Source organism: Rhizobium sp. TAL182 (assembly GCF_002117725.1).
Lineage (GTDB): Bacteria > Pseudomonadota > Alphaproteobacteria > Rhizobiales > Rhizobiaceae > Rhizobium > Rhizobium esperanzae.
The window spans coordinates 113893-170412 of the sequence record NZ_CP021026.1 but is presented as its reverse complement, the minus strand read 5'-3'; the positions used below and the strand labels follow the sequence as shown (position 1 = coordinate 170412).

Annotated in this window: 52 protein-coding genes and 2 pseudogenes (2 of these 54 cut by a window edge); 20 read left to right on the top strand and 34 right to left on the bottom strand. The window is 60.6% G+C overall.

Annotated elements, in window-relative coordinates; all coding sequences use genetic code 11:
* On the bottom strand, positions 1–276 hold the 5' portion of the coding sequence (locus Tal182_RS23800; RefSeq protein ID WP_085861255.1) for a VWA domain-containing protein. The gene continues 1824 nt to the left of window position 1, outside the view; 276 of the gene's 2100 nt are visible here — the first part of the coding sequence; the start codon lies at positions 274–276; its stop codon lies beyond the left edge, outside the window.
* Complete coding sequence (locus tag Tal182_RS23795) at positions 273–797, bottom strand: RNA polymerase sigma factor (RefSeq protein ID WP_085861254.1); 525 nt, start codon at positions 795–797, stop codon at positions 273–275. The genes Tal182_RS23800 and Tal182_RS23795 overlap by 4 nt, the downstream gene beginning before the upstream one ends.
* Before the next feature lie 265 nt (positions 798–1062).
* Between Tal182_RS23795 and Tal182_RS23790 the strand changes: the two genes are divergently transcribed.
* Entirely contained in the window at positions 1063–1974 is a 912-nt protein-coding gene (locus tag Tal182_RS23790; protein ID WP_085861253.1) for an alpha/beta hydrolase, read from the top strand.
* A gap of 3 nt (positions 1975–1977) precedes the next feature.
* Here Tal182_RS23790 and Tal182_RS23785 read toward each other — a convergent pair whose 3' ends face one another.
* Both Tal182_RS23785 and Tal182_RS23780 read right to left on the bottom strand, forming a co-directional pair.
* Complete coding sequence (locus tag Tal182_RS23785; RefSeq protein WP_085861252.1) at positions 1978–3981, bottom strand: CocE/NonD family hydrolase; 2004 nt, start codon at positions 3979–3981, stop codon at positions 1978–1980.
* A gap of 21 nt (positions 3982–4002) precedes the next feature.
* Positions 4003–5583 (bottom strand): ABC transporter substrate-binding protein, encoded by a 1581-nt coding sequence (locus Tal182_RS23780; RefSeq protein WP_004674682.1) that lies wholly within the window; start codon positions 5581–5583, stop codon positions 4003–4005.
* Between the two features lie 121 nt (positions 5584–5704).
* Between Tal182_RS23780 and Tal182_RS23775 the strand changes: the two genes are divergently transcribed.
* Positions 5705–6490 (top strand): helix-turn-helix transcriptional regulator, encoded by a 786-nt coding sequence (locus Tal182_RS23775; protein ID WP_085861251.1) that lies wholly within the window; start codon positions 5705–5707, stop codon positions 6488–6490.
* A 59-nt stretch (positions 6491–6549) separates the two neighbouring features.
* On the opposite strand, the gene Tal182_RS23770 is transcribed toward Tal182_RS23775, so the two are convergent.
* The 9 genes from Tal182_RS23770 to Tal182_RS23730 form a co-directional block, all read right to left on the bottom strand.
* Entirely contained in the window at positions 6550–8181 is a 1632-nt protein-coding gene (locus tag Tal182_RS23770) for an ABC transporter ATP-binding protein (RefSeq protein WP_064806990.1), read from the bottom strand.
* The gene (locus Tal182_RS23765) at positions 8174–9001 is read right to left on the bottom strand and encodes an ABC transporter permease (RefSeq protein ID WP_085861250.1); all 828 of its coding nucleotides are present in this window, start codon (positions 8999–9001) and stop codon (positions 8174–8176) included. Before Tal182_RS23765 ends, Tal182_RS23770 begins: the two co-directional genes overlap by 8 nt.
* Positions 8998–10005: an ABC transporter permease gene (locus Tal182_RS23760; RefSeq protein WP_085861249.1), complete on the bottom strand. Its 1008-nt coding sequence runs from the start codon at positions 10003–10005 to the stop codon at positions 8998–9000. The genes Tal182_RS23765 and Tal182_RS23760 overlap by 4 nt, the downstream gene beginning before the upstream one ends.
* 97 nt (positions 10006–10102) lie before the next feature.
* Positions 10103–11692: an ABC transporter substrate-binding protein gene (locus Tal182_RS23755; RefSeq protein ID WP_064819661.1), complete on the bottom strand. Its 1590-nt coding sequence runs from the start codon at positions 11690–11692 to the stop codon at positions 10103–10105.
* A gap of 115 nt (positions 11693–11807) precedes the next feature.
* Positions 11808–12590, bottom strand: a complete 783-nt coding sequence (locus Tal182_RS23750; protein WP_085861248.1) for a carnitinyl-CoA dehydratase — start codon at positions 12588–12590, stop codon at positions 11808–11810.
* A 7-nt stretch (positions 12591–12597) separates the two neighbouring features.
* Complete coding sequence (locus Tal182_RS23745) at positions 12598–14652, bottom strand: acetate--CoA ligase family protein (RefSeq protein WP_085861247.1); 2055 nt, start codon at positions 14650–14652, stop codon at positions 12598–12600.
* A gap of 4 nt (positions 14653–14656) precedes the next feature.
* Positions 14657–15817, bottom strand: a complete 1161-nt coding sequence (locus Tal182_RS23740; protein WP_085861246.1) for an acyl-CoA dehydrogenase family protein — start codon at positions 15815–15817, stop codon at positions 14657–14659.
* An 11-nt stretch (positions 15818–15828) separates the two neighbouring features.
* The gene (locus Tal182_RS23735) at positions 15829–17316 is read right to left on the bottom strand and encodes a carnitine 3-dehydrogenase (protein ID WP_085861245.1); all 1488 of its coding nucleotides are present in this window, start codon (positions 17314–17316) and stop codon (positions 15829–15831) included.
* Between the two features lie 7 nt (positions 17317–17323).
* Complete coding sequence (locus Tal182_RS23730; protein ID WP_085861244.1) at positions 17324–18226, bottom strand: 3-keto-5-aminohexanoate cleavage protein; 903 nt, start codon at positions 18224–18226, stop codon at positions 17324–17326.
* Positions 18227–18331: 105 nt separating this feature from the next.
* On the opposite strand from Tal182_RS23730, the gene Tal182_RS23725 reads away from it, so the two are divergent.
* Positions 18332–19321, top strand: a complete 990-nt coding sequence (locus Tal182_RS23725) for a GlxA family transcriptional regulator (protein ID WP_064806970.1) — start codon at positions 18332–18334, stop codon at positions 19319–19321.
* Here the strand turns inward: Tal182_RS23725 and Tal182_RS23720 are convergent.
* Positions 19299–20171, bottom strand: a complete 873-nt coding sequence (locus Tal182_RS23720) for a LysR substrate-binding domain-containing protein (RefSeq protein ID WP_085861243.1) — start codon at positions 20169–20171, stop codon at positions 19299–19301. The two genes, Tal182_RS23725 and Tal182_RS23720, sit on opposite strands and share 23 nt — an antisense overlap.
* A 111-nt stretch (positions 20172–20282) precedes the next feature.
* On the opposite strand from Tal182_RS23720, the gene Tal182_RS23715 reads away from it, so the two are divergent.
* Complete coding sequence (locus tag Tal182_RS23715; RefSeq protein ID WP_085861242.1) at positions 20283–21179, top strand: EamA family transporter; 897 nt, start codon at positions 20283–20285, stop codon at positions 21177–21179.
* 151 nt (positions 21180–21330) lie between these two features.
* Here Tal182_RS23715 and Tal182_RS23710 read toward each other — a convergent pair whose 3' ends face one another.
* Entirely contained in the window at positions 21331–21765 is a 435-nt protein-coding gene (locus tag Tal182_RS23710; RefSeq protein WP_085861241.1) for a hypothetical protein, read from the bottom strand.
* Between the two features lie 724 nt (positions 21766–22489).
* Between Tal182_RS23710 and fdhA the strand changes: the two genes are divergently transcribed.
* Complete coding sequence (fdhA, locus tag Tal182_RS23700; protein ID WP_064807192.1) at positions 22490–23680, top strand: formaldehyde dehydrogenase, glutathione-independent; 1191 nt, start codon at positions 22490–22492, stop codon at positions 23678–23680.
* Positions 23681–23781: 101 nt separating this feature from the next.
* On the opposite strand, the gene Tal182_RS23695 is transcribed toward fdhA, so the two are convergent.
* Complete coding sequence (locus Tal182_RS23695) at positions 23782–24588, bottom strand: transporter substrate-binding domain-containing protein (protein WP_064806964.1); 807 nt, start codon at positions 24586–24588, stop codon at positions 23782–23784.
* 117 nt (positions 24589–24705) lie between these two features.
* On the opposite strand from Tal182_RS23695, the gene Tal182_RS23690 reads away from it, so the two are divergent.
* The 3 genes from Tal182_RS23690 to Tal182_RS23680 all read left to right on the top strand — a co-directional run bounded on the left by Tal182_RS23690 (position 24706) and on the right by Tal182_RS23680 (position 28184).
* A complete protein-coding gene (locus Tal182_RS23690) occupies positions 24706–27072 on the top strand; it encodes an EAL domain-containing protein (protein WP_085861240.1) in 2367 nt (788 codons plus the stop codon).
* 123 nt (positions 27073–27195) lie between these two features.
* Complete coding sequence (locus Tal182_RS23685) at positions 27196–27780, top strand: isochorismatase family cysteine hydrolase (RefSeq protein WP_085861239.1); 585 nt, start codon at positions 27196–27198, stop codon at positions 27778–27780.
* 143 nt (positions 27781–27923) lie between these two features.
* Positions 27924–28184, top strand: a complete 261-nt coding sequence (locus Tal182_RS23680; RefSeq protein ID WP_085861238.1) for a hypothetical protein — start codon at positions 27924–27926, stop codon at positions 28182–28184.
* 102 nt (positions 28185–28286) lie between these two features.
* Here Tal182_RS23680 and Tal182_RS23675 read toward each other — a convergent pair whose 3' ends face one another.
* Positions 28287–29543, bottom strand: coding sequence for a DUF4010 domain-containing protein (locus tag Tal182_RS23675; protein WP_085861237.1), 1257 nt, complete (start codon positions 29541–29543; stop codon positions 28287–28289).
* A gap of 242 nt (positions 29544–29785) precedes the next feature.
* Here Tal182_RS23675 and Tal182_RS23670 point away from each other — a divergent pair, with 242 nt between their 5' ends.
* Positions 29786–30157 (top strand): hypothetical protein, encoded by a 372-nt coding sequence (locus Tal182_RS23670; protein WP_085861236.1) that lies wholly within the window; start codon positions 29786–29788, stop codon positions 30155–30157.
* A gap of 12 nt (positions 30158–30169) precedes the next feature.
* Here Tal182_RS23670 and Tal182_RS23665 read toward each other — a convergent pair whose 3' ends face one another.
* Entirely contained in the window at positions 30170–30469 is a 300-nt protein-coding gene (locus Tal182_RS23665) for a hypothetical protein (protein WP_085861339.1), read from the bottom strand.
* Positions 30470–30655: 186 nt separating this feature from the next.
* On the opposite strand from Tal182_RS23665, the pseudogene Tal182_RS23660 reads away from it, so the two are divergent.
* Positions 30656–31488: pseudogene (locus tag Tal182_RS23660) on the top strand (universal stress protein).
* An 85-nt stretch (positions 31489–31573) separates the two neighbouring features.
* Here Tal182_RS23660 and Tal182_RS23655 read toward each other — a convergent pair.
* Together Tal182_RS23655 and Tal182_RS23650 are read right to left on the bottom strand one after the other, a co-directional pair.
* Positions 31574–32029 (bottom strand): pyridoxamine 5'-phosphate oxidase family protein, encoded by a 456-nt coding sequence (locus Tal182_RS23655; RefSeq protein WP_085861235.1) that lies wholly within the window; start codon positions 32027–32029, stop codon positions 31574–31576.
* 254 nt (positions 32030–32283) lie between these two features.
* Positions 32284–32622 carry a TraR/DksA C4-type zinc finger protein gene (locus Tal182_RS23650; RefSeq protein WP_085861234.1) on the bottom strand — a complete coding sequence of 113 codons (339 nt, stop codon included), beginning with the start codon at positions 32620–32622 and terminating at the stop codon, positions 32284–32286.
* Between the two features lie 284 nt (positions 32623–32906).
* Here Tal182_RS23650 and Tal182_RS23645 point away from each other — a divergent pair.
* A pseudogene (locus Tal182_RS23645) lies at positions 32907–33098 on the top strand (universal stress protein); the annotation flags it as partial.
* A 102-nt stretch (positions 33099–33200) separates the two neighbouring features.
* Here the strand turns inward: Tal182_RS23645 and ugpC are convergent.
* On the bottom strand, positions 33201–34268 hold the full coding sequence (gene ugpC / locus Tal182_RS23640; RefSeq protein WP_085861233.1) for a sn-glycerol-3-phosphate ABC transporter ATP-binding protein UgpC: 1068 nt from the start codon (positions 34266–34268) through the stop codon (positions 33201–33203).
* A gap of 339 nt (positions 34269–34607) precedes the next feature.
* On the opposite strand from ugpC, the gene Tal182_RS23635 reads away from it, so the two are divergent.
* The 6 genes from Tal182_RS23635 to Tal182_RS23610 all read left to right on the top strand — a co-directional run bounded on the left by Tal182_RS23635 (position 34608) and on the right by Tal182_RS23610 (position 40929).
* Positions 34608–36248 carry an extracellular solute-binding protein gene (locus Tal182_RS23635; RefSeq protein ID WP_085861232.1) on the top strand — a complete coding sequence of 547 codons (1641 nt, stop codon included), beginning with the start codon at positions 34608–34610 and terminating at the stop codon, positions 36246–36248.
* A gap of 72 nt (positions 36249–36320) precedes the next feature.
* Entirely contained in the window at positions 36321–37439 is a 1119-nt protein-coding gene (locus tag Tal182_RS23630; protein WP_085861231.1) for a sugar ABC transporter permease, read from the top strand.
* Positions 37439–38350, top strand: a complete 912-nt coding sequence (locus tag Tal182_RS23625; protein WP_085861230.1) for a carbohydrate ABC transporter permease — start codon at positions 37439–37441, stop codon at positions 38348–38350. Before Tal182_RS23630 ends, Tal182_RS23625 begins: the two co-directional genes overlap by 1 nt.
* 17 nt (positions 38351–38367) lie before the next feature.
* Positions 38368–39417 carry a LacI family DNA-binding transcriptional regulator gene (locus tag Tal182_RS23620; RefSeq protein WP_085861229.1) on the top strand — a complete coding sequence of 350 codons (1050 nt, stop codon included), beginning with the start codon at positions 38368–38370 and terminating at the stop codon, positions 39415–39417.
* 124 nt (positions 39418–39541) lie between these two features.
* Entirely contained in the window at positions 39542–40003 is a 462-nt protein-coding gene (locus tag Tal182_RS23615; protein WP_085861228.1) for an RbsD/FucU domain-containing protein, read from the top strand.
* Positions 40000–40929: a ribokinase gene (locus Tal182_RS23610; RefSeq protein WP_085861227.1), complete on the top strand. Its 930-nt coding sequence runs from the start codon at positions 40000–40002 to the stop codon at positions 40927–40929. The genes Tal182_RS23615 and Tal182_RS23610 overlap by 4 nt, the downstream gene beginning before the upstream one ends.
* A 203-nt stretch (positions 40930–41132) precedes the next feature.
* On the opposite strand, the gene Tal182_RS23605 is transcribed toward Tal182_RS23610, so the two are convergent.
* The 5 genes from Tal182_RS23605 to Tal182_RS23585 are packed head-to-tail and all read right to left on the bottom strand — an operon-like array spanning position 41133 to position 46404.
* The gene (locus Tal182_RS23605) at positions 41133–41858 is read right to left on the bottom strand and encodes a ribonuclease activity regulator RraA (protein ID WP_085861338.1); all 726 of its coding nucleotides are present in this window, start codon (positions 41856–41858) and stop codon (positions 41133–41135) included.
* A gap of 13 nt (positions 41859–41871) precedes the next feature.
* Entirely contained in the window at positions 41872–43608 is a 1737-nt protein-coding gene (gene araD / locus Tal182_RS23600) for an L-arabinonate dehydratase (protein ID WP_085861226.1), read from the bottom strand.
* Positions 43609–43647: 39 nt separating this feature from the next.
* Positions 43648–44517, bottom strand: a complete 870-nt coding sequence (locus Tal182_RS23595) for an ABC transporter permease (RefSeq protein ID WP_085861225.1) — start codon at positions 44515–44517, stop codon at positions 43648–43650.
* Positions 44518–44521: 4 nt separating this feature from the next.
* The gene (locus Tal182_RS23590; protein ID WP_085861224.1) at positions 44522–45340 is read right to left on the bottom strand and encodes an ABC transporter ATP-binding protein; all 819 of its coding nucleotides are present in this window, start codon (positions 45338–45340) and stop codon (positions 44522–44524) included.
* 59 nt (positions 45341–45399) lie between these two features.
* The gene (locus Tal182_RS23585) at positions 45400–46404 is read right to left on the bottom strand and encodes an ABC transporter substrate-binding protein (protein ID WP_085861223.1); all 1005 of its coding nucleotides are present in this window, start codon (positions 46402–46404) and stop codon (positions 45400–45402) included.
* A 144-nt stretch (positions 46405–46548) separates the two neighbouring features.
* On the opposite strand from Tal182_RS23585, the gene Tal182_RS23580 reads away from it, so the two are divergent.
* Positions 46549–47241: a GntR family transcriptional regulator gene (locus tag Tal182_RS23580; RefSeq protein ID WP_085861222.1), complete on the top strand. Its 693-nt coding sequence runs from the start codon at positions 46549–46551 to the stop codon at positions 47239–47241.
* Positions 47242–47530: 289 nt separating this feature from the next.
* Positions 47531–47677 (top strand): hypothetical protein, encoded by a 147-nt coding sequence (locus tag Tal182_RS32395; RefSeq protein ID WP_164517819.1) that lies wholly within the window; start codon positions 47531–47533, stop codon positions 47675–47677.
* A 97-nt stretch (positions 47678–47774) separates the two neighbouring features.
* On the opposite strand, the gene Tal182_RS23575 is transcribed toward Tal182_RS32395, so the two are convergent.
* From Tal182_RS23575 to ugpB, 7 genes are read right to left on the bottom strand one after another with little or no spacing between them, the layout of a single operon-like run.
* Positions 47775–48575 (bottom strand): HAD-IIB family hydrolase, encoded by an 801-nt coding sequence (locus Tal182_RS23575; protein WP_085861221.1) that lies wholly within the window; start codon positions 48573–48575, stop codon positions 47775–47777.
* The gene (locus Tal182_RS23570) at positions 48572–49354 is read right to left on the bottom strand and encodes a DeoR/GlpR family DNA-binding transcription regulator (protein ID WP_085861220.1); all 783 of its coding nucleotides are present in this window, start codon (positions 49352–49354) and stop codon (positions 48572–48574) included. Before Tal182_RS23570 ends, Tal182_RS23575 begins: the two co-directional genes overlap by 4 nt.
* Before the next feature lie 9 nt (positions 49355–49363).
* Positions 49364–50113 carry a glycerophosphoryl diester phosphodiesterase gene (locus tag Tal182_RS23565; RefSeq protein ID WP_085861219.1) on the bottom strand — a complete coding sequence of 250 codons (750 nt, stop codon included), beginning with the start codon at positions 50111–50113 and terminating at the stop codon, positions 49364–49366.
* A gap of 59 nt (positions 50114–50172) precedes the next feature.
* Complete coding sequence (locus Tal182_RS23560) at positions 50173–51219, bottom strand: sn-glycerol-3-phosphate import ATP-binding protein UgpC (protein WP_085861218.1); 1047 nt, start codon at positions 51217–51219, stop codon at positions 50173–50175.
* A gap of 1 nt (position 51220) precedes the next feature.
* Entirely contained in the window at positions 51221–52069 is an 849-nt protein-coding gene (gene ugpE / locus Tal182_RS23555; RefSeq protein ID WP_085861217.1) for a sn-glycerol-3-phosphate ABC transporter permease UgpE, read from the bottom strand.
* Positions 52070–52081: 12 nt separating this feature from the next.
* On the bottom strand, positions 52082–52966 hold the full coding sequence (gene ugpA, locus Tal182_RS23550; protein WP_085861216.1) for a sn-glycerol-3-phosphate ABC transporter permease UgpA: 885 nt from the start codon (positions 52964–52966) through the stop codon (positions 52082–52084).
* 58 nt (positions 52967–53024) lie between these two features.
* Positions 53025–54347, bottom strand: coding sequence for a sn-glycerol-3-phosphate ABC transporter substrate-binding protein UgpB (gene ugpB, locus Tal182_RS23545; RefSeq protein ID WP_064806851.1), 1323 nt, complete (start codon positions 54345–54347; stop codon positions 53025–53027).
* A gap of 471 nt (positions 54348–54818) precedes the next feature.
* On the opposite strand from ugpB, the gene Tal182_RS23540 reads away from it, so the two are divergent.
* Positions 54819–56111 (top strand): mechanosensitive ion channel domain-containing protein, encoded by a 1293-nt coding sequence (locus Tal182_RS23540; RefSeq protein ID WP_064806848.1) that lies wholly within the window; start codon positions 54819–54821, stop codon positions 56109–56111.
* A 30-nt stretch (positions 56112–56141) separates the two neighbouring features.
* Here Tal182_RS23540 and Tal182_RS23535 read toward each other — a convergent pair whose 3' ends face one another.
* Positions 56142–56520, bottom strand: partial view of a hypothetical protein gene (locus tag Tal182_RS23535; RefSeq protein ID WP_064807177.1) — the 3' portion only. 344 nt of this gene lie beyond the right edge of the window; 379 of the gene's 723 nt are visible here — the last part of the coding sequence; its start codon lies beyond the right edge, outside the window — the gene reads right to left on this strand; the stop codon is at positions 56142–56144.

The window sequence follows — 56520 nt, the reverse complement described above, 5'->3', positions numbered from 1 at the left end:
GCGGGTCAGCTCGAGGGTGAGATAACCGGCGGCGGGAATGACGAGCAGCGTCGCAAGGGCTGAACCGGCGAGGAATTTCTTATTCACAGCAGGGCTCCATATCCAGTTGATGATGGAGCTTGGACGCCAGCCTTTGGCATTTCCTTGGGCTGCCGCTGCATTATTTTCTGCGCTGTCGAAGGCCTGCATCGCCGCCGCAAGGGCGCGCGCCCGCGCCTGCGGATCGATGGCGGGCGGGGTGAGGCGGGAGAGTTTTTCGAGTTCCTTGTCCATCATACCTCTTCCTTGCCAAACATGGCCTTCAGCCGCTTGCGCGCCTCGTGGACCTGCCAGGAGACGGTCGCCTCCGAGCAGCCCATGACATCGGCGGCGGCCGAATGGCTGAGGCCCTCGCCATAGACGAGCAGCACGGCGTCGCATTGCCGTTCCGGCAAAGCGCGCACGGCCGCCCATAATGCGCTCGATATCTCGTTGTCGTCTCCGCCCGGCGCATCCGCCTGCGGTTCGGCCGCATAGGCGCGGAACGTCTGCTGCTCTCGTGCGCGTTTGCGTCTGTGATCGCGAGCGGCGTTCAGCGTCAGCGTATAAAGCCATGTCCGGAAGCGGCTGGCGCCGCGAAAGTCGCGGATGGCGGCGCCGATTTTGACGCAGACCTCCTGGGCGATATCGTCCGCATCGGTGGAATTGCCCGACCATCGCCACGCCGTCGCGCGGACGAAATCATAATGGCGCGAGACCAGCTGCCCGAAGGCCTCCCGGTCGCCGCGCTGTGCTCGTTCTATGAGCTCCGCATCCAATGCGCACCTACCCCCAAGCTATCAAGCAAGATGCTATTTCAGGATTGAGACGTTTCTCCGAGGACTTTCCTTGGGTCGTCGCCGAAATTTTATCGGATCTTTTTGGAAAAAGCGGCAAAGCCCTGGAAATGCGAGATCAAAATAAGAAAGCATCGCGACATCCATGGGTCGCGGCCAGACAGATTGCCTCCGCCGCAAAGGGGCATGATGGACGCAGAGTCGGCCAAGGGCATGATCCGCATGTCCAAAATCGAAAGGACCCTCAATGTCCGCTCCATCGCCTGTCCCCACCGAAAAGGGCATTCTGCAGTTTCTCCAGATTTGCGATAGCTTCTATCCCGCAGACGCCGTCGAAGCGCCGGTCGAGCAGCAGCGGCTTTGGTACGATGCTCTTTGTGCGCGCTTCGACCGCCCGCTGCCCCCGGATATGATCTTTGCGGACGGCATGGTTCAGCGCATACCGATCCGGCGCTACCGTCCGCGGAAAATCATCACCCGGACTATTCTGCTTTATATCCATGGCGGCGGCTTCGTTGTCGGTTCGCTTGAGAGCCATCACGCCATCTGCGCCGAGATCGCTGATTTTGCCGGCGCCGAACTCGTTTCCGTCGATTACCGGCTGGCCCCTGAATATCGCTGGCCAGCGCAGACGGATGACGGCTTCGCCGTGCTCAAACATCTGCTTGCCGCCAGCAACAAAGTCGTGCTGATCGGCGACAGCGCCGGCGGCAATCTTGCGGCAGGCCTTGCCTTGCGGGCGCGCAATGAGGAGCTATCGGGCGTTGTCGGCCAGGTGCTGATCTACCCCAGCCTCGGCGGCGACCTCGACGCAGGTTCCTATGTGGAAATGGCCGCCGCACCCGGCCTGACGACGGCCGATGTCGCCTATTATCGCGAGATCCTGCGGGCACCTGAAGGAAACGAGATCGCCGAGCCGCTGCAGGCAGCTTCGCTCGTCGGACTGCCGCCGGCCTTCATCACCGTCGCGCATTTCGATCCGCTTCGCGATGACGGCCGGCACTATGCCGCCCGGCTGGCTGCGGAGGGCATCGAGGTTTCGTTTCGCGAGGAACCGCAGATGGTGCATGCCTGGCTGCGCGCCCGCCATATGAGCGATGGGGCGCGCGACGGCTTCCGTGCTGTCTGCGAGGCCGTCAGGCATTTCGCCATGCTTTGACGATCACATCAGGTCGCGCGCAATCTTCTTTTCGGCGAAGATCTTTTCGAAGATCTGCACGTCGTCCTCGAACGCCGTGACGACGGCGCTGACGATCCAATCGGTTGCGGTACAGGCAATCCGCGCCGTTGCCACCGTCCGCACGAACCAGCCGGGACGGTGCATGTCGCAGGTCCAGGTCGACACACCGGTCATCGACAGCGGATCATCCGGCGAAATCGACCAGACTTCCTCGCGCAATTGCCGGGTCGACAGGCCCGTGTTGGGATGTTCGTAAAGCCCGGTCTCCTCATGGATGCGATAGTCCGTCCGATTGGCCGAGAGATCCCGGACGATCTGCCGTTTCGTCGCGGCAGCCGCATGCTCGATATATTTCGGCAGGGGATCGGGGTTGGCCGGTTCGGCGATTTCAATCCTGCGATGATCGCCGAGCATCGGCAGCCCCAGACCGAGCGAGGCGATATCGATGTCGATCCCTTCGTTCTCAGGCGGCGGCAGGATCATCGGCCAATAGGCGGTGGACAGCGAAAGGCGGATGCGATGCCCCTTGCGGAAACGATAGCCGCAGGCATCGAGCACTAATCGGATCGACACCATCTCGCCCGGGATCAGCGGCTTCGGATCGGCATTGCCGTCGCGATGGGTGAGATTGACGACGCCGAAGGCGACCCGCGTCGCCGTGCCATCAGGATGAACATCGACGAGCCGGGCGCAGAGGTTCGCATGCGCCGCCCGGGGCCGCAGCCGCAGTGTCAGCACCGGCCGACCGAGATAGTCGCAATCATCGGCAAGCGGCATGGTATCGAAGACCAGCGAGCCGGCATCGTCGCAGCGTTGATCGATCGCCATTTCGGCGTCGGGCTTCAGCGTGAAATATTCACCCGATGCCGTGCCGGTATCGAGTGAAGAACGCACATAGACCGGATGCTCGGGCGCATGTGGGATCGGCATGCCTTCGGTCAGCCTGCCGAATTGCTCGACGTAGAAACATTGCATATGCGGCGGCGTCCAGACGTCCCGCGCGATCCAGAATCCGGGATCGCTGTCGCGCCGCGGCGCCGGGCGGACGGCATCGAGAATATAGGCGCGGGCCTGCGGCAGTCTGTCGATGCCATTGTCCTCGCCACGCAGCCATTTGTTCCACCAGGCGATCGCTTCGCCATGGAAATCGGCGCGCGGTTTCGGCCAGGCGAAGTGCGGATATTTGTGCACCCAGGGACCGATCAGTGCCTTCGCTTTCTCGCCCAGACCCTCGACCGCCATCAACGGCGTATTGCGGTAGCCATCGGCCCAGCCGGCAATCACGAGCGTCGGGATCTCGACGCTCGAAAAATCCTCCGAGATCGAGCCGTGACGCCAGAAATCATCGCGCCGCTGATGGGCCAGCCACTCCTCCATGAAAAAGGGTTCGCCCGCCAGGCGTTCCAGCCACATCTCCTTCCAGCGCTCGACGACAAGTGCCGGATCGGGCGGGCGTGACTGATAGCCAAGCATCGTCGCCGCCCATGAGAGCTGGGCGGAAAGATGGCAGCCGTTCTTGTAGTGGATATCGTCATTATAGCGGTCGACGGTCGAGGCGATCGAGATGACGGCTTTGAGCGCCGGCGGCCGCAATGCGGCGACCTGCAGGCTGTTGAAGCCGCCCCAGGAGATGCCCATCATGCCGACCGAGCCGTTCGACCAGGGCTGCGCCGCGATCCAGGCGATCAACTCGCAGGCATCGGCAAGTTCACGCTCGGTATATTCGCCGTCGATGACGCCGTCGGATTCGCCCGATCCGCGGATATCGACCCGCACGCCGGCAATGCCGGCGGCCGCAAAGACCGGATAGGTCGACTCATCCCTGGGGCTGGTGCCGTCGCGCTTGCGGTAGGGCAGGAATTCGAAGACGGCAGGAACGGGATTCTGCTCAGCGCCGTCGGGCATCCAGATGCGTGCCGCCAGCCGCGTCCGATCCTTCAAGGTGATCCACTGATTTTCGATGGTTGTGAAGCTGCGGTCTGACATTGTCATATATCCAGAAGAGCTTTAGGCATTAAGCCACACGCGGCTGCCGATGTAGCCGTTGGACATATCGTTGCCGATATCGTCGACATATCCCTTCAGCATTTTCGAAGAGGCCATGATGTAGTCGTTGAAGACGGGCAGGATCAGACCGCCATCGTCTCGCACCATCAGGGCCAATTGCCGATAAAGCACCTTGCGCTTGGCCTCATCAAGTTCTGACCTTGCTTGCAGAACCAATTTGTCGAAGTCAGGGCGCTTGAAACGCGTGTCGTTCCATTCTGCGGTCGACAGGTAAGAGGTGGAATAGCGCGAATCCTGGGTCGGACGACCGCCCCAGAACGAGGCGCAGAAGGGCTGCTTGTTCCAGACATTGGTCCAGTAGCCGTCTTCCGGTTCGCGCTTGACGTCGATCGTGATGCCGGCCTTGCGCGCGCTTTGCTGGAACAGGATCGCCGCATCCACAGCGCCCGGAAAGGCTGCGTCTGACGTGAGCAGCTGAATGGAGCGGTCGAGACCCGCTTTCTTGAAGTGGAAGGCGGCCTTGTCTGGATCATAAGGGCGCTGCTCGATATCGGTCGGGGCGAGAGCGTAGTTGGAATTGACCGGATAGTCGTTGCCGATGGCTCCGTAGCCGCCCAGAACCTTGTCGAGGATCGCCTGACGATCGATGGCATATTTCAGCGCAAGCCGAAGATCGGTGTTGTCGAAGGGAGCCGTGTCGCAATGCATTAGGAAACAATAGAAGCCCTTGCCTGCATTCCGGAGGATTTCGACGGTCGGTGCTCGCTGCAGCATCGGGACTGTCTTGGGGTCGACATTGTTGACGAAATGAACTTGGCCGGAGGCAAGTGCGGCAACGCGGGCGGTGTTGTCGTTGATGACGAGGATTTCGACACTGTCGACAAAGCCGCGGTCGGAGCGCCAATCCTTCGGGTTTTTCTCGAAGGTTGCGTGAACGCCCGGTTCGAAGCTTTTCAGAATGTAAGGACCTGTACCGATGGCCGCCGCAGGCTTGTCGAGGCCGCCCTTCGGTTGGATGATCAGGTGATAGTCGGTCAAAAGCAAAGGCAGGTCCGCATTGCCTTGCGAAAGTGTGAGGACAAGGTCGCCCGCTTTTTCTTCGATGCCGGTGATCGAGGCCATGAGCCCCAGAGCGCCCGACTGCGAATTCTTGTCCGCGTGTCGCTTCAGTGTCGCGACGATGTCCGCGACGGTCATCTTGCTGCCGTCGTGAAACTGCACGTCGTTCCTGATTTTGAAAGTCCAGACGGATGCGTCCGCCGATGGCGTCCAGGAAGTCGCCAGCGACGGCAAGGGCGTACCGGTCTTAGGGTCGGATTCGACAAGGGTGTCGCCCCAGAGACGGCCAATCACGAATAACACCGAGGCGCTATAGGTCGCGGGGTCGAGCGCATCACTGGTGGCGCCGCCCTTGAGACCGAGTTTCAGATGACCACCGCGCTTCGCTTCCTGCGCGCGGGCATCGCGCGGCATCAAGAGGCCGGAGGTGAGGACTGGCAAAGCACCCAGCGCGACGGCACCGCCAACGAAGTGACGGCGGCCGATACTCAGAGGCGAAGATTGATCCTTTTCACGTGTCATTTCAGTTCCCTTTTTCAACGTTATTAGAAGGGAACGTAGAGATCAGGCTGCTTCACGCAATTTCGCGACTTGACGCATCTTTGAGCGAGTTTACGCTGCTATCATTCAGACGGAACCGCCGATGCCTCACCTAGTCGACAACCTCAAGATCGCCTGTGCCACGCAGCGTTCCATTTCGCATCTTTGCCGCGCGATCGATATCAACCGGCAGCAATTCAATCGATATATCAACGGCCAGACGAGGCCGTCTGCCCATAATCTCGCGCGCATAGCCAAGTATTTCGATCTCGACGCAGCCGACTTTGGTCTCGCTCCCAGGCTCTTTCGCGAGCGGCTTCGCAAACCGACTCTCGACCTCAATCAAAGTTCCGAACTATTAAAGGCGTTCCCAGGCGATCTGACCGCGCTCCGGCGCCATATTGGCTATTTCCAGACCTATCATCGCTCCCCGTCCTGGCCGGGGATGGTTGTCTGTTCGTGCAGCCGCTTTGTGGAGAAGGGTGGGCTTGTGCATGTCAAATCAATGGAGCGTCTGCGGGACGCTGGAAACGGCATCCAGCAATTTTCGAAATATGTCGGCCTTGCGGCCTTCTATCGAAACCGGATCTTCATAACGGAGCGAGTCGTCGGCCCGAATCCGGTACTTTCACAGACGATCCTCCTGCCATTCGATGAGTACCAGCGCGTCTATCTGCGCGGGACGACAATGGGAGTTTCGTGGCGACGGGAAAATCTCCCGTATGCGTCGCGGATGATCTGGCGGCATGTCGGCGCCGAGCCCAACCTGCGCGAGCTTCTGTCGCGTTGCGGACCACTGCCGCTGTCTTCACGCCAGCTGCCACCGACGGTGCGCTCGTTCCTCGCAGATCCATCCGCGGAAGTGTATGCAGTGCCGGCAGAGTATTGAAGACACCGATTTCCAACGAAGCCATCATATCCGGATGAGTGCCGAAAGATTTCGAGCCTTCAATTCCCGGCGCTTGCCATCTTCCGCGTCGTCAGCACCCGTTCCAGCCAGCCAATTTCCATTTCGGGCACCGATTTCAACAGCAGATCGGTGTAATCGTCGAAGGGTGGCGACAGCGCCGTCGATTTCGGCCCGAAGCGCACCAGCTTGCCGCGATGCATCACCGCCACGCTGTCGGCAATCGCCCGGACGATCGCGATGTCATGGGTGATGAAGATGTAGGACAGCTGTTCCTCCTGCTGTAGTCGCAGCAGCAGCTTGAGGATACCCTCGGCCACCAGCGGGTCGAGCGCCGAGGTCGGCTCGTCGCAAAGAATGAGCTCGGGCTTGGCGGCAAGGGCTCTTGCGATCGCCACCCGCTGCTTCTGGCCGCCGGAGAGTTCGGCCGGGTAGCGGTCGATGAAGCCGTTGCCCATCTCGATCTGATCGAGCAGTTCCTTCACTCTGGCCGTCTTCTCGGCACCTCTGAGACCATAATAGAAGGTCAACGGACGCCCTATGATGTCGCGGACCGTCTGCCTCGGGTTCATCGCCGTGTCGGCCATCTGATAGATCAGCTGGATACGCCTGAGGTCGTCGTTTTGCCGGTTCTTCAGATCGGGCACCAGTGGCTTGCCGCCGAAGACGATGCGTCCGCTCTTCGGCGGCAAGAGGCCGGTAATGGCGCGTGCCAGGCTTGATTTTCCGGAGCCGGATTCGCCGACGACGGCAAGCGTCTGCCCCTTTGGCACATGCAGCGAGACATCGTGCAGTACCTTGAAGCCGTTGGAATATTCGGCGCTGACATTCTCCACTTTGAGAAGGGCCGTGGACTGATCGGCGGCTTCCTCGCGATAGGCCTGCCTGACATTGACGAGGGCGCGGGTATAGTCCTCGCGCGGCGCCTCGATGATCTGCTGAACACTGCCATATTCCACCTGCTTGCCATGGCGCAGGACCATGATGTCGTCGGAAATCTGCGCGACGACGGCAAGATCGTGGGTGATGTAGAGGGCGGCCGTATGGGTCTCCTCGATCGCATGCTTGATCGCCGCCAGCACGTCGATCTGCGTGGTGACGTCGAGTGCCGTGGTCGGCTCGTCGAAGACGATGAGCTCGGGGTTGGAGCAGAGCGCCATCGCCGTCATCGCGCGCTGTAGCTGGCCACCGGAGACCTGATGGGCAAAGCGCTCGCCGAAGGTTTCGGGATTGGGCAGGCCGAGGACCCGGAACAGATAAAGCGCCCGTTTGCGCGCCTCCTCCCTCGTCATCAGCCCATGTTTGACCGAGGCTTCGATCACCTGATCGCCGAGCCTGTGCGCCGGATTGAAGGCGGCCGCCGCCGATTGCGCGACATAGCAGACGCGGGCGCCGCGGATTTTGCGGATGCCGTTCTTGCCCAGCGCCAGAATATCGGTGCCGTCGAGCCGCACCTCGCCGCCGGTGATTTCGGCCCCGCCGCGGCCATAGGCAAGCGCCGAGAGCCCGATCGTCGACTTGCCGGCGCCCGATTCTCCGATCAGGCCGAGAACCTTGCCCTTCTTGAGGTCGAAGGACACGCCGTCGACGATCGTTACCCGCTTGGGCGGTTCGCCAGGCGGATAGCTGGTCGCTTCGATCTTGAGATTGCGAACGGAAAGAAGCTCAGGCATCGCCACGCCCTCCCTTGAGGCTGGATGTGCGTTTCAGGAGCCAGTCGACGACGAGGTTGACGCAGATGGCGAGCACCGCAATCGCCGTGCCCGGCACCAATGCGGCTGAAATGCCGAAGATGATCCCATCCTTGTTATCCTTGACCATGCCGCCCCAGTCGGCCGCCGGCGGCTGAATCCCGAGGCCGAGGAAGGACAGCGTCGAGAGGAACAGGATCGAGAAGGCGAAGCGCAGTCCGAACTCGGCCAGCAGCGGCGACAGCGTGTTCGGCAGGATTTCCCGGAAGATGATCCAGAGCCTGCCTTCGCCGCGCAGCTTGGCCGCCTCGACGAATTCCATCACCGCGACATCGAGCGCCACGGCGCGGCCGAGACGATAGACGCGAGTGGAATCGAGGATCGCCATGACAAGGATCAGGACAATGATATTCTGCGGCAGGACCGCAAGCACCACCAGCGCGAAGATCAACGTCGGGATCGACATCATCAGATCGTTGAAGCGGGAAAATATCGTGTCGACGATTCCGCGCGAGACGGCCGCCGTGAAGCTCAGGATGATGCCGAGCGAGAAGGAGATGATCGTGGCAGCGGAGGCGACGAGCAGCGTCGTGCGCGCGCCGTAGATCAGCCGCGAGAGGATGTCGCGGCCGAGATTGTCGAGGCCGAAGATATAGTGATCGTCAGGCAGCTGCCACACGTCGCCGACGACCTGGGTCTCCCCGTAGGGCGCGATCCAGGGTGCGAAGAGCGCGAAGATGAAGGCGACGGCAATACCTGTTAAGCCGATCCAGGCAGTGATGGGAATGTCTCTCGCTCTCATCGCGGATGCCTCAACCTTGGATTGGCGACGATCGCAAGAATGTCGGCGATCATATTGAGGAAGATGTAGACGGCCGCGAAGATCAGGCCGCAGGCCTGCACCACGGGCATGTCGCGCACCGTGACCGCGTCGACCATATATTGCCCCATGCCGGGATAGACGAAGACCACTTCGACGACGACGACGCCGACCACGAGATAGGCGAGGTTCAATGCGACGACATTAATGATCGGCGCCAGCGCGTTGGGGGCGGCGTGCTTGACGATCGCGCGGAAGGCACTGAGACCCTTAAGCTCGGCGGTCTCCATATAGGCCGACGACATCACCGAGAGGATCGCAGCCCGGGTCATACGCATCATATGCGCCAATACGACGAGCACCAGGGTAGCGGTCGGTAGCGCGATCGCCTTCAGCCGCTCGGCGAAGCCCATACTGTCGTAGACGGTCGCCGGAAAGGTGGCGATGCCGAACTTCACGGCGAAGAAGAGGATCAGCAGGTAGCCGATGAAGAATTCCGGTAGCGAGATCGCGGCAAGCGAGATCACGTTAATGATCTTATCCGGCATGCGGTTGCGGAAATGCACCGAGAACATGCCGAGGCCGACTGCCAGCGGCACCGAAATCACCGCGGCGAACCCCGCCAGGAAGAGCGAATTGCCGAGACGTTTGCCGATCTGCTCGCTCACCGAATTCTTGCTGGCCCAGGAGGTGCCGAAGTCACCCTGGACGGCATTGCCGAGCCACTCGACGTAACGTGTCGTCACCGGACGGTCCAGTCCGAGATCCTGGCGGATATTGGCAACGGCCTGCGGCGTTGCCGACTGGCCGAGATAGGTGGTGGCAAAATCGCCGGGCAGGGCTTCCAGCCCGCCGAAGATCAGGATGGAAACCGCAAAAAGCAGAATAATGCTGAGCACGAAGCGCTCGAGGATGAGGGCAAGCAACGGAAAACGCTGCCGGAGCCTCAGGCCCGGCAAGATATTGCTTGGGGCAGGGTTGGTCATGGCAAATGCCTTTGGCTAAAACGTCGGGAGGACCGCGGGTTTTCTTCCCACGGTCCCAGCTTCGTCGGAGATTGGAGGGGCGCTGCACCCCTTGCCATCAGGCGTCCAGCCAGACGCGGGTTGCGACGTAGCCGTTCGACATGTCGTTGCCGATGTCGTGGACATACCCCTTCACCTGCTTGGTAGAGGCGTTCACGAAGTCGTTGAACATCGGCAGGATCACGCCGCCTTCATCGCGCACCATCATCGCCATGGTGCGATACATGTCCTTGCGCTTGGCTTCATCAAGCTCGGAACGGGCCTGCAACAACAGCTTGTCGAAGTCAGGACGCTTGAACTTGGTGTCGTTCCAGTCCGCCGTCGAGAGATAGGCGGTCGAATACATCTGATCTTGCGTCGGCCGGCCGCCCCAGTATGAGGTCGAAAAGGGCTGGACGTTCCAGACATTGGTCCAGTAGCCGTCGCCCGGCTCGCGCTTGACCTCGATCTCGATGCCGGCCTTCTTGCAGCTTTCCTGATAGAGGACAGCCGCGTCGACGGCGCCGGGGAAGGCGACTTCGGAGGTGCGCAGCAGCACCGAGCCGCTATGACCTGACTTCTTGTAGTGGAAGGCCGCCTTGTCGGGATCGTAGGCGCGTTGCTCGATGCCTTCGGGGAACAGCGCATAAGTGGCGTTGATCGGAAAATCGTTGCCGACCTTGCCGTAACCGCCGAGGATCTTCTGCACCATGGTTTCGCGGTCCATGGCGTATTTGAGCGCCAACCGCAGGTCGTTATTGTCGAACGGCGCCTTGTCGCAATGCATGATGAAGACGTAATGGCCGCGGCCGGCAGTCGAGAGGATCTCGACATTGGGGGCGCGTTTCAGGAGGTTGACGGTCTTCGGATCGACGCGGTTGATATAGTGCACCTGGCCGGACGACAGTGCGGCGATGCGGGCGGTTGCGTCGTTCATGCCGATGATCTCGATCGAATCGACGTAACCTCGGTCGCTGCGCCAGTCATCCTTGTTCTTCTCGAAGGTAGCGCGTACACCAGGCTCGAAGCTCGTCAGCTTATAGGGGCCGGTGCCGATCGAGGCGAGGGGATCGTCGACGCCGCCATTCGGCTGGATCACCAGATGATAGTCGGAGAGCAGCAACGGCATGTCGGCATTGCCTTCGCTGAGCGTCAGCACCAGGTTGCCGCCGTCAGCCTTGATCTCCTTTATCGAGCCGAGAACGCCGAGCGCGCCGGATTCCGACTTTTTATCGGTGTGACGCTTCAGCGTCGCGACGACGTCATCGATCGTCAGTTCCTTGCCATCGTGGAATTTGACGCCCTTGCGGATCTTGAAGGTCCAGGTAACGGCGTCCTTCGACGGCTCCCAGGATTCGGCGAGCGCCGGCACGGCCGCACCGGTCAGTGGGTCTGACTCAACCAGCATGTCGCCCCAGCAGCGGCCGACGCAGAACATGAACTGCGACAGGAATTTCGCCGGGTCCTTGGAATCGGTGGCGGCACCACCTTCAAGGCCGAGCTTCAGGTGGCCGCCGTGCTTCGGTTCGGCGGCTTCGGCGCTTTCGGTGAAGAGCTTGTCGGCAACGGCGAGTGTGATGCCCGCCGCCATGGCGCGTCCCATGAATTCGCGGCGGCTGAGCCCGCCCGCGGTGACGCGGCTTGCGAGGTATTTCGTATAGTCGTTCATTCCCCAGTTCCTTCTTTGTGTGCGTTGACAGAACTTCCGGGCAGGTCGCAGGCGGTTTCCTCTCCACCTCCGGTGCCCGCATCATGCGGGAAACATAGCGGTTGTTGCCGCCTGACTATTCTCCTTTCCAAATGGGGGTGCGCTTCTCGGCGAAGGCGCGGACGCCTTCCAATTGGTCTGCGCTCGAATAGAGGCGGTCGACGGTTGCAAATTGCCGTTTGGTGATCTTGTTCATGGCAGTCTGGAACGTCGAACCCTCCGCTTCTCGCACGATTTCCTTGATGGCCGCATAGACAAGCGGCGGCCCGCTTTCGAGCAGGCGGGCGAGCTCCCAGGCTCTCGCCATCAGCCGATCGGCCGACAGGACCTCATTGACGAAGCCCCAGCGATGCGCCTCGTGCACGTCGAGCCAGCGCCCTGTTAAAAGCATGTCCATGGCGATGTGATAGGGAATACGCTTCGGCAGCTTGATCGACGCCGCATCGGCAACCGTGCCCGAGCGGATTTCCGGCAGGGCGAACGTCGCATGCTCGGCGGCGAGGATCAGATCGGCCGAAAGCGCTATCTCCAATCCGCCGCCACAACAGATGCCATTGACCGCGCAAATGACTGGCTTGTTGAGGTCGCGCAGTTCCTGCAGTCCGCCAAAGCCGCCGACACCGTAATCGCCGTCGACCGCATCGCCTGATGCGGCCGCCTTCAGGTCCCATCCGGCGCAGAAGAACTTTTCGCCCCCACCCGTCACGATGGCGACGCGCAACTCGGGATCATCGCGGAAATCGCGGAAGATCAATCCCATGACACGGCTGGTCGCAAGGTCGATGGCATTCGCCTTCGGCCGGTCGATGACGACTTCCAGAACGCCGCCGTCACGTCGTGTGCGAATAGGGTCGCTCAAACCTGCGTTACCTCCTTCGCCGTATGAGGGCATCAACTGCGGCCACACCGCGCCCTTCGGGAAGAACCATCAACGGATTAAGGTCCAGTTCCTCCAGTCGCACCGCATTCGTTACGACATATTCTGCCGTAGCTGCGACAGCATCGACGGCAGCTTCCAGATCGCCTCTCGGCCGGCCGCGATAGCCATGAATCAATTTCGCAATCTTGAGACGCGAAATCGCTGCGTGGATCTCGGCTTTCGTCGCCGGAAGCGGCAGGATGACCGAATCCTTGAGCAATTCCACGAAAATTCCGCCCGCTCCCAATGTCAGCGACAATCCGAAGACGGGATCGCGGGAGGCGCCGACGATGAGCTCCGCGACCGGAGGATCGATCATCTTCTCGACGAGATAACCGGCATCGCAGGCCATGGCCGCTGCCGCATCCGATACGGCCTGCGCATTCCTAAGATTGAGCACGACAGCTCCTGCCTCTGTCTTGTGCGCTATGCCGAGGCCCTTCAGAACGACGGGGAAGCCGAGCCGTTCGGCCTGCTCTGCGGCTTCGCGGGAAGAAAAGGCCTGCAGCCCTCGGGGAACGGGAAGGCCGCAGGCAGAAAGTTCGATCTTTGCATCCGCTTCCGTCAGCGTTTCGATCTCGCCGTCCATAGGGCGCACATCGAGCAGCGGGGGTGGTGGCGGGCGATCCCAGGCCCGGCCGATAGCGGCGGCGACTTCTGCGGCGGTGATGGCTTCATCGATGCCGGAGAAAGCGACGATACCGTTTGCCATCAGACGATCGGCGACTGGCTCCGGCATGTTCTCGGGAAGGGTTGCGAGAAGACCGGCGAGCGCACCGGTCGCAGAGGCGGCAGCGATGACGGCGTCTGCCGTCGTCATCCATTCGGCTGCATCGCAGCGGTCGCCGCGCGGAAAATCGAGGACGACAAGGTTGAGGGCACAGCCACCCGCGAACATGGCGGTAAAGGCTTCCGTCTGGCGCGCCGCATCGCCCCAAACGAAGGTGTGGTAGTCGAGCGGGTTGGAAAGCGCCACCATCTCGCCCAGCACCTGCCGCAGACGCGCCAATTGCTGCGGCTGCAAGGCCGGGAATTCCACCTTGCGGCCGACGGCGGCATCCGCCATCAGCGAAGCCTCGCCGCCCGAACAGCTCATGGATGAGATCGATCGGTTCGGGAGAGGCCCGGCGATATGCAGAAGCTTCAGAGTTTCGATCAGCGCCGGCAGGCTTTGGACACGGCCGATGCCGAGGCGGGCGAGCACGGCATCCGCTACCGCATCACTGCCGGCAAGCGAGGCGGTATGCGACACCGCCGCGTGTCTTGCCTGCTCGGACCTGCCCACCTTCAGCACAACGACCGGCTTCTTCGACTGGCGGGCAATGGCGGCAAGACGTTCAAGGGCGGAGAGATCGCCGAACCCTTCGACGTGCAGGCCGACTGCCGTGATGCGCGGATCGTCGATGAGCGCGCAGGCGACATCGGCAAGTGATGTCTGCGCCTGGTTGCCTGCGGTGACCACATAGGCGATCGGCAGCCCACGGGTCTGCATGGTGAGGTTGATAGCGATATTGGACGACTGCGTGAGGATCGCGACGCCGTGTTCGACGCGCTTCATGCCGTGCTGGTCGGGCCAGAGAAGCGCGCCATCGAGGCCGTTAATGAGCCCGTAGCAGTTCGGCCCGAGGATCGGCATGTCGCCGGCCGCCTCGACAAGAGCCCGCTGCAGCTCCGCGCCATCGGCAAGTTCCGCCGTCGCCTCGCTGAAGCCCGATGCATAACAGACCGCCCCGCCGGCGCCGGCGCGCGAAAGGCCGCGCACGATGTCGACGGTAAGCGCTCTATTAACGCCGACAAAGGCGGCGTCCGGTGCGGCAGGCAGATCGGAAAGGGAGCGGTAGCAGGGCCGCCCGAGCACCTCGTCCAATTTGGGATGAACGGGCCAGATTTCGCCGGCAAAACCCATTCGGTCGCATTGCTCGATCACCCGGCGCGCCTCGCGGCCGCCGAAGACGGCGATCGTTTGCGGTCTGAGCAGGCGGTCGAGCGGGGTGGATGTCATCGGCTCACGCTCCCAGCGGCCGGAGCAGGTCGCGGCTGATGATATGCCGTTGGATTTCGGACGTGCCGTCCCAGATGCGCTCGACGCGCGCATCGCGCCAGAACCGGGCAAGCGGCAGGTCATCCATCAGACCCATGCCGCCGTAGATCTGGATCGCCTCATCCGTCACGCGCGCCAGCATTTCGGAGGCATAGAGCTTCGCCGAGGCAATCTGCCGGTCGGCCGAGAGACCGGCATCGATCCGCCAGGCGGCGGCAAGGGTCAGCCAGTCGGCCGCGTCGATCTCGGTGATCATGTCGGCGAGCTTGAACGACACGCCCTGATTAGCGCCGATCGGCTTGCCGAACTGCTTGCGTTCGGCGGCATAGGGCAAGGCCATCTCGAAGACGCGCCGCGCCCGGCCGACGCAGGTGGCGGCAACCGTCAGCCGCGTGCCGTAGAGCCATTGATTGGCGATATCGAAGCCACGATGCACCTCGCCCAGCACCTGGGCTTCAGGAATCCGGCAATCGGTAAAGCTCAGGGTACAGTTGTGATAGCCGCGATGCGAGACGGAATCATAGCCCTTCAAGATCTCGAATCCCGGCGTGCCGCGATCGACGAGAAAGGCGGTGATCTTCTTCTTGATGCCCTTCGGCGTTTCCTCCTCGCCCGTCGCGGCAAAGACGATGACGAAGTCAGCGACATCGGCATGCGAGATGAAATGCTTCGTGCCGTTCAGCACGAAGTCCCCGCCGTCGCGGCGGGCAGCACACTTCATGCCGCGCATGTCGGAACCGGCATCCGGCTCGGTAATGGCAAGCGCATCGATCTTCTCGCCGCGCACCGCCGGCAGGAGATAACGCTGGCGCTGCTCGCCCTCGCAGGCCATCAGGATGCCCGAGGGACGGCCGAAGAAAACCGTCAGGCCGAGCGAGCCGCGCCCGAGCTCCCGCTCCACCAGCGTGAAGGTGACGTGGTCGAGGCCGGCGCCGCCGACCTCCTCGGGAAAATTGCAGGCATAGAAGCCGAGATCGATGCATTTGCGCTGGATCTCGCGTCCAAGCTCCGGCGGGACGATGCCGCTGCGCTCGACCTCATTCTCATGCGGATAGATCTCGGTCTCGACGAAAGCGCGAACCGTCTCGACGATCATTTCTTGTTCTTCGCTGAGACCAAAATCCATGCCGATCCTCCTTATCGCCTCTGGCCGACGTGACGGCCGGCGCCCTCGGGCAGCGTCAGTTCCGCATGGGACGCGGCAAGCGCCTTCACCCTGTCGAGGACCACGGCGGGCGCCGCCGCTGCCTTGCCCTCCCTGCTGTCGACATGCAGCAGCATCTGCTCGGCGGTTGCGATAAGCTCGCCCGCCGTGTCGTGCAATGTGTGGAACACATGCAGCCGCTTCTCGTCGGCGGCCAGGATCTGGCAGGCCGAATGAATCGCCTGCCCGAGCTTCGCCTCGCCGAGATGGCGGATATGGCTTTCCACCGTGTAATAGCTGTGCCCCGCCTCGACATAGGCAAGGTCGACGCCGACGAGGCGCAGCAGCGCATCGGACGTATCGCCGAAGACCTGCAGATAGCGGTGTTCGGTCATGTGGCCGTTATAGTCGACCCAGGCCGGGCTCACTTTGGTTTCGACAAGCCGCAGCGGCTTCGAAGGATCGGCGGGCATGGTCTCGCCGCCGCCGTTCGCCCAGAGCGATTGCTCGAACTCCTTGAGCAGCTTGCCGGCGCCCCAGCCTTTGCCGCCGTCGCCGCCCTTCAGCGCCTGGAGGATACCGACGAGATTTTCGTCGCGGATACGCTCGAGTTCGCGGATCGAAAGACCGCCGGCCTGCTCGTCGGACTGCCCGCCGATCTTTTCGATCAGCGCATCGTCGAGATCGACGACATCGGTAAGCTTGGTCCAGGGCCAGGCAAGGCAGGGGCCGAACTGGGCGAGGAAATGACGCATGCCGGCCTCGCCTCCGGCGATGCGGTAGGTCTGGAACAGGCCCATCTGCGCCCAGCGCAGGCCGAAGGAGTAGCGGATGACGTCGTCGAGCGTCTCGACCGTGCAGATATCGTCGTGGATGAGCCACAAGGCCTCGCGCCAGAGCGCCTCGAGCAGCCGGTCACCGACGAAGGCTTCGATCTCCTTGGCGATGTGGACGCCCTTCATGCCGATCGGCGCCAGTCTTGCGATCGCCGCCTGGATCGTCGCCGCCGAGGTCTTCTCACCACCGACGATTTCGACGAGGGGCAGCAGATAGACCGGATTATAGGGGTGAGCGACGAAGAGCCGTTCGGGATGCTTCATGTCGCGCTGCAGATCGGTCGGCAGCAGGCCCGACGTGGAAGAGCCGATCAGCGCGTCCGGGCGCGCAGCCGCATCGATCTCGGTCAGGACGCCGCGCTTGAGATCGAGCCTTTCCGGCACGCTCTCCTGAATCCAGTCGGCGTCAGCGACGGCTTGCGCGAGCGTCTCGCAGAAGGTCAGCCTGCCGCGCGGCGGCAAGGGCGCGCCGGTCAGCATCGCATAGGCCTTTTCGGCATTGGCGATAACCTCGCCGACGATGCGGCTTGCCTCCGGATGCGGGTCGAAGACATCGACGTCGATGCCGGCCAGCAGGAAACGGGCGATCCATCCGCCGCCGATGACGCCGCCGCCGATACAGGCCACCTTGCTGATCTTGGTCATGATATCCTCAGCGCTTCGTCAGCTTCAGCTTGTTGCGCACATCTTCAGGTCCGATGATCCGCGCCCCCATGCCCTCGACCACCTGCACGGCCTTTTCGACGAGCTGCGCATTGGTGGCGAGCTGGCCCTTGCCGACGAAGAGGTTGTCTTCCAGGCCGACGCGCACGTTGCCGCCGGCCAGAACCGCCGCTGCCGGATAGGCCATGGCGTTGCGGCCGATCGAAAAGGCCGAGAAGGTCCAACTCTGAGGCACGTTGTTGACCATCGCCATGAACGTGTTGAGATCGTCGGGCGCGCCCCAGGGAATGCCCATGCAGAGCTGGATCAGCACCGGGTCCTCGATCAGGCCTTCCTCGGCGAGTTGCTTGGCAAACCAGAGATGGCCGGTATCGAAAGCCTCGATCTCAGGGCGTACGCCGAGATCCGTCATCTTCTTGGCCATCGCCCGCAGCATGGCTGGCGTATTGGTCATGACATAGTCGCCGAGATTGAAGTTCATCGTGCCGCAGTCGAGCGTGCAGATCTCCGGCAGGCATTCGGCGACATGGCTGACGCGCTCGCTGGCGCCCGCCATATCAGTGCCCTTCGGATTGGGGGGCAGGGGGCTTTCGACATCGCCAAAGATCAGATCCCCGCCCATGCCGGCCGTGAGATTGAGGACGACGTCGACATCCGCCGAGCGGATGCGCTCTGTGACCTCCCTGTAGAGATCGTTGCGGCGGCTCGCGGCCCCCGTTTCCGGATCGCGGACATGGCAGTGAACAACGGCCGCCCCAGCCTTGGCGGCGTCGATCGCGGATTCCGCGATCTGCTTGGGAGTAATGGGAACGTGGCTGGATTTGGAAACCGTATCGCCGGCACCGGTGACGGCGCAGGTGATGAAGACATCGCGGTTCATTGCTAGAGGCATGTTTTGTTCTCCCCGTCTTGTCAGGCATTACGCGACAGGATCGGCAGCAATGCTTTGCATTTTCGGAAGCTATCGATACATTATCGGAAACCTTGGGAGGCGGTCATGCTGCAGCGGTCGACGGAACGGCTCGATATCGACCTTCTCGTCCTGCCGGATACGAACCTGATCCTGATCGCGTCGGTCATCGAGCCGCTGCGCGGCGCCAACCGCATCGCCGGCAGCGAGCTCTATCGCTGGCGGCTGCTGACGCCGGACGGCGCGCCGGTGCCGACCACCAGCCATATCGCCGTCCCGGCCGAAGGCACCTTCCAGGCGACGGCCGAGGACAGGCCGCTCTTCGTGCTGGCGAGTTATAACTGGCATCGCAGCGCAACGCCGGCATTGAAGATGCAGCTTTCCCAGGCCGCCCGCTACCGTAGGATCATTGCCGGCATCGAGTCCGGCACGTGGCTGCTCGCCGAAGCAAGCCTGCTCGATGGGCTGCGGGCGACGGTCCATTGGGAGGATTACGAGGACTTTGCACTCGCCTATCCCGAGGTCGGGGCCGTCAAGGATCGCTTCGTCATCGACGGCAAACGGCTGACGACATCGGGTTCGCTTCCGACCGTTGACCTGATGCTGGAAGTGATCCGGCAACGGCAGGGTTATTCGCTGGCGCTCGAAGTCAGCCGGCTGTTCCGCTATGAGCAGCCTTCCTTCCATGCCGACGAAACGCTTTCCGCCGCTTCGGCGGGGCTGCGCGCGCACGATCCCCGCGTGACGCAGGCGGTGCATCTGATGGAGGAGCATATCGAGCAGCCTCTGGTGTTGGCCCGGCTCGCCCGCAGGGTCGGTGTCAGCGCCCGGCATCTGCAGGACCTCTTCCAGCAGAGCATCGGCGCGCCGCCGCACGTGCATTACCTCGCGCTGCGCCTGAACACGGCGCGCCGCAAGGTCATCGAAACGACCGCCTCCTTCGCCGACATCGCGGCGGCGACCGGCTTCAATTCGGCCTCGGCCTTCGCCAGAAGCTACCGGGCGAGTTTTTTCGAGAGCCCGTCGGAGACGCGCCGCCGCTTGCGCCGCCGCATCATATCATCGGCGCCGACATAGGCTGGAATGCGTCCCGCAACATTTCGGCCAATTCCCGCACCGCCTCGCTGGAGCGGAAACTATTGCGGCGCAATACGACCTTGGAGGAATCGACCGGCGGAAAACCGTCCTCGGCGGTCAGTTCCCGGCATCCGGGCGGAATGCTGCTGCGGGACAGCGTGGTGACGGCAAGGCCTGCAGTTAGGGCGTTTTTCAGCCCCGAACCGGTATCGGCAATGAAGGCGATCCGGTAATTGCGGCCGATCTGTTCCAGTGACCGGAGCGCAAAATCACGTGACCAGGTGGAGTTGCGATAGGTCGCGACGGGCAGAGGATCTAAGTCGTGCAGCCGGTGGACCAGCGACGTCACCCAGACGGTCGGGTCGATGCACAGAACCTCGCCTTTCCTCTGATCGCTCCAGTCGAACACAACGGCAAGATCAAGTTCGTCCCGCTCCAGGGCGGCGAGGTTGCGGACCGTGTAGTCGCAGGAGACGGTCACTTCGACCGCCGGATGGCGAACCGCGAAAGCCGCAAGCGCTGCCGGCAGTACCGTCTGGCTGTATTCCTCGGGAATTCCGATGCGCACCGGGCCGTCAAGAGGCTTGCTGCGGATTGTCGCGGCCGCCTCGTTCAGAAGATCGATGACCCTGCGGGCATAGGGCACCAGCTGAATGCCTTGGCGCGTCAGCAGCACACCGCGGGCGCCGCGCTCGAAAAGGTTTTCGCCGATTGCCGCCTCAAGCCGCTTGATCTGGGTGCTGACGGCAGATTGCGTCCGCCCGATGCGCTGGGCGGCCGCCGAAAAGTTCGACGTCTCGGCGACGACAAGGAAGGTTCTGAGAAGATCGCTCTCGATCGGTTCTTGCATCGGCAGCCATAGAGAAAATCGATGATAGCTATCACTACTATTCGTTTGTCTAATGTCAATTCCTGGCGCAGAAATGGGCGGCGTTCGACTTCCTTCTTTGAGAATCTCTGCGTGACCATTGAAAATCCGGCTAGACAACTCGCAGGCAGCGAGCATGAGAAGGGTGTGCTTCTCATCGTTGCCGCGACACTTGCCTGGAGTGCGAGCGGCGTTTACTCGCGACTCCTCACCACCGACGTATGGACGGCAATCGCCTGGCGGTCGCTGTTCGGAGGCCTGTTCCTGCTGATCCCCTGCCTTTTCCTCGAAGGGGGCATCTCGCGGCGGCAATGGCGTTCCGTCCTCCATCCCACAGGTCTGGCGATGATCGCATGCCAGACCTTCAGTCAGGGATGCTTCATCGGGGCGCTCTACATGACCACCGTCGCCAATGTGACGATGATCTATGCGACCACGCCCTTCATCGCGGCGCTGTTCGGCTGGCTCATCCTCAAGGAGAGAGTGGCCAGGCGGACGATGATTGCCGGCGCCGTGTCCCTCTTCGGCGTCGGCATCATCGTCGCGTCGTCGATCGGCGGCGGCACGGGCTGGGGCGATCTTCTGGCGCTCGGCATGACCGCCTCGTTCGCGCTCGTCATCATCATTCCGCGCATCGACCCCGGCGTGCCGAGCCTGCCGCCGACCGTGGTCAGCGCCTTCCTCACTCTCGTCATCTTCGCGCCTTTCGGCTCGGTCGGCTCTCTCGACCTGCACAACTGGATCGTCCTTGCCGCCTTCGGCGCCACCAATTTTTCCCTCGCGCTGGTGCTCTTCCTTGCCGGGGCAAAGCGGATGCCGCCGGCCGAGGCGGCGCTGATCGGCACAATGGAAATCGTGCTGACGCCCTTCTGGGTTTGGCTGTTGTTTTCCGAGCAGCCGCCGATCGCCACCTATTTCGGCGGCGCGATCATCATCGGCGCCGTGTTCTGGCACACGGCGGTCGACTTCAATCGGAACCGCCGGCCGTAGGCGGCTAGCTGCCGCCTATCCTCCGGTCCACTGACGCGACGGGTTTGGCCGTGTTCGCTCATGCGCCGATGAGCGACCAAGCGATTGCCGTGGCGACCGCTCCACCCGGCACGGGCCAGCCCTTTGTAGCTCCAGGTGGCCTCAGCCTCGATCAGCCAAAGAACGCACGAAGCTGAGCGAAAAACCCGCCTGGTTTGTGAGCCGCCATCTTTCGTACGCGGCGAGCTAGTGTTGCAGCGCTGACGCGTTCTCCGAAATGACAAAAGCAGACCAGGTCGTGCAACTGCTCATCGTTGAGTTCGAAGAACCGCCTGGCTTCTCCATAGCTGTCGTTTTCCATTCCTGCCGCCCGCAGAATGGGATCAGCGAACGCAACAGAGATCGGAGTGTCGTCGTCCCGCAAGGCAAGCCGATCGGCAATCGGCTGATATTCGGTTTCGTGAAGCGTCTTGAGAAACGGCCTGGGACTGTGTTCCAGACTGTCGGCCCACCGTTCAAGCCGTTCGCGCCTCGTCATTTCAAGGCGATTATAGGTCGTGCTGACCTTCGCGATCGTTTTCAACTGCTCGAGTGCATGCTGTTCCATTTCGGCCTCCTATCCCCGGAAAAATAGATGGTCCGCTCCCAAGAACAGCCTCGCTCAGGTCACAGCCGAAGTCCAATCACGATTGAAAACGACATCTGCCGCTGGCCAATAGATGTGATCGCAAGTGCCACGAGTTTAACGGGGGGAAGCCCGACAGCTGCGATAACATCATCCGGAGCGATCCGGAAAACTGCCGCATTCGCGAGATCAATCTGTCGTCCCCTACCGAAAGTGATGACAGCTTTGCCGCCCTGTCGCCTGGAGGTGCACCTATGTCGTTTTTTCGGGCGCCGTTTTCGGTCAGGCATGGTTTTCTGGTCATGTTCACGGCGCTGCCTCGCAAGTTGGCGACATGAACATGCGAGGCTGGCCAGCCGCCGGCGCGCTGCCCCGTAGCGGTAGAAGAACTGAAGTCCTGAAAGCGGTCGTCGGATTGACATCCAGAGACCTCGAGACGGATCGAAAGGAGGTTCTGGAGCCCGAAACCAGCTCTGTGCGCAGCAGATCTCCGGATTGCGGCGGGCGATGACGAGCGGAACGACAGGCCAGACCTTTCGTGTTCACTCTCTCCTCGATTCAGCTGCCCCCGCCTATCTGCGAAATTTCGAAATATCGCCCCGTGCGGCGATCTGAATGCCGGACTGCAGAGGAGGCAGGCCGGAGGAATAGTTGTCGTCGACTGCATCGGTTGCAGCTCGAGGCATTCAACACATGGGAGGAATCCATGAGCAAGAATAGAGGCGTCGTTTATTTGAGGCCGGGCAAGGTCGAAGTTCGCGACATCGACGACCCGAAGCTGGAAGCGCCCGATGGCCGCCGCATCGAGCATGGCGTGATCCTGAAGGTTATCTCCACCAACATCTGCGGCTCCGACCAGCACATGGTCCGCGGCCGCACGACGGCAATGCCGGGCCTGATCCTCGGCCATGAAATCACCGGCGAAATCATCGAGAAAGGCGTCGACGTCGAGATGCTCGACATCGGCGATATCGTCTCGGTGCCGTTCAACGTTGCCTGCGGCCGCTGCCGCTGCTGCAAATCTCAGGATACGGGCGTCTGCCTGACGGTAAACCCGGCCCGCGCCGGCGGCGCTTACGGTTATGTCGACATGGGCGGCTGGATCGGCGGGCAGGCACGCTACGTCACTATTCCCTATGCCGATTTCAACCTGCTAAAAATCCCGGATCGCGACAAGGCGATGGCGAAGATCCGCGATCTCACCATGCTTTCCGACATTCTGCCCACCGGCTTTCACGGCGCAGTGCGCGCAGGCGTCGGGGTCGGATCGACCGTCTACGTCGCCGGCGCCGGCCCGGTCGGGCTTGCGGCTGCGGCTTCGGCTCGCATCCTCGGCGCCGCCGTCGTCATGATCGGTGACTTCAACAAGGATCGCCTGGCGCATGCGGCGAAAGTCGGCTTCGAGCCGATCGATCTCTCGAAGAGCGACCGTCTCGGCGACATGATCGCCGAGGTGGTCGGCACGAATGAGGTGGACAGCGCCATCGATGCGGTCGGCTTCGAGGCGCGTGGCCATTCCGGCGGAGAACAGCCGGCGATCGTGCTCAATCAGATGATGGAGATCACCCGCGCCGCAGGTTCGATTGGTATTCCCGGCCTCTATGTGACCGAGGATCCGGGCGCCGTCGACAATGCCGCCAAGCACGGCAATCTGTCACTCCGCTTCGGTCTCGGCTGGGCAAAAGCACAATCCTTCCACACCGGCCAGACGCCGGTGCTGAAATATAATCGCCAGCTCATGCAGGCGATCCTTCACGACCGGTTGCCGATCGCCGATATCGTCAACGCGAAGGTCATCCCGCTCGACGATGCCGCCGCTGGATATGAAAGTTTCGACCATGGCGCGGCAACGAAGTATGTTCTCGATCCGCACGGAGAGGTGGCGAAAGCCGCCTGACGCCAGGGACTGACGACAAGATTTACGCCGCCGCGCCTGTTTTCGCAGGCGCGGCGGCGTAACAGTCTGAATCGATCGATCACCAGTGCTTTACGGCAAAACTACTGGATGCTGAACGGGAAATACTTGGCGTTGATCATGTCGTAGGTCCCGTCGGCCTTGATGGCCTTCAAGGCCTCGTTCAGGCGCGCAAGACGCTCCTTGTCGTCCAGGCGCAAGGCGATCCCGGCACCTTCGCCGAAATAGGTGACGTCGACCAGATCCGGTCCCTTGAACTCGCAGCAGGTTCCCGCCTTCGTGTTGGCGATCCAGTCATAAATGGCAAGCTTATCCTCGAGGATAATGTCGACGCGCCCGTCCGATAGACCCTTGTATAATTCCGGTGAAGACCGGAAAACCGTCTTCTTCATCTCCGGATAGAAGTGGTTGGCATAGGATTCCTGCGCCGTGGACGATGTCACCCCGAGCTTTTTGCCACTGAGGGCGGCAGGGCTGACGTCGTTGATCGGCGAGTCCTTGCGGGCGATGAACACCGACGGGCTGGTGTAATATTGCTCGGTAAAAGCGACTTTCTGACGGCGTTCCAGGCTCATCGACATGGACGAGATGATCGCGTCGTATTTGCCGGCGACGAGATCGGGGATCATGTCGTCCCACTTTTCGATGATGAACTGGCATTCGAATTTGCCGGCTTCGCAAAGGGCATTGGCGATATCGATGTCAAAGCCTTGCAGCTGGTTATTTGCGTCAAGGTAATTGAAGGGCGGAAATGCACCTTCGACGGCAACTCTCAGAGGCGTGCGATCTTGCGCAGCCAGCTGCAGCGGCGAGGCGGCGGCGAGAAGGAGGCCCAATCCGCCCGCCATCAGCGCTCCGCGCAGTATAGTCTGAATGGATAGGCGCAACATCGTCGGAAACTCCTTGTAGCGTAGTCCCGCCATAGTGCGCCCCAGCCTTTAATTCTACGTGAACGCTTCTTTGTTAACGTCCACGAATGCGCCCGTGGTGGGTTCAGGGGTTTAGGCTTGCATATCGTTGTCCCTTCCAGCTCCAATACGTTTCAGCAATCCTGGATCGCTTCGGGGAGAATTCTGTTCCTGATCGCTGTCAGCGGGCTCGGAGCGATCGGACTGGTCGTGCTTTCCGCACTCTGGGCGGGAACCGAGAGCGATGCGGCAGCCCTCGATAGACAGCGTCAGCTTGTCAATGCGCGCCTCAGGGAACAGGTCGATCAAGTCGCGCATGTCATCGGCCAATTCGGTAATGGCTACCTCTCCGGCGTTTATCCCGCCTCCCGGGCTGCCGGAGTTTCCTCCAGCCTCGATACCGTTCTCACGGCGGCGGCCGGGAGTGCGATCAGCCACACTGCGATGTCGGCCTTCGGCTATGACCAGGCCTTCGTTGTCGATGACAAGGCGCAGCTGATCATGCTGACCGATGCCGAAACCGAAAAGCGCTATCGCTGGATGAGACCGCTCTTTCTGCCTCTCCTGAAAGACGCCCGGCTGACGGCGAACCAGGGCACCGTTTCCAGCGAACGGACCCCATCATCATTGGAAAGCCGAGCGGCCAACACCGCCCGGTCGAACCATGCACTGGCCAATCTGATGCGGCTCGAAGGCCGGCCGACGATCGTGGGCGTCGTCGCCGTCAACGAAGCCGCCGAGGGGCAACCACAGCCCATGCGGCAATTCCTGATCGTCGTGCGGTTTCTCGACGGCGCAGCGCTCGACGAGTTGAGCCGGCAGCAAGGCCTCAACGGCGCGCGCTTCGCGCGAACGGCCGACGCTGACGAAAACGAGGTTGCGTTCCAGATCGACGCAACGGCAAACGGCGAACCGATCGGCTTTATCGTGTGGCGGCCTGATCTTCCTGGTTCGAGGGTGATCGGCCGCTTGATGCCGGCGCTTTCGATTGCCGCCCTGGTGATCGCGGTCCTGTTTTCGGTTCTGCTGGTGCGCCTGCGAAGCAGTCTCGGCGAACTGAAGAAAAGCGAGCTGCACGCCAGGCAGCTCGCCTTGCATGATGTGCTGACCGGCCTTCCCAACCGCGCCTTGTTCGCGATGCGGTTCGAGGCGTGCCTGGCCGATACGCGCAATTCTGCCGAGCGGTCGGCAGTGGCGCTTCTTGACCTCGACCGCTTCAAGGCGGTGAACGACACCTTCGGGCATGCTGCCGGCGACGATCTCATCAGAATGGCTGCGGAGCGGATCCACGCGTTGCTTCGTCCGGACGACACGCTTGCCCGGCTCGGCGGGGACGAATTTGCCCTGCTTCTCCGGAACGTCAAAGATGATCAAATCTTGCCCTCCATCTGCGAAGCGATCGTTGGCGAACTTGGCAGGCCCTTTCCGCTTTTGAGAGGCGAAGCGGTCGCCCGGGTCGGCGGCTCGATCGGTGTGACCGTGGTGCCGGACGCCGGACGCAATGCCGACGATCTCATGCGTTATGCTGACGTCGCGCTCTACGAGGCTAAGATGGGCGGAAGAGGCCAGTGGCGCGTCTATTCGCCATCCATGGACGGTGGCAGGAATGCGCGTGACGTCCTCAAGAACGAATTGCGAGATGTTCTGGCGAAGAGCACGGCCTTGTCGGCCGGCGTTCCACAACCCGGTTCGATCGGCCACAGACCGGACTTCGGGTCGCTTGAGGTCTACTATCAGACAGTGCATCGCGCCGAGGGCGGATACTCGGCGTCGGGCGCGGAGGCTCTCGTGCGCTGGCGCCATAGTCAGCGCGGACTGTTGATGCCTGCCAGCTTCATCCCTGCGGCCGAGGAAGGCGGCCTCATCGACGCCCTTGGTCTCTGGGTGCTGCGCGAAGCCTGCAGAGCTGCCTGCAAGTGGCCTAAAGACACCTTTGTGGCCGTGAATGTGTCTCCCTCCCAGCTGAGAAGGCCCAACTTCGCCGAGGAGGTCTTCGCAGTGCTTGAAGAGACCGGCTTGCCGCCGTCTCGATTGGAGCTCGAACTCACCGAGTCCTCGCTGATCGAGGATAGCTCGGATGTCTACACGGTACTGAAATCGCTGCGTGGCTACGGAGTTCAGATTTCACTGGATGATTTTGGAACCGGCTTTTCGTGCCTCAGCCACCTGGTCCGCTTCGACATAGACCGCATCAAGATCGATCGTTCCTTCGTCTCGCAGCTGGGCGCAAAAGCCAACGGCGCTGCCATCATCGGCGCCATCGTCACTCTCAGCCGCAACCTCGGGATTTCGACGACGGCCGAAGGGGTCGAAACCGAATATCAAAGGGACTTTCTGGCCGCCCTCGGCTGCACCGACCTTCAGGGCTACTTCTTCTCCAAACCGGTTCCGCTTCGCGAACTCGAGTGCTTCGGCAAATTCGAAAGCGGCGCCGCACGGACGATCGCTCCAGGAGCCATTGCCTGAGCACCGTTTGATCTTTTGGCGATCAGGAACTTTCGTCCCGGGCAGCGGTTGACGCCCCAGAGCCTTCCTCGTCAGATTGAAGCATTCTGACCAGGAAAGGCTCTAGGACGAACGGAGGACGTGATGGGTGAGATCGGCGAGTGGCGGCACCTTTGCGTCGACATGCAGCGGATGTTTGCCGAAGACACGCCATGGCACGTTCCATGGATGGCCCGGATCTCCCCTCAGATCGAGGAACTCGCCGGCCGCTATCCGTCCCGAACGATCTTCACCCGTTTCGTGCCGCCTCAGCATGCGGATGCGATGCCGGGAAAATGGCGCGATTATTACCGGAAATGGTGGATGATGACAGGTGAGCATCTTCCGCATGGCCTCGTCCAGCTGACTTCCTCGCTCGCCTCGCATGTTCCGCCGGCAAGATATTTCGACAAACGCACCTATTCCCCCTGGATCGACGGCCGCCTTCATACGATCCTTCGATCGGAACGGGTCGACACCCTCGTAATTACCGGTGGGGAAACGGACGTCTGCGTGCTCGCCGCGACGCTCGGCGCCATCGATCTCGGCTATCGTGTCATCATGCTGAAGGACGCCGTCTTCAGCAGCGCCGACGACACCTATGACGCATCGCTGGAACTTCTGCACGACCGCTTTTCCGTGCAGCTGGAGCTCATGGAGACCGTTGAATTCTTGAGCGGCCTTGGCTGAGAAGCCTTTCCGGCGATCTTTTCTTGATATGTATCAAGGCTGGGCTCCCCGCGCCGGCATAAGCTCGCCGGGCAGCCTGCCAGAGGAGCCCGGCAGCGCTTCTTGCGACAGGTTTGCGAAATCAACCGGTCCGGAGATAAGCAATGTCTTTGAAGCTGATCAGTGGAATGATGAAGTCGTCCGGCGAGGAAGCCCTGCTGGTCATGGATGCCGGCGGCACGAACCAGATGGTCGTTATCGACAGGGAAGCCCTTCTTGAGGTTGCCCAGCCGCCGCGTTGCGACGAAAGCCGGCTTCAGGAAAATATCGGCCTTTTCGGCCGGATTGCCTGCGCGAAATTCGATCGCGGCGATATCGAGCGCGATGGGCGCATCAGAATTCATGCAGCCGACCTTGTCGCATGAGTGCCGCTCACCTCCCTGACGTGGTGAGGCTCGCATAGAAAGTGGCGCGTCGTATCCGCGCGATCGAGCGCCAAGCAAAGCGCCAACGACGAGATCAGCCGCTCACGTCAGGAACAAGCCGGCGGCGCCGGCGAGCACCGCGATGCCGCTCACGATGGCGAGCCGAACCGCATAGCTAAAGCTTCCCGCGCTTGCTGCAAGCCCTGTTTTCGCAAGAAGATTGGCGAACGCAGCGACCGCTATGGCTTGTGCAGCCGCATCCGCCGGCACGTTCGGGAGCTTCGCGATCGAAAGCGTTATCGCATCGAGATCGCCCAGCCCTGTGATGAAGGCGACCACCGCCAGTGACTGCGTTCCGAAGAATTCCAAAGCCGCCCGCGTCACGATGGTGATAGCGGCAAGAAGAAGAGCAAAGCGGAAGACGACGATGACCTCCAGCGGATTTTTCGGTGAAAAGTCGGGACTGTCACCGGCGCGCGGCGACAAGCCGGCCAAGCTACCGCCGACGGCAAGCGCCGCCGCACCCGGGCCGAGCAATGCCGCAAGCTCCTCCAGCACCGCCGGTGCGATGACACCGCAAATCAAAAGCACCCGGCTCAGGGATACCGCCCCCGCCATCATCGCTCCGGCTGAAAGCAGCGGCGAGAGCGCGGGCCTCTGCTTGGACTGTCGGGCAAAGGAAAGGGTCAGGGCCGTCGAGGAAACGATACCCCCACAGGCGCCCGTCAGGAGCAGTCCGGCTCTGGCGTCGGTGAGCCGGATCATCACATAGCCCACAAATGAAACCGCTCCCACGAATATGGTCAGCATCCACAGCTCGAAGGGGTTGATCATTTGCCAGGGGTCGACCGCCTCATTGGGAAGAATTGGAAGAATGACGACGGTCATCGTCAGCAAGATCAGGGCGGCTCTCAACTCGAGCCAAGTCAATTTCCGCAGAAATCCGTGCAGTGGCTCCCGCGCCGCCAGAAGTGCCGTCATGGCGACCGCGCTCGCCGCGGTCGTCGTCATATCTGCAACGACGGCTCCGAAACCGAGCGCAAACACCGTGATCGCGGCAATGGTGCCGGTTGCGCTGTAGTCACCCTCCCGCAGCGCCTGCATGCGGCTGAAGACAAGGATCGTGATGCAAAAGAATACGAAGATGGCCGTCGGCAGGATCGGCCCCGCAATAGGTTGCAGGAAGCCGCAAAAGCCGCCGAGGAAACTCGAGAGGCCATAGGTGCGGATACCCGCCACTCTCTTGCCCGGCAGGGCCTCGCGTTCTTGCCATCCACGTTCGATGCCGACGAGTATGCCGATCGCAAGTGCAAGACTGAGGCGCTGGAATGCATCCGCCATCACCAATGAAGTCATCATCCGAAGGCCCAGTTTTTGTCGGCGCCGCCTCCCGGAGGTCTTCCGCCCGATATGCCATGACGAGCATGCATTTCGATCTCCCTGTTCCTGGAAGCCATCCCGCACCCATGCGGCCCGGTCATTGCGATTGCTCAATCACCCCCATCTGATAGTGCCGTTGCAGTAAGCAGAGTCCGCTTGATGCAGATCAACAAGATCTTTCGCCGCGACGATAATCTTGAAGAAGACGAGAGGATTCCGCCATGGTCGACAACGCGCTTTTGATACCGGAGCAGGCGCTGCCTGCTTCTGCAAGAAATCTTTTCCTCGCCGCCTACAGACTGAACATCGAGGCGTCGCGGACGATGCTGTGTTGTCAGATCGAGTTACTGACGTCATTCCGGCGCCGGCTTCAACTCTATCAAATCTTCCTGGACGACCTCACCGAAAGTGCCGTACTGAACGATACGTTCGAGGTCGTGGCCGACTTTGCGCAGAATGCTTTGGCCGAGGCGCCTCGAGAGACTGCGCGACTGGCCGGAATCGCCTCGAAAATGGGGGTGGTCTCCGCAAAGGTGGTGCGCAAGCTGGCGGATGAGACGGTCAAAGACCTGGGCGCTCGAACCTGCGCTTGAGGCGTCCGGCACTCAGCCCGCTCTCTCGTCTTCTGCTTTTTCCAGGGCTGCGTTCAACAGTTGGAGCGCGAACTCCTCTGCAGCCTTTTCGTCATCCGCGCAAAGCTTCAATGGGGCGCATCGCTCCTTCAGATTACTGATAAGTCTCCGGCGGAGCCTGGGGATCAGGCGCGATTGCGTTTTGGCGAGAAGCTCCTGCAAACAGGTGACGGCAACCGCTTCGAACATGAGAAGCTTGCCTTCGACTTCACCTTGCGAAGGAATGGGCGACCGCTCGCCGCCCCGTTTGAAGTCTCGTTCCGTCGACAGCATTTGCGGCCTCCTAACCGATGACAGGCCCTGCACCTCTCCGAATTCCGCGATCGAGACGTCCACGGCCACGCCTGTCATTCGAGAAGCAGCCTACAGGGCAGAAATCGATAGCGCTTTGATGAAGGTCAAGGAACCCGGGGCGATGGCGACTATCCTTTTCCTATCCTACCAGAGAGGTATATCGACATGACCATCAGGACGGTACTCAGCATCCTTAGCGTTCATCAGTTCGAGGAAGATCTCAAAACCGCAATCGACTTCTGCGGTGTCCATGGCGCGCATTTGAATGCGCTGGTGATCTCTTTGGGAACTGCACCAACGATCGGCAATTATAACACCATCTCTTCTGTCTGGCTTGACGAACGCCAACGCGAAATCGACGTTCTGTCCCGGAGGACAGACGAGATCAAGACTACTCTCGACCGAAGCGAGATTTCCTGCGAGGTCCAGGACGTCTACACGGAATTCGCATGGGCCGACGAAGATATTGCCGAAAGGGCACTCTACGCCGACGTCGTCCTGATCGGCGGCAGGCGGCCCGAGACGACGGTCTCCGCAAACGCATCATCGATGGTGCACTCTTCCAGACGCCGACCCCGATCCTCATCAACCGCGGAACACGGGCGATGAATGCCTCGTCGAGATCGGTTTTGCTGGCATGGGATTCCAGCGACGAAGCGTCGCGCGCCGCCCGACAATCGCTTGATCTGCTCAAGCAAGCCGACACCGTTTACGTCACGATGGTGGATCCGGTGGGGCGGATGCGCGCGAACGGCGAGGAACCGGGCGCCGACATTGCCGCCTATCTTGCCCGACACGGCGTGACGGTGCAGGTGGATCGCATCGCAAGCGGCGGACAACGCGCAGACGAGGTCCTGCGGCAGCACGCCGTCGACGTGTCCGCCGACCTGATCGTGATGGGCGCCTATAACCATCCCCGCTGGCAGCAGACGATCTTTGGCGGCGTGACGCGCGGCATGATCGAAGAAAGCACGATGCCCATCTTCATGGCCCATTGAACCGGCCGGGCGCTCAGCCGGCCCGGCGCCTCATATCCTGTTGTGCACTGTTGCCCGGTTGCTGCACGTGCCCGGGCGATAGGTATCAATCGATGGCGAAAGCCGCGCGGCCCGATAATGTCCGGACAAGGATGCCGAAGAAGATGTGCGGAGATTCGGCAAGGATCGGAACCTCCTTCGGGCTGAGCGAACCGACTTCCCACCAGTCCGGGTGCTTCTGCAATATTTCCCAGGCGTGCAGACGCTCGCTCCGCCAGAGTTCAGTGTCGGGAAACTCCTCGAACTTCCCTTCGGCGATAACGCTCGTCCAGCCTTTGCCCACCCGCCGGTCCACCTGCAGGCACACCCTGTCGTTTTCCCGCATCCATTCCACTTTGCGGCCGGGCATGGAAAAACAATATGCGACGCCGTCTTTATAGGAGAAATAGATGGGCACGACATAGGGCTGGCCGTCCTTGCAGCAGGCCAGGTGCCCAAATCTTGCCTCTTCCAGAACAGCGTGGCATTCAGCCGGCGTAAATTCCCGGAAACCCAATGACATGAGATGCTCCTCTCGGATGGTCGAGGAGTCATTCTAGGCCGACCACGGCTTCGCGCATTGATAAAGAGCAATGTCGTATTGGTTGCGGCAGGGCCGACTGACCGCTCGGGCAACAGATCGCTCATCATAGAAGAGGTCAGCTGGCTAAAGGCCAAGAGTGCCGCAGGCCGATGCCGGATGACCAGAGGAGCGATTATCCAGACGCTGAGAAAGGCAGGAACCCTTCTCTTTCTCGCCGCCACAGACGCTCGGTCTTACGGGGAGAGCCCCTCGTCCGCCAGACGGGCACAGCTCACGCAATATGGCGTGTAGGGGATGGCCTCCAACCGGCTGGCGTCGATCGGGGCGAGGCATCTGACGCAGCGACCGAAGCTTCCGCGCTTCAGCCGTTCAAGGGCGGCCTCGATCGCTGTGATTTGCGCAGCGGCTTCCCTTCCCATTTCGGTCAGCACCTGATCGTTCTCGACCTGGGTGATACGATCTTCGCTATCCGGATCCAGTGCGGCACCGAGATCGGCATCGATCGCCGACCGCCGGCGCTGCAGGTCCGCTTTCATGGTCTTCAGTTTGTTTTCTATCTCTTCGTTCTTCATCGAAGCTTTCCCGCTGCATGAAACGGCAGCACATGCCGCGCTCTATTCGCCCATTCGGCCGGCCGAATGCAACGCTCATCACCTTACAATCGCCTGGGAAGGCTGCATTGATCGGCATCAATGGGCAGGGTGGACAGTTTGAGACATGTCAACGCGCAATTCCCGCTCAAGTGCCAGAGTGGTGAACACAGACCGCCATCCTCTTCTTCGGGTGTACACCATGAAACGGCATATTTTTCTCCCGCTTCTCACCTATCCTGATGCGACTTCGGAAATCATGATCGGCGGAGGCGACGCACCTGCGCGCACACGGTTATCCGGTCGGCGAGGTACTGCAGAACAAGGCCTTCGAATTGCGGGCCGACCTTCTCGTCATGGGCGGCTTCGGCCATTCGCGTTTGCGCGAATTCGTGCTCGGTGGCGCAACGCAGGCGGTGCTGACCAGCGTCACCCTGCCTGTCCTGCTGTCGCATTGAGAGACGGCATGCGATCAAGGACCGGCTTTCGAATCATTGTCAACGCCACGAAGGCCGCATGCCTGATCAGCCGCGTTATGTCGGCCGGCAACAGGCGGCTCCTCAATCCCGTCGCAGCGTCTTACCGGATTCCGCATCGAACAGATGAAGCTTGCCCGGCCGGGCAGCGATCGTCACGGCCTGCCCCGGCTCGAAATCGTGACGTTCGGACAGCACCGCGACGAGCTCGCCAGATCCGTAGCGCAGAAATACCATCGTCTCGTGGCCGGTGGGTTCGGTGACGTTGACGATCGTCTTCAAGCCGCTCGGAGCGAGTGACAGATGTTCGGGCCGCACGCCCAGGCGCACAGACTGGCCATCGGACGCCTCAGGCGTGAAGCCGAGCGCAATCTCATCGCCTGTCTCCGTGACGAAGACCGCACCTTCGGCCTTGTAGTGACCTTTCAGCAGATTCATCGACGGCGAGCCGATGAAGGTGGCCACGAACGTATTGCGCGGACGATCGTATAGCTCCAGGGGCGTTCCGGTCTGTTCGATCCTGCCGCCCTGCATGACGACGATCTTGTCGGCCATGGTCATCGCTTCGACCTGGTCATGGGTGACGTAGATCGTCGTGGTTCTCAGTCTTTGGTGGAGTTCCTTGATCTCCTTGCGCATCTGCACGCGCAGCTTGGCGTCGAGGTTCGACAGGGGCTCGTCGAACAGGAAGACTTGCGGCGATCGGACAATGGCTCGTCCCATCGCCACGCGCTGCCGCTGGCCACCCGAAAGCTGGCGCGGATAGCGGTCAAGATAGGGCACGAGGTCGAGTGTTTCGGCCGCCGCCTGCAGGCGCTGCTTGATGACATCGGCCGGCTGCTTCTGCAGGCGCAGCGCAAACACCATGTTCTCGGCAACGGTCTTGTGGGGATAGAGCGCATAACTCTGGAAGACCATTGCGATATCGCGATCCTTCGGCGGCAGGTTGTTGACGATCTTTCCGCCGATCGAGATGGTGCCGCCGGTAATGCTTTCGAGCCCTGCGACCATGCGCAGCAAGGTCGACTTGCCGCAACCGGACGGACCGACGAGCACCACGAACTCGCCGTCGCGAATGTCTATATCGACCCCATGCAGGATATTTAAGGCGCCGTATGCCTTCCGCGCCTCTGAAATATTGACCTCAGCCATATGCCTCCCACTCGCTTTCCGGTCATCCCCGGCACACATTCCAGGGGATGAATCTCTCGACAGTATCCAGAGTATGAGGCACAGCGAAAGCGCGCTCTGCCACGATCCGAAATACCTCCAAAACCTCCTCCATGAAACGTTTCATTTTTTATTGACTTTTTCCGCTTCCCGTCTAATGCTCAATGATGAGACCGAGAGGAGCGGTTTCAAACAAGAATTATGAAACGTTTCATTTTCTTGTTTACCAGATAGTTCTGCACGAGACCAGTCCCAAATTCGGGCCGGAGCCTATCCGGAACACTGGCTGGCGGCAGCGCACCAAACGTGGAGGAGGAAGACATGAAAGTCGAAATTTACGATGCATTGATGCGCCGTCAGGCAAGTCGCCGCGACGTTTTGCGCGGAACGGCAAGTGCGGCTGCTCTGCTCGGCCTGTCCGGCGCGATGGGCGGAATTGCCGGCACCGCATTCGCCGCCGATGATCTGCGCGCCCAGATCCTGCAGATTCCGGGCGTCGGCAAGGGCTCGCCGACGGATGCAGACTGGCAGAAGGTCGGTGAGCTCTGCCTCGGCCCGACAAAGGCCAATGTCAAGCAGGGAGAATTCGCCGGTGTCGAGCTGACCTTCATGGGGCTCAACAACCAGAACCTCCACAACTTCCTGTTCCGCGGCTTCCTGAAGCCGTGGGAAGCCTATACTGGCGCCAAGATCAACTGGATCGACCTTGCCCAGGCCGATTACAACGCCCGCCTTCAGCAGTCGATCGCCACCGGCACGGTTGATTACGACATTCTGGAAATGGGCGCACCCTTCGAAGGCGACACCGCTGGCCGCGGGCTTCTAGACGAGATGCCCGATTGGGCCGCAAAGCAGATCGAATCCGACGACCTGGTGAGCTACCTGAAGCCCCCGGTCGGCACCTGGGATGGCAAGACCTATCGCGTGACGATCGACGGCGACTGCCACACCTTCGCCTATCGCAAGGACTATTTCGGCGAAGGCTCGATCAGCGGCATGGCCGAGCCGCCGAAAACCTGGCAGGACGTCAACGCAGCGTCCAAGGCGCTGATCGGTAAGACCGATCCGCTCACAGGCCAGCCGGCCTACGGCTATCTCGACCCGCTGAAGGGCTGGGGTGGTTTCGGTTTCTATTTCATCGAGAACCGCGCGACGGCTTATGCGAAATATCCGGGCGACCCAGCTTGGCTGTTCGATCCCGAAAACATGAAGCCGCTGGTCAACAACCCTGCATGGGTCCAGGCTATCCAGGACGTCCTGGATCTGATCGCCGCCAAGACCTATCCGGCCGATCAGATCAATGCGGATCCCAACACCACCGCCTTCTCGCAATTCCTGGCAGGCACGGGTGCAATGCTGATGTGGTGGGGCGACGTCGGTTCCCAAGCGCGCACCTCGGACACCTCGGTGGTCGGAGATGTCGTCGGCTTCGGCATCAACCGTGGCTCCAACCGCGTCTACAACCGCAAGTCCGGGCAATGGGAAGACAAGTATAACGAAGCACCCAACATGGCCTACATCGGCTGGGGCATCTATGTCACCAAGCAGGTCTCCAGCGACGAGAAGAAGCGCAAGGCGGCCTGGTCTGCCGCCGCCCATCTCGGCGGCAAGGATCTGTCGCTTTGGACGTCGGCATATCCCTCCGGCTTCCAGCCCTATCGTCAGTCCAACTTCAACTACGACGAATGGGAAAAGGCAGGTTACGACCGGACGTATATCGAGGACTATCTGGGTTCGAACGCCGACAGCTATAACCACCCAAACGCAGCGATCGAACCGCGCATCCCCGGTATCTTCCAATATTACTCCGTCGCCGAAGACGAATTGGCGAAAGGCTTTGCCGGACAATATAAGTCGGCCCAGGAAACGGCGGATGCGATTGCGGCCGCCTGGGAAAAGATTACCGACCAGATCGGCCGTGACAGCCAGCTGAAACTCTATCGGGCGAGCCTCGGGCTCTGATCTATTGACCAAACGCGCTGGCGGGTCGGGAGCGATTTCGCCAGCGCCCATTTTGTCCGGGCGAGGAATATCATGTCGACAGTCGAAGGCGACCTGCTTCACACGGTCGAAACCGGCTCCATTTCAGCGAGCCGCCGCTTCTGGGGCCGCACGGCTCTGTGGCTGAGCGCCATGTGGTTCCTAACATCCTTCGTATTGCAGGGTGCCCATGAGCTGGGTTGGACCGAATGGGGTTTTGCGAACTGGCGACCGGTTCTTTACGCCTATTTTCTCTGGGCCGCCGTTCTTTGCGTCACCCGCGTCGTCATCTACGGCGAGGCCGGCAAGAAGGCGCTCTTTGTTCTGCCGGCGGCGCTTTTCGTTGTATCGATGGTGGTCTTCCCGCTGCTCTTTGCACTCTGGATCGGCTTTTCCGACTGGAACCTCGCCTCTTCTGCCGGGCGGCGCTTCAACGGGCTCGACAATGTGCGCCGGATGATCGCCGATCCGTTTTATGCCAACGCCTTGCTCAACATGATCCTTTATTGTCTTGCGATTGTCGTGGAATATGCGATCGCCTTCGGCCTGGCGCTGCTCCTCAACCAGGAAATCATTGCCCGGAAGTTCTGGCGCGTCACCTTCCTCGTGCCCTTGATGCTGTCGCCGGTCGCGGTGAGTTGGATGGTCGGCAAGTCGATGCTGGAGACCCGTTTCGGCCCGATCGCACGCCTGGCCCGCTGGCTCGGCTGGGAAAACCCCTCCTTTTTCGGCGATCCGCTGACGGCGCGCCTCTCGATCATGATCATGGACGCCTGGACCTTCATTCCCTTCATGATGATCATGCTGCTCGCCGGATTGCAGGCCTTGTCGAGGGAGGTGCTGGAGGCGGCCGAAGTCGACGGCGCCACAAAATGGCAGCGCTTCTGGCAGGTGATTTTCCCGCTCATGCTGCCGGTGTCGGTCACGGCAGTGATGATCCGCATCATCTTCAAGCTGAAGCTCGCCGATATCATCATCACGGTGACATCGGGAGGTCCCGGCGGAGCGACGGATTCCGTCACCAGTTTCATCTACCGCGAATATCGTGATCGCTCGAATGTCGGATATGGGACCCTACTCGCGCTCGTCTATTTGGTGATCATCGTCGTCGGCATGACAGGGCTGATGAAGATCTCCGACCGCATCGTCAAGCGGATGACAGGAAGGCTCTGATGGTTCGCATCGATTTCGAAAAATACGGACGGGGCCAACGCATTCGCTGGTGGGCCATGCGTTTGGCCGTCTACGGCCTGCTCATCATCTGGGCTTGTGTCTGCATCTTCCCGCTGTTCTGGACGGTTTCGACCTCGTTCAAGACAGCCGCGGATGTCATGCGCGGCAATCTGATCCCGTGGTTCAATTTCGCGCCCAACTGGCTCGGCTGGCGCTCGCTCGGCCTCTCTCCTGATACGATTCCCCAGATCTCGACGGTGCGCGACGAGTTCATGCGCAGGCTCTGGAACAGCGTCATTATCTCCGTCACCGCATCCGCTCTTGCGGTTGTGCTCGGATCGCTCGCCGCCTACGGCCTCAGCCGCTTCTCATACAAGTTCGGCCATATGCGCAATTCCGACATTTCCTTCTTCTTCCTGTCGCAGCTGATTATGCCGCCCGTCGTCCTCGCCCTGCCATTCCTGGTTCTCTACAAGGAACTGGCGCTGCTCGACACCTATGCCGGCATGATCGCCGTTTATACGCTGATGGTCCTGCCGATCGTCGTCTGGATCATGCGCGATCAGTTCGCCACCATACCGGTCGAGCTCGAGGAAGCCGCGCTGGTCGACGGCCTGTCGATCTGGGGCGCGTTTGCCCGCATCATCGTGCCGCTCGTTCTGCCGGGCATGGTTGCCGCCTTTCTCTTGGCGCTGATCCTGTGCTGGAATGAATATTTCTTCGCCGCATTGCTGACTTCCACCAATACCAACACGCTGCCGGTGATGATTGCCAGCCAGACAGGCAGTCAGGGCATCAACTGGTGGTCGATGGCCGCCCTTTCCACCGCCGGTATTCTTCCGCTGGTCATCGTCGGCGTCGTGTTGGAAAAGCACATCATCGCCGGGATGACCGCAGGAGCGGTAAAATAGCCGCGGGACGTTTGAACATGGCAAAGATGCCCACAGTCAAGGATGTCGCCGAATATGCGGGCGTCTCCGTGGGCACCGTTTCGCGTGTTCTGTCGGGCGAAGCCGCGGTCAAACCCATGCTGCGTGGAAGGGTCAACGACGCCATTTCGGCGCTCGGTTACCGACCGAACGTGACTGCACGAGCCTTGCGCACCAGCAGAACCGACGTCATCGGCCTCGTCGTTCCCGACATCACCAATCCTTTTTTTGCGCAGCTTGCGGCAAGCATCGAGCGCGCGGCGCTCGAATGCGGTCACAGCCTGATGCTGGCAAGCTCGCACAACGACAGCGAGGCGGAGCAGAGCCATGTTTCGGCTTTTCTCGACCGATCGGTGCGCGGCATCATCGTGGTGGCTTCGAGCGACGGTTCTGGTCTCGATCTGCCAGCCTCGGTGCCGGTCATATCGCTGGACCGGCGTTTCGGCGCCTTTCCCCTGGTGTCGACCAACCATGCGCAAGCGGCCACACTGATTGCCGATCATCTCTATGGGCTGGGGCACCGGCGCATCGCCTATATTGCCGGGCCGACCGACACCGAAGCAGGGCGCATCCGCAAAGAGGCCTTCGTCAGCCGCATGGACGGCTTCGGCAAGACCGGCGAGCCTGTCGAACTGGAAATCGCCCATGGCAGATTCGACTACGAATCCGGCGAAAGAATTGCCCGTGAGCTGCTTTCGCGCCTGCCACAAAGCCGGCCGACGGCGATCGCTGCCGCCAGCGACCAGCAGGCGATCGGCGCATTACGTGCCGCCCGCGACCTCAAGATTGACGTGCCACGAAAACTGTCCGTGACAGGTTTCGACGACATTTCGCTTGCCAATCTCGTGGTGCCGCGGCTGACAACCATCCGCCAGCCGGCCGACATGCTGGCGCGGCGCGCGGTCAGCCTTCTCTTGGAGGAACCGCCGGGCAAGGGGGACGAAATGGTGGACGGATCGCTGATCGTGCGTGGTTCGAGCGGCCCGTGCCCGCAACCTGGCGCACCGGCCCGAAAATCGGAATCGATTCTCGGAAAACCCGATGCGTAGATCCAAAGCGTGAAAGCGTCCTTTCTGCGTCCGAAAGGACGCGCGGCACTCCAGGGCGGATGTCGACGGACACAAAAATTGAAGCACGGCCGGGCGTACCGGCTAGAGAAAGGGTGGAAGATCAATGCTCAAGGGAATTCGGGCCGAACTTAACGGCGACATTCTTCAGGCGCTTTGCAACATGGGACATGGCGATTATCTCGTCATCTCCGACATGAATTTTCCGTCGGATTCGATAGCCCGCCAGACGCGTCTGGGTAGACTGCTGACCATGGAAAACATTCCCGCGCCGCAGGCGATCGACGCGGTCCTTTCGGTCCTGCCTCTGGACACGCCGATCCAGCCTTCGGTTGGCCGCATGGAAGTGATTGGCAAGCCGGATGAAATCCCGCCGATTCAACAGGAAGTGCAGGCGATTGTCGACCGGGCCGAAGGCAAGCCGTCGCCGATGTATCCCGTCGAACGCATGGCGTTCTATGACATCGGCAAAAAGGCCTATTGCGTGATCGCAACCGGGGAACTGCGGTTCTATGGATGCTTCCTTTTGACCAAGGGCGTCATTCCAGCGGAAGAGGCCGTGAGATGAGCGAAAAAAGCGGGATCGTCATTTTAGGCATTTTTGCCGCCGACACCGCCTATAAGGCAAAGCGCCTGCCCCATATTGCCGAGACGCTGATGGGGTCGGGTTTCACGCTCGGGCCGGGAGGCAAGGGCTCCAACCAGGCGATCGCCGCGGCAAAGGCAGGCGGCAAGGTGACTTTCATTTCACGGGTCGGCAACGACGCGTTCGGCGCGATGGCCCTTGCGGCCTATGCGGAGGCTGGCGTCAAAGCCAATGTGATGCAGATGGAAGGCGTTTCGACGGGCGCTGCCTTCATCTTCGTCGACGAAGCGAGCGGCGACAATGCCATCATCGTGGTGCCGGGCGCCGCAGGGCTGATCGGCATCGAAGATGTCGAAGTAAATCGGGCGGCAATCGAAAGCGCCGCTATCTTCATGACACAACTCGAACAACCGCTGGAAGCGGCCTTGCATGGCCTGTCGATCGCCAAGAGGGCAGGGGCAACGACAATCTTCAATCCGGCGCCGGCCAGCGCCATCCCGGACAGCATCTATGGCCTGTGCGATTTCATCGTTCCCAACGAAGTCGAAGCAGCGGAATTGGTGGGCCATGCGATCGAAACCGATGAGCAGGCACGTGCAGCGGCACACACGCTGGTCGATCGGGGCGCGAAAGCAGCGGTCATCACGCTCGGCGCCCGCGGTGCGTTCTATCACACAGCCGGGCAGAGCGAATTCGTGCCAGCATTTTCGGCCGGAAATGTCATTGACACAACCGGGGCCGGCGACGCCTTCCTCGGCGGGTTCGCGACGGCGATTTCGGAAGGCCGGGCGTCAATCGAGGCCGTCCGTTTCGGCTGCGCGACCGCCGCGATTGCGGTAACACGGCCGGGCACGGCTCCCGCCATGCCTTCTCGCGCCGAGATCAGCGCCCTATTGCGCTCCTTATGATTGGATATCCCAAGGGATATGGGAGATGGTGCATGAGCCTCATCATCTGCTGACACCGTCAATAAGGCTTAGCGGTAAAGAAAGAACCGACGCCGCCCGCGGCCCTGATGCTTGTTCCGAAGCGTGTGATCTCCCGGAATGGCTTGACAGAAAATAGCCGAAGATGGGCGCTCGGTTGAAACGCGGGCGCCCGCCGGGACAATTCAGCGGCCGTTTTTTTGTCGCCAGGCCTGGTATTTCTGCTGATGTTCTTCCTTGGTGCAGGGGTAGAGGCCGATGATCGTTTCCCCAGCTTTGACCTGCTCTAGGACGAAGTCCTCGTAGCTTTCCATATTCGTGCATTCATCCGCGAGTTCATCCGCCAAATGGGCGGGGATGACCATGACGCCGTCGCGGTCGCCGACCAGGACGTCACCGGGAAACACGGCGACATCGCCGCAGGAAATCGGCACATTGATGTCGAGTGCTTCGTGCAAAGTGAGATTGGTTGGCGCCGACGGCTTGGAGTAGTAGGCCGGCATATCAAGTGCACCGATCCCTTCAGCATCGCGAAAACCGCCGTCGGAGACGACGCCGGCCGCGCCGCGAAGCGCCAGCCGGGTGATCAGAATGGAGCCGGCCGTCGCAGCCCTCGCGTCCTTGCGCGCGTCCATCACCAGCACCTGCCCTGGAGGGCATGTCTCCATCGCGACTCTTTGCGGATGATTTGGGTTTTGAAAGACGGTGATCGGATTGCGATCTTCACGGGCGGGAATATAGCGGAGCGTGAATGCCTGCCCGACCATGGTCTCGGGCTTCGGCGCCACCGGCACGACCCCCTGGATGAACTGGTTTCGAAGGCCGCGCTTGAAGAGGGCGGTTGCGATCGATGCGGTTGAGATCTTCTTGAATTTCGCCCGGGTCGCGTCGCTCAGCACATAGTCGGTCATGCTCATTCCTCCCTCAATAAATATCCGGTTCGCCGGCGCTTTTGCCGAAACCCGGTTCAAGAAAATCGAAGTCACAGCCCTGGTCGGCCTGGGTGACATGGCGAGAAAACATCCAGCCATAACCCCGCTGGAAATGCGGCTCCGGCGCCTGCCAGGCATCACGGCGGCGGACGAGTTCGGCCTCGTCCACCAGCATGTCGAGCCGGCGGTTGGGCAGATCGAGGCGCACGATGTCACCGGTTCTCAGCAGAGCAAGCGGGCCGCCGATATAGCTCTCCGGCGACACATGCAGAATGCAGGCGCCGTAGGAGGTGCCGGACATGCGGGCGTCGGAAATGCGCAGCATGTCGCGATGACCTTGCTTGATCAAAGCCTTCGGGATCGGCAGCATGCCCCATTCCGGAAAACCGGGGCCGCCGAGAGGCCCGGCATTGCGCAGCACGAGGACGTGGTCGGGCGTGACGTCGAGATTTTCGTCGTCGATCGCTTTCTTCATCTCGGGATAGCTGTCGAAGACCAGCGCCGGCCCCTGATGCACATGATATCTCGGATCGCAGGCCGCAGGCTTCATCACGGCGCCGTTCGGACACAGATTGCCGCGCAGGACGGCAAGCGATCCCTCGTGATAGACCGGGTTGGACAGCGGCCGGATGACGTCGTCATTATAGACCTCTGCGCCCATGAGGTTTTCGCCCATGGTCTTTCCCGTCACGGTCATGGCGGTCAGGTCCAGCCGGTCCTCGAGCTGTTTCATCAGCGCCCGCAACCCGCCCGCGTAGAAGAAATCCTCCATCAGATAGTCTTTTCCGGAGGGGCGGACATTGGCGATGAGCGGCGTCACCCGCCCCAGCAGGTCGAGATCGTCGAGCGTCAGGTTGATGCCGGCGCGCCTGGCCATCGCGATCAGATGGACGACGGCGTTGGTGGAACAGCCGGTGGCCATGGCGACGATCGCGGCATTGCGGCATGCCGCTTCCGTGACGATCCGCTCGGGCGTCAGATCCTCCCAGACCATCTCGACGACGCGGCGGCCGCAGGCGGCCGACATCCGCTGGTGATTGGCATCGACGGCCGGAATAGAAGAGGCGCCCGGCAGCGTCAGGCCCATCGCATCGGCAATCGCCGTCATGGTGCTGGCGGTGCCCATCGTCATGCAGGTGCCGGCCGAGCGGGCGATGCCGCCCTGAACGCCGAGCCACTCGGCATCGGTGATGTTGCCGGCGCGGCGCTCGTCCCAATATTTCCAGGCATCCGAGCCGGAGCCGAGGATTTTGCCGGCGTAATTGCCGCGCAGCATCGGCCCGGCCGGCAGGTAAATCATCGGCACGCCGGCCGACAGCGCCCCCATGACGAGGCCCGGCGTGGTCTTGTCGCAGCCGCCCATCAGCACGACGCCGTCGAGCGGGTGCGAACGGATCGTCTCCTCCGTCTCCATCGCCAGCATGTTGCGGTAGAGCATGGAGGTGGGCTTCGTGAAACTTTCGTCGACCGACAGCGACGGCATTTCAACTGGGAAACCGCCGGCCTGCGAGACGCCGCGCTTCACATCTTGCACGCGCTCCTTGAAGTGGGAGTGGCAGGTATTGAGCTCCGACCAGGTATTGAGGATGCCGATAATCGGCTTGTCGCGAAAATCCTCCTCGGCATAACCGAGCTGCATCATACGCGAGCGGTGGCCGAAGCTGCGCAGGTCATCCGGCGCGAACCATCGCGCGCTTCGCAGCGTATCCGGGGTTTTTCTGTGTGTCATGAGGATACCTTCTCGGGATGGGGAAAACCGTTTTCGCGGCTATTCCTTCATTCCCCATTTCTGGATGGTGTGGCGCTCGATCGTCTGGAAGACCAGGTTTTCGACGATCAGGCCGATGATGATCACGGTCAAGAGGCCGGCGAAGACCGCCGGAATATCAAGCAGGTTGCGGTTCTCGAAGATGAACCAGCCAAGGCCACCCTGGCCGGAGGAGACGCCGAAGACGAGCTCGGCGGCTATCAGCGTGCGCCATGCGAAGGCCCAGCCGATCTTCAGGCCGGTGAGAATCGAAGGGAAGGCGGCTGGGACGAGGATCCGCAGCACATAGGAAATGCCCGTCAGACCGTAGTTCGCGCCGACCATGCGCAAGGTGCGCGAGACGCCGAGGAAACCGGAATGGGTGTTCAGCGCCACCGCCCACAGAACCGAATGCACGAGCACGAAGACGAGGCTGGAGGCACCGAGGCCGAACCAGATCAGCGCCAGCGGCAGAAGCGATATGGCCGGCAGCGGATTGAACATCGCCGTCATCGTTTCGAGAAAATCCGTGCCGATGCGGGTGTTGATGGCAAGCACGGTCAGGAGTGCGGCGAGCACCGTGCCGAGCGCGTATCCCATGAATAGGATCTGCAGCGTCGTCCAGATGCGGGCCGGCAGCGTGCCGTCGGCGAAACGGTCGATCAGCGTGATGATCGTGTCGCTGAGCGTCGGGAACAGAAGGGGATTGTCGAGATAGGAGGCGTAGGCCTGCCAGACGATCGCCAGCGTGACGATCAGCAATGTCTTGCGCAGGGCGCCGATGCCCCAGAGCGTTTCGAATGCACTCAGCCTCTGTTCGACCGGTTTGACGTTGTCGTAGGGCTTGGCGGCCTCGACATCGGTCGCAAGAATGATGTTTGCGGACAACATGGCTTTATTCCTTGTGGCCGGGTTCCGAGGAGAACAGCAGGTTATGGATGTCACGCTCAAGCGCTGCGGCGCTGCCGTCTTCGTGGCTGACCTTGTCGACATCCACCACCTCCGCCTTGACCCTGCCCGGGTGCGGCGACAGGAGCAGGATCCGGTTCGAGATCTTGATCGCTTCGGCAATCGAATGGGTGACGAAGATGACGGTGAATTTGGTGTCTTCCCACAGCTGGAGCAGCTCGTCCTGCATCTGCCGGCGGGTAAGGGCATCGAGCGCTGCGAAGGGCTCGTCCATCAGGAGGATATCCGGCTGCATCGCCATGCCGCGGGCGATCGCGACGCGCTGCTTCATGCCGCCGGACAGCGTGTGGGGATAGCTGTCGACGGCGCGGGTGAGCTTCACCTTGTCGATATATTCGCGCGCCAATGCTTCCGCTTGACCCTTCGGCAGCTTGCGGGCGACCAGCAGCGGGAACATGACGTTCTCAAGCACCGTTTTCCAGGGCATCAGCTGGTCGAACTCCTGGAAAACCATCATGCGGTCGGGCCCCGGACACTTCACCTGGCGCCCGTTGATATGGATCGAGCCTGCCGACGGCGTCATGTAGCCGCCCACGGCTTTCAGAAGCGTTGACTTGCCGCAGCCGGAGGGACCGAGCAGCACGAACCTGTCGGATTGGCGGACGGAGAAACTGACGCCCTCGGTCGCGGTGACCAAGAGGTTCGGGGTCTTGTAGCGCAGCGTCACATTGTCGACCTTGAGGAGGGGCTCTCTCTCGGCCGCCGGTGCGGTCTCGTTGCCTGTTCGGGCAATGGCCTGAAGCATTGGAATTACTCCTTGAAGAGGGGGAGCGGCGGCTTTGAAGCGCCGCTGCCCGGATGCCGTCAGTTGCCGTTGAGATAGGCTGAGTCGGCCAGGTAATAGTCAGTCCAGGCCTTCGGCATGGTCTTGAGCGTACCGATCTTGTGCAGGTGCTCGGCGAATTTCATCGTACCCTGTGGGTCGGTGCGCCATTCGTCCATGCCCGGCTCCTTCAACATGGCGAGCAGATCATCGAGGCTGGTCTTGTCGCCCGACACCGTCTTGTAGGCTTCAAGGGCTGACTTGGGGTCTTTCTTGATGAAGGCGACCGCTTCTTCCGTCGCTTCGCGCAGTGCCTTGACGATCTTCGGGTTGGCATCGGCGAATGCCGTGGTGGTGAAGAAGGTCGCCTGCGTTAGCGCACCCCCGAGGATCTCCTTGGAATCGGTCACCCTGTGCACGCCCTGCTGCTTCAGCTCGATATATTGGAAAGGCGGCGCCGAGAAATGGTTTTTCACCTCGTGGTTCGGGTTGGCGATTGCAGCAACCGCGTCCGGATGTCCGAGTTGAACGGTGTTTGCATCGAATGTCTTGACCTTGTCCTCACCGAACATCTTCGCCGCCGCCATCTGCAACAGGATGGCCTGGGTAGACACTCCGACCGTCGGCACAGCGATCTTGTCGGATGGGGTAATGTCCTTCAGCGACTTGATGCGCGGATCATTGCTGACCATGATCACCGGCTGCGCGGAGCTGGTGATGATCCCCTTTACCTTTCCCCTGGTGCGGTCCCAGAGCAGAAGCAGATTGCCGGTGCCGGTATTGACGACGTCGACGTTGCCGGCAAGCAAGGCATCCGTCTGAGCGCCGCCGCCGCTGAAGGTTCGCCACTCGACGGTCACATCAGCCACACCCTCGGCAGCCGCATGCTTTTCGATCAGCTTCTGCGTCTCCATGACATGGCTGGCGAGATAGAGAATGCCCGGCTGGCGGGTAATCGAAATAGCGGTCTTCTCCTGCGCCTGGCTGGCCGAGGCAAGGCCAAGCGTCACGGCCGCAGCCACAAGACAATGTTTTAGAATTTGCATCTGGTCCTCCCAAAGGATGCGGGCATCAGCCCTCTGCCGCCTTTCCCGAGGCGGAATTTCGTCATTGAAGCACTAATGCATCAGTGCATCAACCCTGAAAATGTGGTTTAGTCGATTTGCACGACGCGAGAACAGGGCAGGGACATGAGCGGAATGGTTCGGGAAAGCCAGTTGGATCGGTCACGACAGGTGGCGCTGCAGATCCACGAGATATTGCGGGCAAGGATATTAACGGTGGAACTTGCGCCGGGGACGGTCTTGTCGCGCGCCTCGCTGCAGCTGGAATTCGGGGTGAGTCAGACGCCTGTGCGCGATGCCTTGATGCGGCTTCAGGAGGAAGGACTTGTCGAAGTCTATCCGCAATATGCGACGGTTGTCGCCAAGATCGACACCGACCATGCGCGGCAGGCGCAGTTTCTGCGACTATCGATCGAGCTTGAGGCGGTGCGGCGGCTGACCGAGGAGTCGCCGGGCGAGACGGCGGCGGAGCTGCGCGAGATTCTGGCGCGGCAGAAGGCGGTTGGATCTCCGGAAACCTATGACACCTTCGACGAGATTGACCGCGATTTTCACCGGAAACTCTACGAGAGGGCGGGCATATTGCAGCTCTGGGCCAATGTGAGGCGCCAGAGCGTGCATCTCGATCGGTTACGACGACTGAACCTCCCCATGCCGGGCAAGATGCAGACTGTCCTCGCCGACCATGAAGCAATCGTTGACGCCATCGCCTCGGGTGATCCTCATGCGGCGACGGCAGCGCTCAGAAAACATCTGTCAGGCACGCTGTCGATCGTTGATGTGATCAGAGCCCAATATCCGAACTATATTCGCGGCTGACGCACCAGTGGCGTCAGCCCGAATCTCGTAAGCGTCAAACACGCGTCCGGAGCAATCTACCGGCGTCATCTCTTAACGAGAGCCGGTCTAAGCTACGCCGCGTTATGGTTCAGCTTGGTGGTATATTGTCCCGGCTTTGGTTTCCGCAACGCCTCAACTTCCTCGGAAAGGCGATCTTTGATCTCGTCGTGAGCTTCGGAAGCAACCGGATGCGTCTGGTATCGTACCGCCACCAATGACATTGTTCGCGCGATCGTCCCTAAGATCGAGAAAGATGGAGAACGCCAGCATGTCCGATGAATTGCGCAAAAGAAGCTCGACTACCGCTTCGCAAAGAATTGATGTTCTTGAACGCACCAATCTAGCCGCCCGGGAAGTGCTCGCCGAGGAGCGACGCCGCCGGGAAGCCAAGACTGTGCGGCTGCAAGCAGAATAGCAGGACCGACAGATTTGACTTCATCCAGTCTTTGCGCGCGGCTGTCGAAGTTCCATAATGCGTCTTACGCCACATTTTACAATCTTAGATTGTACAGTTAGTTATCGGTACATTCTGTCCTGGCATTCAGAATGGTCGAGGCAATATCGGCAAAACCAAGCCCTGCAGGCTGGGAGGAAATCCACCTCGGCACATGCTGCAAATGCGGAAGAACAGGAAGGATATTTCCGACGCCGAAAGAATTTCGGATGAAACCGAACATTGGCGCATCGTTTCGAGAATCGCCGACGAACGCCGTGACGGAGGGCAATTCAGCGGGGTCGACCTCGAACATGCCGGTCAGGAGGCGTTCGCTCATGGCGCGTTTGTCATAAACGCCTATCCAAGTGTTGATGTGGATGGAGCTGATGGCGACGGTGCCGCCCATTGCCCTGATATCGGATGCCAGACCTTCGACGTCCCGGGTATTATGACCCTGAATGTCGATTGCCACGTCAGCCAGGCGGAACACCTGGTCGTGAGCAATCTTGAAGGTGCCGCCTTTTGCCGAGATCAGCTTTTCGATGGCACCAAGATGCTGGCGTTGACGCTCGCCCTGCAGTGCGCCGTTCTCCCAGTATTCGAAAACAACCTCACCGTTGCGGCGCATAACGGCATAAGCGCCGCTTTCGCCGATGACCGCGGCAACCGGCCAGGCACGGACGATGTGTTCGCACCAGCCGGCAGAACCACCCGTGACCGGCACGACGGCGATGCCGGCCCGGCTGAGCTCCCAAAGGGCCTCATAGGTAGACGGCAGAAGCTTGCCTTCCGTCGTCAGCGTATCGTCGATATCGGTGAAGAGATAACGCACGTGCCGCAGTTCCTGCGCAGAGGGTGCCAGATCTACGAACGTCATGTCATGTCCTCGCAGGTGACCACCTCCATGCTGCTCTCGGCCAGCACAGCAGCGACCGACGGATCAGGCGGCAGCCGGTCCGTGTAAAAGCGGGTGATTTTATTGAAAGGCGCTACGCGTACCGCCGCGTGGCGGGTCCATTTGCTGACGTCTGCGGCCAAGAGACGTGTTTGCGAATTCTCCAGAAGCGCATTGGTGATCTGCGCCTCGCTATAGCTGAAGTCCATCAGGCCGTTCACCGGGCTCAGGGCACCGGCACCGACGACTGCATAGGTCGCATAGAATTTTTCCACGAACTTGATCACATCGCTACCCACCACGTCCCGGTCGTCATGGCGCAGCAGACCGCCAGTGAGATGGACCTCGACACTCGGCGATTCGCAAAGAGTGAGAGCGACATGGATATTATTGGTGATAACGGTCAGCCCCTGGTGATCGCGCAACGCCTCTGCCACGAATTGAACCGTACTGCCGATCCCCAGGAATACCGTCGCATCCGGGCCTATGTCGGCGGCGACCCGCTTTGCGATCAGCCGCTTGGCCCGACGGTTCAGTTGGGCGCGGGCGTTCAGCGAAATATTGCTGCCTTCGACCGGCACATCGACACCGCCGTGAAAGCGGCGGGCGTGCCCGAGATCACACAGGGCATTGATATCACGGCGGATCGTCTGGGTCGTCAGATCGTACCGGCGCGCCAGATCATCGATATACTGGACGCCCTCGGTTTCGATCAGCGCAAGTATTTCGCGTTGTCGGCTCGATATGACCCGCTGTCCCATCGCTATTTCCTATGAGAGATAGACACTTGGGTCGTCTGTTATCACACCGGTCAAGCCGACAGGCCAAAAAGATGCGAGCAGCGTCGGGTCGTTGCAGGTCCATGCCCGCACCTTGATCCCCTGGTGCGCCGCCTCCTCAAGGAAACCGATGCTGAGAGACTTGTAACCAAGATGGACCGTTCCCGCGGGAATTGATTTAAGAACATCGCTCCAGTCATCCGGCAGTTGACTCCACAACATGGCAAGCTCGTAATCCGGATTGATTTCGTGCATGCGCCTGAGCGCCGCCGCGTCGAAGCTCGATATCATGATCTTGGTCTGCGGCGCGCGCGCCCTCAGATGTTCGTCAACGGTCTTCACCAACTGGTCGAGAGATTTGTGATGCGGATGCTGCTTGATCTCGACATTGGCGTTCAATCCCAGCTCACCCAATGCGGACAGGACCTCGGCAAGGGTTGGCAAGGGTTCCCCCTTGAAGCGGGGATCGAACCACGCGCCGGCGTCGATCTTCTGCAGGTCGGTTACGGTGAGATCGCTGAGCCTGCCGGTCGACGAGGAGCAACGGTCGACGGATACGTCGTGGATGACGACTGCGGTCCCATCGCCAAGGAGCGCGACGTCCAGTTCGACCCATTGGGCGCCCTGGTCGGCAGCCGCCCGAAACGCGGCGATCGTGTTTTCGGGCGCGACAGCGGATGCGCCTCGATGTGCTTGAACCTCACTGCGGCCGGGTCCGGATCGCGGCTCTGACTGTGGCATGTCTTTCTCTTTCCTCACTTTTCGACGCTGCAGATGTCGGACAGCTCTATCCGGCCGTTTCAGTCCGTGCGTCGTCCAGTCTTGCTGTTGAAGGGATGCATCTGATCAATCCGCGCGAAGATCTCGATCCTGGCAGTCTCGGCGAAGTCCGGCCGGCCCTGAACCGTCAGGACGACCGTCTGCTGGCCCTCCCCCAGTCTGACATGCAAGTGGCTTTCGCCGCCGATCGGCTCGAGCAATTCGACGATAGCGTTCAGATGAACGGAAGGCTCGGCGGGCTTTGTTATGAGAAGAGCATCCGGCCTGAGACCGACAATGTCCGTCCCGTCAGGCAAGGCAAGGACGTTCCTGGCATCGGCAGCAGCCAGCACCTCGATCGGCACGAGGTTCATCGGCGGAGAGCCGATGAAGCCGGCAACGAACAAACTTGCCGGGCGGTCGTAGACTTCGACCGGCGTTCCCACTTGTTCGACCAGTCCGCCATTCATGACGACGAGCCTGTCGGCAAGCGTCATCGCTTCGAGTTGGTCATGGGTGACGTAGATGCTGGTGGTCTTCAGCCGGCGTTGCAGCCGGCGTATTTCCACCCGCATCTGCACGCGCAGCTTGGCATCGAGATTGGACAGGGGCTCGTCGAAAAGAAACGCCGCCGGTTCGCGCACGATGGCCCGTCCCATCGCGACGCGCTGGCGCTGTCCTCCCGACAATTCACGCGGCTTGCGCGCCAGCATTGGCCCGATTTCGAGGATGTCGGCCGCTTCTTTGACGCGGCGATCGATTTCCGCTCGCGCCGTACCCCGATTCTTCAATCCATATTCAAGGTTTCCGCGCACCGTCATATGCGGATAAAGCGCATAATTCTGGAAGACCATGGCGATATCGCGTTCGGCCGGCTCCGCCTTGTTGACGTTGCGGCCACCAATCTCGACCCGGCCGTCGGTGATCGACTCCAATCCGGCGATCATGCGCAGCAAGGTTGACTTGCCGCAACCGGAAGGGCCGACGAGCACAATGAATTCGCCGTCTTCGACAGCCAGGTTGATGCCTTTGACAGCAGGAACCGAACCATAGTTTTTCTTGACGTCGACAATATTGATCGGGGCCATTTCATTTCTCCGTTTCGACCAGGCCTTTGACGAAAAGGCGTTGCATGGCGACGATGACAAGGACGGGCGGCAAGGCGGCAAGGATGACCGCTGCCATGACGAGATTCCAGCGCGGCTCGGCATCCGCGACCGCGGCCATGCGCTGGATACCCATGACGACAGTGTAGAGGCTCTGGTCGGTTGTGACGATGAGCGGCCACAGGTACTGATTCCAGCCGAGCACGAACAGGATGATGAACAAGGCTGCGATATTGGTCACCGACAACGGCAACAGGATATCGCGGAAGAATTTCATCGGCCCCGCCCCGTCGACGCGCGCAGCCTCCATCAGCTCGTCGGGCACGGTGAGGAAAAACTGTCGAAACAGGAAGGTGGCCGTCGCCGATGCGATCAGCGGAATGATGAGCCCGCCATAATTGTTCAGCATTCCGAGGTCGGCGACCACCTTGTAGGTCGGCACGATGCGCACCTCGACCGGCAGCATCAGGGTGATGAAGATCATCCAGAAGGCGAGCGTGCGAAAGGGAAATCGGAAATAGACGATGGCGAAGGCAGAAAGGATGGAAATGGCAATCTTTCCAACCGCAACACCGACGGCCATGATCAATGAATTGATGAGCATCGGCCCGATCGGCGGCGCGCCGGAACTCGTCATTCCCGATGATAGCATGGTCGAATAATTCTCGAGGATGTGCGGTCCCGGCACCAGCGGCACGACACCGGACAGAAAGTCGTTGGGGCCATGGCTCGAGGCGATGAAGGCGATATAGACCGGGAAGATCACGATCGTGACGCCGAGGATAAGGACGAGGTGAGCCAGGAAATTCAGGAAAGGACGATTTTCAACCACCTTTGACGCTCCTCAATATTGCACGCGGCGTTCGATGAAGCGGAACTGGACCGCGGTAAGAGCAACAACGATGATCATGAGTATGACCGACTGCGCCGCCGAGGAGCCCAGGTTGAGGCCGATGAAACCGTCGAAATAAACCTTGTAGACGAGGATTTCCGTGGCGCGCGCCGGTCCGCCTTGCGTCGTCGCATGAACGATGCCGAAAGTGTCGAACATGGCGTAAACGATGTTGATGACGACCAGATAGAAGGTTGTCGGCGAGATCAACGGGAAGACGATCGTCCAGAAGCGCTTCACCGGCCCGGCGCCATCGATGGCGCCGGCTTCCTGGAGCGAGCGCGGCACGGATTGCAGCGCGGCCAGGAAAAACAGAAAGTTATAGGAAATTTGTTTCCAGGTGGCGGCGATCACGATCAGGACCATCGCATTATCCGGGTTGATCAGATGGTTCCAGCTGATCCCCATGCTGCGAAGCATATAGGCAACGATGCCGATCGAGGGATTGAACATGAACCACCAGAGTATGCCGGCGATCGCAGGCGCGACGGCGTAAGGCCAGATCAGCAAGGTCGAATAGATGCGGGACGTCCGCAGCACACGCATGGCCGCGGCGGCCAGAGTGAGTGCAATCGTCGTTGACAAGATCGTCACCGAGACGGCGAAGACCAGCGTGTGACCAAAGGCGTCCATATAGAGCGGGTCGGCAAACAGCCGGCGATAATTCTGAAACCAGACGAAGTTCGTTTTGAAACCGAACGCATCCTGGCGAAGGAACGATTGCCAGAAGGCGGTTGCGGCCGGCCAAAGAAAGAAGACGACGGTTATCAGAAGCTGGGGAGCAATAAGCAGATACGGCAAAATCCTATTGGGAAAGACGGTTCGTTTCGTTTGCATGGGCCCTCACAGAATGACGGAGAGGCAGGGCCGGCCAGGCGGGCCCTGCCCCGAGCCCTTAGTTGGCGGATTCGAAATCGCGAAGCTGTTCGTTGCCGCGCGCGACAACGGAATCGAGTGCTTCCTTTGCGGTCTTCTTGCCGCCGAGCAATGCCGCGAATTCGTCATCGATGATGCCGCGGACCTGAACGTAATTGCCGAAGCGGATGCCCTTGGAATTTTCGGTCGGCGTCACCCGCGTCAGCTGCTTGATGCCGACATCTGCACCGGGGTTCTTTTCGTAATATCCCTGCTCCTGGCTCAGCTTGTAGGCAGCCTCGGTGATCGGCAGATACCCCGAGAACTGATGCCAGTCGGCCTGAACTTCGGGCTTCTGCAGATAGGTGTAGAATTTTGCCACACCCTTATATTCTTCTTCCGGGCGCCCCTTCAGCGTCCAGAGTGTGGCGCCGCCGATGATCGAGTTGAGCGGCTGCTTGATGACGTCGTCATAATAGGGAAGCGGCGCAAAACCGACCTTGAAGGCTTTGGCATTGTTGATGACACCCGCCCGGCCGGCGGACGAGTTCATGTACATCGCGCATTCCTGCGAATAGAACATCGGAGGCGCGTTATCGCCGCCGACCGGTCCGCCGAATTTGAAGAGCCCTTCGTCCTGCCACTTCTTCAGGTTCCCCCAATGGCGGATGGTCAGATCGTTGTTGAAGGTGAATTCCGCATCCAGGCCGCCGAAACCGTTGGCCTTGGTGGAATAGGGTTTGTCGTGCAGGGCGTTGAGATTTTCCGTCTGAATCCAGGAGATCCAGGCGCTGGTGAAGCCGCATTTGGCGGCGCCGGACTTGATGATCGTGCGCGAGAAGGCCTCCACATCGGCCCATGTCTTCGGCGGCGTCTCAGGATCGAGCCCGGCTTTCTTGAAGACATCCTTATTGTAATACATGATCGGAGTCGACGAATTGAAGGGCAGCGACAACACGTTGCCGCTGGTATCGGAGTAGTAGCCGACCACCGGCGCAATGAACTTGTTCTGGTCCCAGGGCTCGCCTTGGTCCTTCATCAACTGATACACCGGATAGACCGCGCCCTGCGCTGCCATCATTGTGCCGGTGCCGACTTCATAGACCTGCACGATGGCCGGCTGTTGGTTGGCGCGGAACGCAGCGATGGCGCCCGTCAGCGTCTCGTCGTAGGTGCCCTTGTAAACCGGCACGATTTCATAGTCGGACTGAGACGCGTTGAAGCCCTTGGCAATTTGCTCCAGCTTCGCGCCGTTCTCCCCACCCATCGCGTGCCACCACTGGATCTTCGTGGCGGCCATCGCCGGAACTGATAAGGACAGGCTGGTCAATCCTGCGGACAGGAAAAAAGCGATCTTGTTCATAATCTCTCCCACTTCTCTCGGTCCGCAGCCTCCCGCTCCAGACGCGTGGATGGTAGCAGCCGAGTTTCACTTTGCAACAACGGAATGTTCAAATGAACATTTGATACGCTCGCAAACCGAAGGCCGAACGGGCCTCCTGCTTCCAAAACGTGATTGGCTCGCATGGATTTCGCCATCAGCCGCTCGGATGCTCGATACAGTGTTCAAATGAACGTCTTGTGTCAGTTGCTGCAGAAATACCATTTCTTGGCGAGAAAGAAGACTTTGTCGCAGACCATCCATCCTCGGCCTGAAGCTCAGCGAAAGAAGGGCGCACATGGCTAAGCAGGAGCGAAAGCTGGTCGATACCCGCGAGCAGCGATTCATCGACCTGTTTTCGCGCGACGAAATGGAATGCTGATGCTTGTTTCTTCCAAATGAACTAAACTCATGCGCTAGCTTTTTCTAACTGACATTCATCGGATCATCATCATGAATATCAGGCAGATGACCGAGATCGCCGAGCAGTGGCTAACGACATTCATTCTGAACGAATGGACGTTCTTTCAGCTTGCGATCATCGTGGCGGGCTTGGGTTTTGCCTCCTTACTTGCGTCACGCACAGAGCCTGCGATGGAGGCAAAGGCGCGCCTGATCAAGGGTAATCCAGACCTTCTTCGGGTCATCATTGCTCCTATGCGCCGGATGATGTGGCTTTTCCTTGTCGGCTGGTTGTGGCTCGCCAACGTCGTGCTGAGCAAGAGCGCATGGCCTTCACAACGCTGGCTTGTGTCCACGGCTCTGACGCTGGCAGCGGCATGGTTCCTCATCTCCGTCCTGACCAAAATCATCCGCAACCCAACGCTGTCACGCGCCGTTGCGATCGGCAGCTGGAGCTACATCGCTCTTTATGCGGTCGGCCTTGACGGCCCGGTTCTATCTGCTCTTGACGGGCTCGCGATTAATTTAGGTGCGGTGAGACTCTCGCTTCTCCTTGTGCTCAAAGCCTTCGTGCTGGCGATCGCCTTGATCTGGTTGGCCGTCCTCATCGGCAACATGCTTTCCCACTGGGTTCAGCGCTCGGCCGACTTGTCGCCTTCCATCAAGGTGTTGATCAGCAAATGCATCAAGATCAGCCTGATCATAATCGCTGGAGCCATCGCTTTATCGGCGACCGGGGTCGACCTGACGGCGCTGACCATTTTCTCCGGCGCAGTCGGCGTCGGAATAGGCTTTGGCCTTCAAAAAGTGGTATCGAACTTCATATCCGGCATAATCATCTTGATCGACAAGTCGATCAAGCCGGGTGACACGATCACCCTTGGCGACACGTTCGGATCGATCCGTGACCTCCGCTCGCGGTTTGTTTCCGTCATCACTCGCGATGGCAAGGAGTACCTCATTCCAAATGAGGACTTCATATCGCAGCAAGTCGTCAACTGGTCGTTCTCCAGTGATTATGTACGAATCGACGTTGACTTCGGAACGTCCTATAACAGCGATCCGCATCAAGTCGTTAAGATCGCCATTGCGACAGCGTCGACGGTGCCCCGGGTCGCAAACCAATATAAGCCACCCGTCTGCTGGCTGACTGCCTTTGGCGCTTCATCCCTCGACTTTCGGCTTCGCTTCTGGATCTCGGATCCAGCGAACGGGCTGACAAATGTTCGTGGGCAAGTCCTGATGGCGCTGTGGGACGCCTTCAAGAAAGCTGGCGTCTCTATTCCGTTTCCGCATCATGAAATCATCATGAAAAGCCCTATAGAGATCAAACAACCGGAGTGATTTCGGCCGGGATTGACCCTTGCAAGCACTTCAGACGGCTTCGACACGAGCCTTGCGCCACGCTTCAAACCGCTCGAGCGTCTCTTTATTAGGGGGATAGACGCCGAGTGTCGATTTACCGGATTCGATCTCCAGCTTGAGGAACTCTTCCTGCTCCTCCATCGCGACGGCCTCATCGGCGATTTCGCTGACATATTCGCGAGGAATGATGATGACGGCTTCGCTGTCTCCGAACACGATGTCGTCCGGGTAGACCGCAACGCCGCCGCAGGCAATCGGCTGGTTCATATCCGATGCGTGATGGGCAACCAGATTGGCGGGCGCTGCCGGCCCGAGGCAATAGGTGGGAAGCCCGAGCTGGGCGATATCGGCAGTGTCGCGAACGCCTCCATCGAGCACGAGACCGGCG

What these genes read in the sequence shown, in the direction of transcription:
- Tal182_RS23790 (WP_085861253.1), top strand. Translation starts at nt 1,063, where the DNA reads ATGTCCGCTCCATCGCCTGTCCCCACCGAAAAGGGCATTCTGCAGTTT.
- Tal182_RS23785 (WP_085861252.1), bottom strand. Translation starts at nt 3,981, where the DNA reads ATGTCAGACCGCAGCTTCACAACCATCGAAAATCAGTGGATCACCTTG.
- Tal182_RS23780 (WP_004674682.1), bottom strand. Translation starts at nt 5,583, where the DNA reads ATGACACGTGAAAAGGATCAATCTTCGCCTCTGAGTATCGGCCGCCGT.
- Tal182_RS23775 (WP_085861251.1), top strand. Translation starts at nt 5,705, where the DNA reads ATGCCTCACCTAGTCGACAACCTCAAGATCGCCTGTGCCACGCAGCGT.
- Tal182_RS23770 (WP_064806990.1), bottom strand. Translation starts at nt 8,181, where the DNA reads ATGCCTGAGCTTCTTTCCGTTCGCAATCTCAAGATCGAAGCGACCAGC.
- Tal182_RS23765 (WP_085861250.1), bottom strand. Translation starts at nt 9,001, where the DNA reads ATGAGAGCGAGAGACATTCCCATCACTGCCTGGATCGGCTTAACAGGT.
- Tal182_RS23760 (WP_085861249.1), bottom strand. Translation starts at nt 10,005, where the DNA reads ATGACCAACCCTGCCCCAAGCAATATCTTGCCGGGCCTGAGGCTCCGG.
- Tal182_RS23755 (WP_064819661.1), bottom strand. Translation starts at nt 11,692, where the DNA reads ATGAACGACTATACGAAATACCTCGCAAGCCGCGTCACCGCGGGCGGG.
- Tal182_RS23745 (WP_085861247.1), bottom strand. Translation starts at nt 14,652, where the DNA reads ATGACATCCACCCCGCTCGACCGCCTGCTCAGACCGCAAACGATCGCC.
- Tal182_RS23740 (WP_085861246.1), bottom strand. Translation starts at nt 15,817, where the DNA reads ATGGATTTTGGTCTCAGCGAAGAACAAGAAATGATCGTCGAGACGGTT.
- Tal182_RS23735 (WP_085861245.1), bottom strand. Translation starts at nt 17,316, where the DNA reads ATGACCAAGATCAGCAAGGTGGCCTGTATCGGCGGCGGCGTCATCGGC.
- Tal182_RS23730 (WP_085861244.1), bottom strand. Translation starts at nt 18,226, where the DNA reads ATGCCTCTAGCAATGAACCGCGATGTCTTCATCACCTGCGCCGTCACC.
- Tal182_RS23725 (WP_064806970.1), top strand. Translation starts at nt 18,332, where the DNA reads ATGCTGCAGCGGTCGACGGAACGGCTCGATATCGACCTTCTCGTCCTG.
- Tal182_RS23720 (WP_085861243.1), bottom strand. Translation starts at nt 20,171, where the DNA reads ATGCAAGAACCGATCGAGAGCGATCTTCTCAGAACCTTCCTTGTCGTC.
- Tal182_RS23710 (WP_085861241.1), bottom strand. Translation starts at nt 21,765, where the DNA reads ATGGAACAGCATGCACTCGAGCAGTTGAAAACGATCGCGAAGGTCAGC.
- fdhA (WP_064807192.1), top strand. Translation starts at nt 22,490, where the DNA reads ATGAGCAAGAATAGAGGCGTCGTTTATTTGAGGCCGGGCAAGGTCGAA.
- Tal182_RS23695 (WP_064806964.1), bottom strand. Translation starts at nt 24,588, where the DNA reads ATGTTGCGCCTATCCATTCAGACTATACTGCGCGGAGCGCTGATGGCG.
- Tal182_RS23685 (WP_085861239.1), top strand. Translation starts at nt 27,196, where the DNA reads ATGGGTGAGATCGGCGAGTGGCGGCACCTTTGCGTCGACATGCAGCGG.
- Tal182_RS23680 (WP_085861238.1), top strand. Translation starts at nt 27,924, where the DNA reads ATGTCTTTGAAGCTGATCAGTGGAATGATGAAGTCGTCCGGCGAGGAA.
- Tal182_RS23675 (WP_085861237.1), bottom strand. Translation starts at nt 29,543, where the DNA reads ATGATGACTTCATTGGTGATGGCGGATGCATTCCAGCGCCTCAGTCTT.
- Tal182_RS23670 (WP_085861236.1), top strand. Translation starts at nt 29,786, where the DNA reads ATGGTCGACAACGCGCTTTTGATACCGGAGCAGGCGCTGCCTGCTTCT.
- Tal182_RS23665 (WP_085861339.1), bottom strand. Translation starts at nt 30,469, where the DNA reads ATGCTGTCGACGGAACGAGACTTCAAACGGGGCGGCGAGCGGTCGCCC.
- Tal182_RS23655 (WP_085861235.1), bottom strand. Translation starts at nt 32,029, where the DNA reads ATGTCATTGGGTTTCCGGGAATTTACGCCGGCTGAATGCCACGCTGTT.
- Tal182_RS23650 (WP_085861234.1), bottom strand. Translation starts at nt 32,622, where the DNA reads ATGAAGAACGAAGAGATAGAAAACAAACTGAAGACCATGAAAGCGGAC.
- ugpC (WP_085861233.1), bottom strand. Translation starts at nt 34,268, where the DNA reads ATGGCTGAGGTCAATATTTCAGAGGCGCGGAAGGCATACGGCGCCTTA.
- Tal182_RS23635 (WP_085861232.1), top strand. Translation starts at nt 34,608, where the DNA reads ATGAAAGTCGAAATTTACGATGCATTGATGCGCCGTCAGGCAAGTCGC.
- Tal182_RS23630 (WP_085861231.1), top strand. Translation starts at nt 36,321, where the DNA reads ATGTCGACAGTCGAAGGCGACCTGCTTCACACGGTCGAAACCGGCTCC.
- Tal182_RS23625 (WP_085861230.1), top strand. Translation starts at nt 37,439, where the DNA reads ATGGTTCGCATCGATTTCGAAAAATACGGACGGGGCCAACGCATTCGC.
- Tal182_RS23620 (WP_085861229.1), top strand. Translation starts at nt 38,368, where the DNA reads ATGGCAAAGATGCCCACAGTCAAGGATGTCGCCGAATATGCGGGCGTC.
- Tal182_RS23615 (WP_085861228.1), top strand. Translation starts at nt 39,542, where the DNA reads ATGCTCAAGGGAATTCGGGCCGAACTTAACGGCGACATTCTTCAGGCG.
- Tal182_RS23610 (WP_085861227.1), top strand. Translation starts at nt 40,000, where the DNA reads ATGAGCGAAAAAAGCGGGATCGTCATTTTAGGCATTTTTGCCGCCGAC.
- Tal182_RS23605 (WP_085861338.1), bottom strand. Translation starts at nt 41,858, where the DNA reads ATGACCGACTATGTGCTGAGCGACGCGACCCGGGCGAAATTCAAGAAG.
- araD (WP_085861226.1), bottom strand. Translation starts at nt 43,608, where the DNA reads ATGACACACAGAAAAACCCCGGATACGCTGCGAAGCGCGCGATGGTTC.
- Tal182_RS23595 (WP_085861225.1), bottom strand. Translation starts at nt 44,517, where the DNA reads ATGTTGTCCGCAAACATCATTCTTGCGACCGATGTCGAGGCCGCCAAG.
- Tal182_RS23590 (WP_085861224.1), bottom strand. Translation starts at nt 45,340, where the DNA reads ATGCTTCAGGCCATTGCCCGAACAGGCAACGAGACCGCACCGGCGGCC.
- Tal182_RS23585 (WP_085861223.1), bottom strand. Translation starts at nt 46,404, where the DNA reads ATGCAAATTCTAAAACATTGTCTTGTGGCTGCGGCCGTGACGCTTGGC.
- Tal182_RS23580 (WP_085861222.1), top strand. Translation starts at nt 46,549, where the DNA reads ATGAGCGGAATGGTTCGGGAAAGCCAGTTGGATCGGTCACGACAGGTG.
- Tal182_RS32395 (WP_164517819.1), top strand. Translation starts at nt 47,531, where the DNA reads ATGTCCGATGAATTGCGCAAAAGAAGCTCGACTACCGCTTCGCAAAGA.
- Tal182_RS23575 (WP_085861221.1), bottom strand. Translation starts at nt 48,575, where the DNA reads ATGACGTTCGTAGATCTGGCACCCTCTGCGCAGGAACTGCGGCACGTG.
- Tal182_RS23570 (WP_085861220.1), bottom strand. Translation starts at nt 49,354, where the DNA reads ATGGGACAGCGGGTCATATCGAGCCGACAACGCGAAATACTTGCGCTG.
- Tal182_RS23565 (WP_085861219.1), bottom strand. Translation starts at nt 50,113, where the DNA reads ATGCCACAGTCAGAGCCGCGATCCGGACCCGGCCGCAGTGAGGTTCAA.
- Tal182_RS23560 (WP_085861218.1), bottom strand. Translation starts at nt 51,219, where the DNA reads ATGGCCCCGATCAATATTGTCGACGTCAAGAAAAACTATGGTTCGGTT.
- ugpA (WP_085861216.1), bottom strand. Translation starts at nt 52,966, where the DNA reads ATGCAAACGAAACGAACCGTCTTTCCCAATAGGATTTTGCCGTATCTG.
- ugpB (WP_064806851.1), bottom strand. Translation starts at nt 54,347, where the DNA reads ATGAACAAGATCGCTTTTTTCCTGTCCGCAGGATTGACCAGCCTGTCC.
- Tal182_RS23540 (WP_064806848.1), top strand. Translation starts at nt 54,819, where the DNA reads ATGAATATCAGGCAGATGACCGAGATCGCCGAGCAGTGGCTAACGACA.